This window comes from Pseudomonas sp. TH10, assembly GCF_016651255.1.
Lineage (GTDB): Bacteria > Pseudomonadota > Gammaproteobacteria > Pseudomonadales > Pseudomonadaceae > Aquipseudomonas.
In genome coordinates this window covers 1-54,316 of sequence record NZ_JAEKEG010000039.1, presented here as the reverse complement: position 1 = coordinate 54,316, position 54,316 = coordinate 1, and the positions used below count along the sequence as shown (strand labels likewise).

The window sequence follows — 54,316 nt, the reverse complement described above, 5'->3', positions numbered from 1 at the left end:
GGAAACCAACAAGAGCAACATCCAGCAGAACCTGGGCCGGCCCGAGTACAGCTACTACTTCGTGCTCAAGGAGTTTCGCCCGGTGCTGGAACGACTGGGCCAGGTGATCGAGGTCAGCGACCCTGACGAGTTAGTCGACCGCCTGTATCAAGATTGCCAGAGCAGGGGAGAGGATTGTGTGTTCCTGTCCTTCTCACCACCGCACCGCACACCCATCCGCTATGCCTGCCCGACCATTGCAGTGTTCGCCTGGGAGTTCAGCACCATCCCCACTGAAAGCTGGCATGGGGAACCGCGGCATGACTGGCGGGTGGTACTGGCGGCCAGCGGCATGGCGATCACTCATTCGAGCTTCACCGTAAAGGCCGTTCGCGATGTGATGGGGCCCGAGTATCCGATCAGCGCGATTCCGGCGCCGGTCTGGGATCGCTTTGCCGCGCGTGGCGAGCACTTGCTCAAGCGCCCGGTCGCTGAAGGGATTCGCCTGAACCTGCGCGGCCTGATGATCGACAGTCGTACCGCAGATCTGCGCCCTTACGGACCGGAGCGCTTGCGCGAAGGCACGCCGATCGCGTTCGACGGACCGGTGCGCGATTGCGAGTTGCTGCTTGATGGCGTGGTCTACACCTCGGTCTTCAACCCCTACGACGGGCGCAAGAACTGGAAGGACATGATCAGTGCGTTTTGCAGCACCTTCCGCGAGTCGGCCGACGCGACCCTGGTGCTCAAGCTCACTCACCATGACATCGCCGATGCACTCAACGACATGCTGCACCACGTCTACAAGAATCAGACCTATCAGTGCCGCATCGTGCTGATCCATGGCTACCTCGCAGACCTCGACTATGAACGCCTGGTAGAGGCCACCAGCTACGTCGTCAATTGCTCCTACGGCGAAGGCCAGTGCCTGCCGTTGATGGAATTCATGTCGTGCGGCAAGCCGGCGATTGCGCCGCTGAACACTGCGATGGCCGACTACGTGGACAGTGACAACGCGTTCATCGTCGACTCGACAGAAGAACTGACCGCCTGGCCGCACGATCCCCGGGCGGCATTTCGTACCCTGCGTTACACCACTGATTGGGACTCGCTGTGCGCTGCCTATCGGGCCAGCTACGACGTCGCGAAAAACGATGTAGGGCGGTATGAAAGGATGTCGGCCCATGCTGTCAGTCGACTTCAGGGTTTCTGTAGCCAGGCCAGCACCGAACAGCGCCTGCAGGCGTTCTTCGAACAGCTGCTGGAGCGGCGCAAAGCACTGACCTTGCAAGCGTCCAGCGCATGATTCGCCGTTTGTTGGCGAAGCTCTGGCCGGCACCGTCGGCGCCTTCGACCGTGCCCCAAAGCCCGGTATCGCCCAGGGACGTCGGTTTGCACGATGCAGTACTCGATGGCTGGTTCCTCGGCGAAACCGGCGAGTTGCTCAAGGGTTTTGCCATTAACGCCGACGACACGCTGCTGGATGTCGGATGCGGCGAAGGTGTGGCGACCTTGTTCGCGGTTCGACAGGGCGCCTCGGTGATCTTCACCGACAGCGAGCACGACAAGGTGCGTGACCTGGCCCGCCAAGTGGCCGCGCAATCGAGCCAGGCCAATCTGGGGCTGGTCAGCAACAGCTTGCCGCTGCCGCTGGCCGACGGTTGCGCAAGCAAAATCGTGTGCATGGAAGTGCTCGAACACATCGACCAACCTGAACCCTTCATGGCTGAACTGGTGCGCATGGGGCGTCCCGGGGCGCTGTATCTGCTAAGCGTTCCAGCACCGGTGGGCGAGCATTTGCAAAAGGGCATCGCTCCCGCCAGTTATTTCCAGACACCCAATCATGTGCAGATTTTCACCCCGAACGGTTCGCCACCCTGGTGGAGGAGGCGGGCCTGGTCATCGAGCATCGTCAGGCCAGCGGGTTTTTCTGGGTGATGGGCATGATCTTTTTCTGGGCGAGCGAGAGGGCTGCCGGACGTGACGTGGGTGGCGCGGTTCGCGACCGTATCCAGGCGCCGTATCCGCCGTTGATGGAGAGCTGGGCGAAAACCTGGCAGGACCTGCTGTCGCACCCCGACGGCCTGGCGATCAAGCAGATGCTTGACCGGTTCATGCCCAAGAGCCAGGTCATCATTGCCCGCAAACCGATGGATACCGTGGCACGTCCAGGAGGACACCATGAGTAGCAGCAAGCGCATCATGGATATTGAGTTGCTTCGCGGCATTGCGGTACTGGGCGTTTTGTTTCACCACCTGCAGGACAGCCTGTTCGCGGCGAGTGTTCCGCTGCTGCAACGCATCACCCTGTACACGCAGCCGTGGTGGGGCGTTGATTTATTCTTCGCCATCTCCGGCTTCGTCATCGCGCGTAGCCTGATCCCGGCGCTGCAAGGTTGCAGCACGCGGCAGGAATACTGGCAGGAAACCCGCAACTTCTGGCTGCGGCGGGCCTTTCGTTTGTTGCCGTCAGCCTGGTTATGGCTGGCGCTGATGTTGCTGGCGTGCCTGTTCCTCAACCGGTCCGGCGCGTTCGGCACCCTGCAGGCGAATCTGCAGGCGACCCTGGCCGGCATTGCCCAGTACGCCAACTTTCGCTTCGCCGACAGTTTTTACAATTACGAATATGGCACCAGTTTCGTGTACTGGAGTCTGTCGTTGGAGGAGCAGTTCTACCTGCTGTTCCCTTGCTGATTTTGCTCTGTCGCAAATACCTGGTTTGGGCGCTAGTCCTGTTGGTGGCGGTGCAACTGTTCACTTTGCGCACGCCGATATTGATGGTGATCAGAACAGATGCGCTGGCCCTCGGCGTGCTGCTGGCCATCTGGAGCGCGCAGCCTTCCTACCGACGCTGGGAACCGACATTCCTGCGCCGTCCCTGGGCTGGTCTGGCCGCATTGCTCGCGTTGTCGCTGGTGCTGGGTTTCATCGCCACTGATCGCTTCACGTTCACTCATTACCGTATTGGCGTGATTGCACTGCTGTGTGCGTTGCTGGTCTGGATCGCTTCCTACAATCGCGACTACCTGATGCCCGGATGTCTGATCAAAAGCCTGATGACCTGGGTGGGCAGCCGTTCCTACGGGATTTACCTGATCCACATCCCGGCTTATCTGCTGGTGCGCGAAGGCATCTTTCGTTTGCAGGCAGCCAACTTGCCGAACCCTGGCGGACACCCGATCCCTACATTGTTGATCGCCTTCGGGTTGATCGCGGTTTTAAGTGAACTCAACTATCGCTTTGTCGAAATGCCCATGCGCCGTCGTGGCGTATCGCTGGTGCAGCGCCTGAGCTTGCCCCCAAACGCCGTCCCATCCTCTGGAGCAACCTCATGCTGAGACTGTTGAAGAAACTCGCGGCGGGCACGCCTCCCGCGCAACCGGTGCCGGAGCCGACACCGGTGGCCGCAGCACCCGAAAAGGTCGATCCGTACATGCTCGGCCTGCATGACGCGATGCTCAGTGGCTGGTTCAATCAGCAAACCGGCGAGCTGTTCACCGGCTTCCCGGTCACCCCGCAAGACACCTTGCTGGACGTTGGCTGCGGTGACGGCGGTAACGTGCATTTCTGCGCAATGCGCGGGGCGAATATCATCATCGCCGATATCGACGCGGCCAAGGTCGAAGCGACCCGCCTGCGCCTGAGCGACACCCCGGCGCGGGACGTCGAATGCCACGTCACGGACTGCAACCCGCTGCCGATTGCCGATGCCACGGCGACGCGGGTGGTCTCCACCGAAGTCATCGAACACGTCGACGATCCCGCGCAGTTTCTTGCAGAACTGGTGCGCGTCGGCAAACCGGGTGCCTTGTACCTGTTGAGCGTGCCGCACCCAAGCTCCGAAGATCTGCAGAAAGACATCGCCTCGCCTGAGTACTTCCAGAAGCCGAACCACATTCGCATCATCAGCGAAGAGCAGTTCAAAGCGATGGTCAGCGACGCGGGGCTGGAGATCATCAGCCACAACCAATACGGGTTTTATTGGTCGATGTGGATGTTGCTGTTCTGGGAAGCCAAGGTCGATTTCAGCAACCCAGATCACCCGTTACTCAATCACTGGGCCGACACCTGGCAAACAGTGCTGGACTCGCCGCGTGGCGCGCAGATCAAGCAGGCGCTGGATGCGGTCGTCGCGAAAAGCCAAGTGATCATTGCGCGTAAGCCCTGATCCCACAGGATTCTGTGTACCCTGCAACCCTGTGTTGGAAAGGATGGATGTTCATGGGGTTGGCGATCCGACGGTGCGCACTGCTTTTCCCGCTGTTGATGCTCGCCGGCTGCGGGCAACCCGAGGCGCCTGCGCTCGATCAGCAGCTCTACATCTGGCAACGCCAGTGGATGCCTGCTCATCAACACGCCTTGCGTGACAGCCGGGCTGATTTCTCTACGCTGCGGGTACTCGCTCTACAGTCATTTCCTCACGCCGGCTGGAGTCGGGTGCAAGTTGACGCCCATCTGTTACGACAAGATGGTCGCCCGCTGATCGCGGTAATCCGGCTTGATGGTCAGTTGAAGTCCCTGGATTCGCATGAAGTCATTGCGCAGGTCCAACAGTTGATCAGTGATTGGCAAGGGCAGGGCTTGACATTGGCCGGGGTGGAAATTGACCACGATGCCGGTGTTGCTCGACTGCCGGTCTATCGAAATCTGCTGAGCGAATTGCGCCAGGTGCTACCGGCATCCATGGCGCTGAGTATCACTGCATTACCCGCTTGGCTGAACAGCCCAGAGTTGCCGGCGCTTTTATCCTCCGTCGATAGCAGCGTGTTGCAAGTGCACGCAGTCAGCGATCCAAGAACGGGTTTGTTCCACGTGGAACAAACAAGAAAATGGACCGAGGCTTGGTCACGCAAAACTTCGAAACCGTTTTACCTGGCGCTGCCGGCATATGGCGTCGCGTTGTTGCCGGCGAGTAATGGCGGGCCGGTCGTAGAAAGCGAAGTGCCCCTTGAGCGCGACGGTGATCGCCAGGAGTTGATGGCCGATCCCCAGCAACTTCGCAAGCTTGGCCTGGAACTGCGGGATAATCCCCCGGAGCACCTCGCAGGTCTAATCTGGTTCAGATTACCGCTGGCGAATGATCGCCGGGCCTGGAGCCTGACCATGCTGCGCGCTGTAGCACGCGGTGAGGCGCTCCGAAGCCAGGTGACGTTGCAACTTTCAGAGCATCAAGGCTTGTTCGATATCAGCATCATCAACTCAGGCAATCTAGACAGCCCATGGCCTGAACAGGTGACGCTAGCGGCTAGCGGTTGTGAAGGTGCGGATGCGCTGGCCGGTTATTCAATGCAGCAGACTTCAAACAGCCTGACCTTCAGCCGTCTACGAGAGGGCCGAGTAGCGGCACAGGGGCAGCGTGCCATTGGTTGGGCACGCTGCAAAAAAATTGATCAAGGAGCGTCACATGTTGATCCGTAAGTGGCCCCATCATCTGCTATGCCTGACCCTCAGCCTGCCACTGGGGTCAGTGCTGGCCTGCGGCCCGGACTTCCCCATGCGGCTGTTGGACAACCGGGGGCAGACTCTGTCGGAGCTGCCGGAGGGCAACTTCAACTTCGAGGTCAGTCGCCTTGGCGGCTCGATTGCCGGGCTGAAGAACATCGCACCCGCTACTGGCAATCAAGATTACAGTTACGGCGAAGAAGCGGGCCAACCCAGCCCGCGGGATCTGGCAGAGCAGGTCGGTTTGTCTGTGGAGCAACAGGCTCTGGTGAAGCAACTGCGCAGTGTGGCCGACGCGCGCCAAGTTGAAGTCGACGGCAAAGCACTGCCGCCCGAACTCATGTTCTACCTGGCGGGCGCGGCGGCCTTCAATGCAGCTGACTACGCGCTGGCTGCCGAGTACTTTCACAAAGTATTGGCACTGCCGGCAGATCAGCGCCCGCTACGCAGCACCTGGGCCGCCTATTCCTTGGGACGGGCATTGTTCGCCATGAACTTGCAAGTAGATACAGTGCCAAGCCTGTTGGCCCAGTCCCAGCTTGCTTTCGAGCAGACCCGTCAACTGAGCATTGACGGCTTCAGTGACCCCTTGGAGTTGGGAGTCGCCAGCCTCGGTGAAGAAGCCCGTGTGGTTCGCGCCGCAGGTGACTGGAACCGCGCCATTGAGCTGTATGCCACGCAGAACCGGCACGGATCGCCAGTGGGCTACAGCTCCTTGAAGCAACTGGTGGCTGAATTGGCCGCGATGCCCGAAACGTCTTTGGCGCAATTACTCCAGGGAAAGCCAGTGCAGCAACTGGTGACAGCTTCCTTGATCAGCCGACTGGGCTGGTCATTCGGGGAACAACCGCCGAACGAACTGAAGCTGATCAAGCTGCTTCAAAACAGCACGCGCGGGACCCTGGAAAACGCGGATCGGCTGGCGGCGGTCAATTATCAACAAGGTGATTACGCCAGCGCGAAAGCCTTTCTTGAGCACGCCGGGGACGGCGGCCTGGCTTGGTGGCTACGGGCGAAGCTGGCGCTGCGCGATGGCGACAAGGTCGCGGCAACCGCAGCCTATGCCAAAGCTGCTCAGGCCTTCCCGCAGAACGAATCATGGGGTGAGCGCATGACCCCGGATTTTGATTACGAGTCGCTGCAACCTAAATGTCGGGTCGAGGGTGAGAGTGCAATTCTGGCGCTGCAGCGTGGAGATTACCTGCAAGCGTTTGATCAACTCTACCGCAGCCAGGACATCTACTGGTTGGACGCGGCGACCGTGGCCGAGCGCGTGCTGACTGTCGATGAGCTCAAGCATTACGTCGACACCAACGTGCAGGTGCCAACGCCCTTTAGCCTGCAGGATGTTGAGGCCTATGCGGCCCAAAAAGAAGCAGAGGGTAGCGACCATGTCGCAGCCCCGCTAACGGTCGCGGCCAAACTACGCAACCTGCTCGGCCGCCGGTTGCTGCGCGAAGGACGCTACAACGAAGCGCCGGTTTACTTCGATAACCCCCGGTTGTTCAGCCTGGCGAAGTGGTACGGCGAGCTACGCCACGATGCAGAATCAAAATGGTGGCCGACCAAAAGGGCATTTGCGTACTTCCATGCGGCCGACTTGAGCCGTCACTTCGGCATGGAGTTACTGGGCTATGAGATGTCCCCCGACTACGCGACTTTCGAAGGCAAACTACAGCCTTCAAAGCACCGGAGTTGAAAGTGGGGCCACTGTTGGCACAGGAAGAGTTCAGCCGTCAGCAAGCCAGCGCTGCACAGCCAGACCTGCGTTATCACTACCGCTATCTCGCCAACGACCTTGCCACTCGGGCCGCCGATAACTTACCGCATACCAGCCAGGCATTTGCCGCTGTTTTGTGTGCGGCAACTGGCTGGAACGCTGATCCGGAGCAGAAACAGGTATTTTATCGGCGGTACGTCAACGAAGGGCCGTACGTCGATTGGGCCGTTCACTTCGGTGAGCGCTGCCCGTCCCCGGATTTTGGGAAGGCCGACCGACGTTACGTGACGCAGGCCATCAGTCCGGTCCGTAACGTCTTGCGGCCTTATAAAACGTGGCTGCAACTGGGCGCAGTAGTGGCATTTACCGCCTTGCGCTGCTGCTGATCAACCGGCACAAGCGACGCAAGCAGACCTGATCAAGCCTGCTGGATGAACGTTAGGCGTATCGCAAAACCGATCAGCAGGCTGCCGAACAGCCATTGCTGCAAGCGCTGGGCCGAAGGGCTGTGTTGCAGCCAACGGCCCAGTGCGGCGCCGGTCACTGCGTAGAAACATGTGTGTGGCACAATCTACTGGTTTATTGCCTATCAACCATTGGGATCTGCCAACTTATGAAGCTCGACGCCTACGACCGCAAGATCCTCGCCGCCCTGCAACGGGATGGTCGCCTGAGCAACGTACAACTGGCCGACGAGATCGGATTATCCGCCTCGCCGTGCTTGCGTCGGGTACGGATGCTGGAGGAGGCCGGAGTGATCAGGGGTTATCAGGCCAATCTGGACCGTGACGAGGTAGGCTTGGGGCTGACGGTATTTGTCGGGGTCAAGGTGGAACGCCATAACGACGAACAGGCCGAGGCGTTTCGCCTGGCCGTGACGGCATTGCCGGAGGTGATTTCGGCATTCCTGGTATCGGGCGAATCGGATTTTCTGCTGCAGGTGGTAGTACCGGACTTGCGCGGCTACGACCGTTTCCTCACGGGCCAGCTGTTGAAACTGCCCGGCGTGAGTGACATTCGCAGCAACTTTGCCATCAACACCGTAAAGGCTCCAGGCGCGTTGCCCCTGGAGCACCTGCCAGCTCTAGCATGGGCTACATCTGCGTTGCCATCCCCTCCACATTCATCGCCGCCTGGCGCAACGCTTCCGAGCGTGTCGGGTGCGGGTGGCACGTCAACGCAATGTCCTCAGCCGATGCACTGAACTCCATCGCCACACAAAACTCGCCAATCATCTCGCTCACGCTCGGCCCCACCAAATGCACGCCAAGCACTTCATCGGTGCGTTCATCGGCGAGGACTTTGGCAAAACCCTCGGTCTCATGGTTGATCTTCGCCCGGCTGTTGGCGGTGAACGGAAACTTGCCGACCTTGTAGGCACGGCCCTCGGCCTTGAGCTGCTCTTCGGTTTTGCCGACGCTGGCCAGCTCCGGTCTGGTGTAGATCACGTTGGGGATCAGGTCGTAATTGACCTCGCCGGCCTTGCCGGCGATTTGTTCCACGCAGGCCATGGCTTCGTCTTCGGCTTTATGCGCCAGCATCGGCCCGGAAGTCACGTCGCCAATCACCCAGACTCCAGCGGCTTCGGTGCGATGCCTTTTGTTGGCGAGCATCCCCCGCTTGTCCGTCGTCAGGCCCACGTTCTCCAGCCCCAGGCCCTCGGTGTAAGGCCGGCGGCCGATTGACACCAAGACGTAGTCGGCCTCCAGCAGCTCGGCGGTACCTCCCGCAGCGGGCTCAACGCTTAGCTGCACTCCGGTTGCGGACGAGGTGGCGCTGGTGACTTTAGAGCTTAACTTGAAGCTGATCCCCTGTTTGCTCAACGAACGCTGCAGTGTTTTACCTGCCTCTGCATCAACGCCTGGACAGATGCGGTCGAGAAATTCCACTACCGTGACTTGCGCTCCCAGGCGCCGCCACACCGAACCCAATTCCAGACCTATTACCCCAGCGCCGATCACCACCAGATGCTTGGGCACTTCAGCCAGTGACAGCGCGCCAGTGGAGTCGAGGATTCGTTGATTGTCGATGCTGACGCCGGGAAGGGGCATGGGTCTCGCTGCCGGTGGCGATGATGATGTCCTTGGCGCCGAGCTCGGTCTTGCCGCCTTCACTGTCGGTTACCGTGACTTTGCCCGGGCCATCAATGTGGCCCCAGCCTTTGATCCAGTCGACCTTGTTCTTGCGAAACAGAAACTCGATGCCTTTGGTCAGGCCGGCCACACTCTCGTCTTTCTGCTTCATCATTTGCGCGAGGTTCAGCGTCGGTTTGACCTCGATGCCGAGGTTGGCGAATTCCGCACCCATCGCAGCTTCGTACAGCTCCGAGGCATGCAGCAAGGCTTTCGATGGCATGCAACCAACGTTCAGGCAGGTGCCGCCGAGCGTCGCCCGGCCTTCCACGCAAGCGGCCTTCAGGCCCAACTGGCCGGCGCGGATCGCCGCGTTATAACCGCCGGGGCCGCCGCCCAGAATCACCACGTCATAGTTGCTCATGCTGTTCTCCTGGATGGAAGGCCATCGGAAGTTAAAAGTAGTCCGGGGTTAATATTATGAACATAATATGTCTCATGCGCCCTCGGTAGGGCAATTATAATTTTCAGAACTCCAGCAGTTTTCGGGAGTCATCTGGGAGGAGGGTGCAGGTTCTGGTGTTTTTTTGACCTGAAGATCCCTGGAAAGCCCGTTAAATCGATAGCCTGCTATTTTTCCAGGATGGTCTACCCTCAGATCTGACGTCTGAAACAAGGGGGATTTTCCATGCTCGCGCAACTTCCACCGGCCTTACAGAATCTGCAGCTACCGCTTCGCTTGCGACTCTGGGATGGCCACGAGTTCAATCTGGGGCCGGCGCCCAGTGTCACCATCGTGGTCAAGGACCCGCAGATGGTCAGCCAGTTCACCCATCCAAGTCTTGATGCGTTGGGTGCAGCGTTTGTCGAAGGCAAACTGGAACTGGAGGGTTCAATTACCGACGTCATTCGCGTCTGCGACGAACTGAGCAATGCCTTGCTCGGTGAGGATGACGACAATCAGCCCGTGCGCTCGGTCCACGACAAGGAAACCGACGCCAAGGCCATTTCCTACCACTACGACTTGTCCAACGCGTTTTATCAGCTGTGGCTGGACAGCGACATGGCGTATTCGTGTGCCTATTTCGAAACGGGCAGCGAAACCCTTGAGCAGGCGCAACAGGCCAAATTCCGTCATCTATGCCGCAAGCTGCGCTTGCAGCCTGGCGACTATCTGCTGGATGTCGGCTGCGGTTGGGGTGGCCTCGCGCGATACGCTGCTCGCGAGTTCGGCGCCAAAGTGTTCGGCATCACCCTGAGCAAGGAACAGCTGGAACTGGCGCGTGAGCGGGTCAAAGCTGAAGGCCTGGAAGACCAGATCGAACTGCAGCTGCTCGACTATCGTGATCTGCCTCAGGATGGGCGATTCGACAAGGTGGTCAGCGTCGGTATGTTCGAACACGTCGGCCACGCCAATCTGGCCGAGTACTGCAAAACCCTGTTCGGCGCGGTGAAGGAGGGCGGCCTGGTGATGAACCACGGCATCACCGCCAAGCACACTGATGGCCGCCCAGTGGGGCGCGGTGCCGGGGATTTCATCGAGAAATACGTGTTCCCCAATGGCGAGCTACCACACCTGTCGATGATCTCGGCCGAGATCAGCGAAGCGGGTCTGGAGATTGTCGACGTTGAAAGCTTGCGGCTGCACTACGCGCGCACACTGGATCACTGGAGCGAGCGTCTGGAGGACAACCTCGAAGCGGCGGGTAAACTGGTGCCGGATCAGGCGCTACGCATCTGGCGTTTGTATCTGGCCGGTTGTGCCTATGCGTTCGCGCGCGGCTGGATCAATCTGCACCAGATCCTCGCAGTGAAAGCGCATGCCGATGGCAGCCATGAACTGCCATGGACCCGCGACGACATCTATAACCCTTAGCTTCAGAGAATCGGTGAAATAAGCCGGGCGATCCGCATGCCGAGTTGTTGCAGGCGGTGGATCTCCCGGCTTTCTTCTTGGGCGATCTCGCAGGCTTGCTCGAAATCCTCAATGAGCATGTGTTCCACACTCGCAGCGAAAGCGCTGTCGACGGTCAGTAACATCACCTCGAAATTCAGCCGGAACGAGCGGTTGTCCAGATTGGCGCTGCCGATGGCGCTGATCTCGCTGTCGATCAACACCACTTTCTGATGCAGAAAACCGGGTTGGTAGCGGAAAACCCGCACGCCGGCACGCACGGCCTCGAACGCATAGAGGCTGGATGCGGCATAAACGATGCGGTGATCAGGGCGCGACGGCAGCAGCAAACGCACATCGACACCGCGCAACACAGCCAGACGCAGGGCGGCGAAAACAGCTTCGTCAGGAATGAAATACGGGCTGGTGATCCAGACCCGCTGCGTGGCTGCGTGGATCGCCTCAACGAAAAACAGTGAGCAGGTTTCATAGGCATCTGCCGGACCGCTGGCGAGTAACTGGCACAGCACTCCGTCATCCGGATAGACGTCAGGCAGTATCAGCGGGGGCAGCGAGCGCGCCGCCCAGAACCAGTCTTCGGCAAACGACTCCTGCATGCAGGCAACGACTGGGCCGCGTACTTCAACGTGGGTATCACGCCAGGGTGCCAGCGGTGGTTTTTCGCCCATGTACTCGTCGCCGACATTGTGGCCACCGACAAAGCCCAGCACACCATCGACCACCACAATTTTTCGATGGTTGCGGAAGTTCACCTGAAAGCGATTTAGCCAACCGCTGCGAGTGGCGAACGCCTTGACCTCAACACCAGCATCGCGCAACGGCTGGACAAAACTGTGGGGCAGGGAGTGGCTGCCAATGCGGTCATACAACAGATAAACCGCCACCCCTTCGGCGGCTTTTTGCAGCAGCAGGCTTTGCAGACGTTGGCCGAGGCGGTCATCGTGAATGATAAAAAACTGGATCAGCACCGCTTCTTTGGCGGAGCTTATTGCCGCGAAAATAGCTTCGAAGGTGGCGTTCCCATTGATCAGCAGGCGCACTTCATTGTTCGCCAGGCACGGCATTCGTCCCAGTTTTGGCATCGCCCGTAATGACGCGTAGGCATTTGAGGCGCGGGCGGTCAGGGCTTCTTCCACCCACGGCCGCCAATTCAGTTCGGAGATGGCCTGACGCATCTGTTCGTTGGCCTGGCGCCGGGCCTTGATGTAGCCATCGAAGGTACTGCGGCCAAACACCAGATACGGAATTAGCGTGAGATAGGGAATAAAGATCAGCGACAATGCCCAGGCGATCGAGCCTTGAGCCGTGCGCACGGTGAGCACCGCATGTATCGCGGCGATCAAGCCGAGGGTGTGTATCAGGGCGATCAAGTAACCGAAAATGTGCGGTCCAAAATAATCCATGGGGCAGCCTTGCTCCGGAAGATTCAATGCTTAACAGACCATGTTCTGTCGCGAATGTCGCTATTTAATTGGCGCATGAACCGAAGCAATCGGCCGGCGTCTAACGGCCACTACTGATCAGGAGTTTTTCGATGAATGTTCGTCTGCTGGGTTTGGCGCTGGGCCTGGGTTTGGCAATGCCGATGATTGCGCAGGCGCAGATGCTGCAGCCGGGGCTGTGGGAAATGACATCGAGCAACGTCAAGGTCGACAACCAGGACCTCCCGGATCTGCAACTGATTCTCGGGCAGATCCAGAGCCAGATGACGCCTGAGCAACGCGCTCAACTGGAGAAGCAAGGCATCACCATGGGTGGCAAGGGCATTCGCGCCTGCCTGACTCCGGAACAGGTAAAGACCGACAATATCCCCCTGACGGATCCTCAGTCGGGTTGCAAGCAGGAAATCACCGAGCGTACCGGCAACCAGTGGAAATTCCGGTTCAGCTGCCCGAAGGCCCAAGGTACCGGCGTGGCCACTTTCCTCAGCGATCGTGAGTTCACTACCAAGGTCAACGGTACATTCAACGCCACCGGTATTCAGCAGAAGGGTAGCCTCGATACTCGAGCCGTGTGGCTGGGTCAGGATTGCGGTACGGTCAAGCCTCGAGCCTGATCCCGCTTCCATTGGCTCTGTGCCACCGCGTCGTGGGCATGCAGGCTCTCTGCATGCACCACGCGTAGTTGAAACCCGTCGATTTCATCGCAGTGTTTGAGGGCAAAGTGCAGACGTCGCGCGGCGTCTTCGCAGAACATCAGGTTCTGTCCATTTGCCAACGCGAAAGCTTGTTCGTCGGCGCGCTTAACCGCTGTTTGTACTGCGGTGCCTAACGCCGTTTCTGCTACATCTATTATTTTTAACAGTGGTAACTCCAACCCATCTGGAATTATCCGTGCTTGCAGTTGTGCGCTGCTGCGCTGGCTGTGAGGTGTCGCAACAATTCCATTTGCGCCACCCAACCACACAAGCACCTCGGCATGCTGCAGAGTCCTGTTGGCGAAATCATCAATGAATTGCTTCTGGATCAGCTGCCGCGAAAGTGCGGCTGAACAGGGGCAGGTCGACGAGTAGATGACTTCGACAGTTAGTTCCACGTGGAACATTCCATTTTCCAGGCGCGCTTGAACACTCACCGGGTATGACCGCCAGCCGGATAATTGGGTGATCAGTGCCGGTCTTTTTAACAGCAGCTCAAAGTGGATGTTTAGGTAGGCACTGTTTGAAAGTCCCTGGTGAGTCCGCAGAAAGCACTGCAGTACCTGGCTCAAGCGCGCAGGCGTCAGCGCCTGTTGCTCAAGCGATTCTAATGCCAGGTACAGGCGTGACATGTGGATGCCACGTGCGTCGCCATCGTCCAGGCTGACCCCTGCATCGGCTTTTGCCGAGCAATGCTGGCCGTTGAGCACGATGGGAATGGCAATCCCGCGCATGCCGACCCAATCCAGCGGCAGTGTTTGGTGGGAGGCCTGGGTGGCGATATCCGGCAACGGCAGCGCGTTCATGAGGCAGTTCCATCGTAGAGGTAGATATTATATGTTATGTTATTACATATTAAATATACCACGCCTTTTTCTCACAAGAGCGTGCAATGCCTACGAGGAATTTCGCATGCCCCACCGTCTACCCGTCACCGTGCTGTCTGGCTTTTTAGGCGCGGGCAAAAGCACGCTGCTCAACCATGTGCTGCGAAATCGCGAAAATCTGCGCGTGGCAGTGATCGTCAATGATATGAGCGAGATCAATATTGATGGCAGCGAAGTTCAACGCGATGTCAGCCTGAACCGCGCTGAAGAGAAGCTCGTGGAAATGAGCAACGGTTGTATCTGCTGTACGTTACGCGAGGACTTGCTTGAGGAAGTCAGCAAGCTCGCCCGTGAGGGTCGCTTCGATTATTTGTTGATCGAATCCACGGGAATCTCTGAGCCGTTGCCGGTGGCCGAGACGTTTACCTTTCGCGATGAGCACGGCCAAAGTCTCGCTGACATCGCTCGCCTCGACACCATGATCACTGTAGTCGACGGGGTGAACTTCCTCCTCGATTACCAGGCTGCTGAAAGCCTCGCCTCCCAGGGTGAAATCCTCGGCGAGGAAGACGAGCGCTCGATCACCGACCTGCTGGTCGAACAAGTCGAATTCGCCGACGTGTTGTTGATCAGCAAGATCGACTTGATCAGCCGGAGCGAGCGGGAGGAATTGATGGCGATCCTCAAACGCCTCAACGCTCAGGCCGAAATCATTCCGATGGTGATGGGCGAAGTTGCCTTGGGCAGAATCCTGGATACGGGTCGTTTCGATTTCGACAAGGCCGCCCAGGCCCCTGGCTGGCTGCGAGAGCTACGCGGTGAGCACCTGCCGGAGACTGAGGAGTATGGCATCGCTTCCACCGCCTATCGGGCGCGTAAACCTTTTCATCCCCGGCGTTTTTTCGATTTCATCAACGGCTCCTGGGAAAATGGCAAATTGCTGCGTTCCAAGGGATTTTTCTGGCTCGCCAGCAAGCACATGGACGCGGGTAGCTGGTCTCAGGCGGGCGGCTTGATGCGCCATGGATATGCTGGGCGCTGGTGGCGTTTTGTGCCACAGGAGCAGTGGCCACAGGACGACGAAAGCATCGCTGCAATCCGAAAAAACTGGGCTGTCGACACCGGCGATTGCCGCCAGGAGCTGGTGTTCATCGGCCAGAATATCGACTTCGCAAAACTCACCGGCGAGCTGGACGACTGCTTGCTCACTGAAGCAGAAATGGCATTGGGTGTGTCGGGCTGGCAACAGCTGACGGACCCGTTCGGACCGTGGTACGAGGAAGTCTCCTGAGGCTCAAGGCTTGAGCCACGAACCCTGGCTCTGGCCTTCGCAATACGGCTTGAGATACGCCGCGTCAGTAGCGACGCCGTAATAGTGGATGTCCTGGCGATAAGGCATATTGGCGACTTGCGCGTTGCTGCACACACCAAACGCACCGCTCGGGCACTGGTCGACGTACTGCACCTCGACTTTCTGCCCGGCCAACGATGGCTGGCAGAAACCGTCGTTGAACAGTTTCTGCGGAATGTTGCGGTTCTGCTGGCAGACTTTGACGTCGAGCCGCTCGCCCTGACTGTGCACTACGCAGGCCTGAGCCCACACTTCGCTCGACAGCAACGCCAACAGCAACGACCATCCCATCCAACGCATCTTTGAATCTCCCAAGAAAGCTCCCGGCCATGTTGCAGAACATTCCCACCCATGTCATTGCTGGCCCTTTGGGTGCCGGCAAGACCAGCCTGATACGCCAGCTCATGGCGCAGCGGCCGACCGGCGAGCGCTGGGCGGTGCTGATCAACGAGTTTGGCCAGATCGGCCTCGACGCCGCGCTGCTGACTCGCGCCGCCGATGGTATCGCACTGGGTGAAGTGGCCGGGGGATGTTTGTGCTGCGTAAACGGTGCGCCTTTTCAGATAGGGCTGGGACGTCTGCTGCGCAAGGCACGGCCCGATCGGCTGTTTATCGAGCCGTCCGGGTTGGGTCATCCGGCGCAATTGCTCAGGCAACTGAACGAGGGGCCCTGGCTGGGTGTACTGGCTGTACAGCCGTGTGTACTGGTCCTGGATGCCCAGGCACTAGCCCTTGGCAAAACCTTGCCACAGGCGCAACAGGAGGCGCTAGGCAGCGCCGGCTTGTTGTTGCTGAACAAGTCGGAACAGCTTAATGAAGCAGATCGCCAGCGCATCGCCGCCAGCCTGCCAGCGCGCCCACTGCACTGGACCCGGCAGGCAGCACTGCCGCTAAGCGCACTACCCGGGCTCGATGCTCGCGCTGTGGGGGCTGTGGATAACTTCATCGCGCACAAGGGGCTGGGACAGCTGCCGGCACTATGGACTGACCCTGCAACGCCGATTTGTCTCTGTCAGCAACAGCAGGGCAGCTGGAGCGTTGGCTGGCGCTGGCACCCGAGCCAGACGTTCCAATTGGCCCACGTCAGTCGATGGCTTGAGGGCATGGTGTGGCGGCGGGCAAAGCTGGTCATTCACAGCGATGCAGGTTGGGTGTCCGCCAATGCGCTGGATAACTCGCCGCTGCAATGGCGGCCCAGTGAGTGGCGCCTGGATTCGCGCATCGAGTTGATCTTTGATGCCCCAGGGGATGTGGTGACGCTACAAGAGACGTTGGCTGATTGCCTGCTCTAAGGTCTCCACTTGTTGTGATCCTGGCGCCATTGGCTCAGCTCGATCACTTCAGCGCGGGGTTTGACGATGTCGACCACCGGCGGCGTGTCATCGAACGGGGCCGGGTAGGGCGCCAGTTCAATCTGCGCACTGTGCGCGCCAAACTGGGTGATGGTGCCGTTGTGCCGGGTTTCACCGGTTACGGTGAATTCGAAGTTGTACACCCGCGCCAGACGTCGACGGCCGTTGGCGTCCTTGATGAAGCCGATCTTCTTCAGCGCCACGTTACCGTCGAGCAGCTCGACGCGCACGTTCAGGCAATGCTGCTTGACCCGCTCCAGCGCCCGCTCGCGCAAGCCGTGGTTGTGCCATAGCCACGCGCCGGCAGCGGCGAACAGCATCAGCACGAAGATGTTTTCGAGGGTCAGCATCAACAAGGAACTCCAAAAGATAGCGTCAGCTTAACTGCGTCGCCGGTCTGTCGTACAGGCTGTGTTTCGTCGCATACTGCGCGGCTTGAATTTCAATCGTTTTACGGAAAAACCCGAATGAAACGTACGCCTCATCTGCTCGCCATTCAGTCCCATGTGGTGTTCGGCCATGCCGGCAACAGCGCCGCGGTTTTCCCGATGCAGCGGGTCGGGGTGAATGTCTGGCCGCTCAACACCGTGCAGTTTTCCAATCACACCCAGTACGGCCAGTGGGCGGGCGAAGTGCTGCCGCCACAGCAGATCCCCGAGCTGGTCGAAGGCATCGCCGCCATTGGCGAGCTGGGCAACTGCGATGCGGTGCTCTTCCGGGTACCTGGGCAGTGCGGCCCAGGGACGGGCGATCCTGACCGGTGTGGCGCGGATCAAGTCGATGAATCCCAAGGCGTTATACCTGTGCGACCCGGTGATGGGTCACCCGGAGAAGGGCTGCAGTGTGCCGCAGGAGGTCAGCGATTTCCTTCTGGAAGAAGCGGCAGCCGTGGCCGACTTCATGTGCCCGAACCAGTTGGAGCTGGACAGCTTTTCAGGGCGCCGCCCGCAATCGCTGTTCGACTGCCTGGCCATGGCGCGAGCACTGCTGGCCCGTGGCCCCAAGGCAGTGTTGGTCAAGCACCTGGACTACCCCGGGAAATCGGCGGATGTGTTCGAGATGCTGCTGGTCACAGCCGAGAACAGCTGGCATTTGCGCCGTCCGCTGTTAGCGTTCCCGCGGCAGCCGGTGGGCGTGGGCGACCTGACTTCAGGGTTGTTCCTGGCACGAGTGCTGTTGGGGGACAGCCTTGTGGCGGCGTTCGAATTCGCGGCGTCGGCGGTGCATGAGGTGCTGCTGGAGACCCAGGCGTGTGCCAGCTATGAGTTGGAATTGGTACGTGCTCAGGACCGCATTGCGCATCCGCGGGTGCGGTTTGAGGCGACTGCGATCAGCCTCTGATTTTGCGTTGAACCCATTCGCGGGCAAGCCCGCTCCCACAGGAAATCTGCCGGGTGCACAAATATTGTGTCCACTGACAATCTCTGTGGGAGCGGGCTTGCCCGCAAGCTATCTAAGGTCGGAACCAGACCTCAGGCGTCGCCCTTGATCTCCTGATACCGCTTTTCCAGCTCCTGGCGGATCTGCCGGCGCTGCTGTGCCTGCATGTAACGGCGCTTGTCTTCACTGTTCTGCGGTTGCAGCGGCGGCACCGCAGCAGGTTTGCGCTGATCGTCGACCGCGACCATGGTGAAGAAACAGCTATTGGTGTGGCGCACCGAGCGTTCGCGGATGTTTTCGGTTACCACTTTGATGCCGACTTCCATCGACGTGTTGCCGGTGTAGTTGACCGAAGCGAGGAAGGTCACCAGTTCGCCGACGTGGATCGGCTCGCGGAAAATCACCTGATCCACCGACAGGGTCACCACGTAACGGCCGGCGTAACGGCTGGCGCAGGCGTAAGCCACTTCGTCGAGGTATTTGAGCAGGGTGCCGCCGTGGACATTGCCAGAGAAGTTGGCCATGTCGGGGGTCATCAGTACCGTCATCGACAGCTGGGCGTTTCCGGGTTCCATAACGTTCTCACGGGTCAAGGCTGTTTGCTGGAAGCACCTCTGCGGGTGCCTGGTCGCTTTTCAAAAGCACCGTTATCGGGACGCCGGGCGACAGACTGTCGTCACGCCGGGATCGATCTGTTTCCTTATATTGCACCGCCTTCCAGCAGGAAGTCGCGGTGTTACCCTGCAAAAGCCCGCCCCAAGGGCAATTCCCACATAAAAATCGGATTTTTACTTAGCTCGTTCAGACCTTTCTGACGTCTGCTCGCGAGCCTCGTCATTCAAGGAGCCCACGCCATGCATGCCATCAGCTTTATTCAGGACCTGGCAGTGATCATGTTGGTCGCAGGCGTGGTGACCGTGTTGTTCCACCGTTTCAAGCAGCCGGTGGTGCTTGGCTACATCGTCGCCGGGTTCATCATTGGCCCGCACACGCCACCGTTCGGCCTGATCCACGACGAAGAAACCATCAAGACCCTCGCCGAGCTGGGGGTGATTTTCCTGATGTTCTGCCTCGGGCTGGAGTTCAGCCTGCGCAAGCTGTTCAAGGTCGGCGCGACGGCGTTTATCGCGGCCTTCCTCGAAATCATCCTGATGATCTGGATCGGCTACGAAATCGGCCGCTGGTTCGACTGGAACACCATGGACTCGCTGTTCCTCGGCGCGATTCTGGCGATTTCCTCGACCACCATCATCGTCAAGGCGCTCAATGACCTGAAGATGAAGAACGAGCGCTTCGCGCAGTTGATCTTTGGCGTGCTGATCGTTGAAGACATCCTCGGCATCGGCATCATCGCGCTGCTATCAAGCATCGCGGTCAGCGGCACAGTCAGCTCCGGCGAAGTGTTTTCCACGGTCGGCAAGCTGTCGCTGTTCATGATCGTCGCACTGGTCATCGGTATTCTGCTGGTGCCGCGTCTGTTGGCTTATGTGGCCAAATTCGAAAGCAACGAAATGCTCCTGATCACCGTGCTGGGCCTGTGTTTCGGCTTCTGCCTGCTGGTGGTCAAGCTTGAGTACAGCATGGTGCTGGGTGCGTTCCTGATCGGCGCGATCATGGCCGAGTCGCGGCAACTGCTGAAAATCGAGCGGTTGATCGAGCCGGTTCGGGATCTGTTCAGTGCGATTTTCTTCGTCGCCATCGGCCTGATGCTCGACCCGCTGATCCTGCTGCAATACGCGTGGCCGATCGCGGTGATCACCGTCGCCGTGGTGCTGGGCAAGATGTTGTCCTGCGGGCTCGGTGCATTTATCGCCGGCAATGACGGACGTACCTCACTGCGCGTGGGCATGGGGCTGTCACAGATTGGCGAATTTTCCTTCATCATCGCCGCGCTGGGCATGACCTTGCAGGTTACCAGCAACTTTCTGTATCCGGTGGCCGTTGCCGTGTCGGTCATCACCACGCTGCTGACGCCGTATCTGATCCGCGCGGCGGACCCCCTGTCGATCAAGCTGGCAGCGGTGATGCCTCAGCGACTGGGCCGGGTATTGGGCATGTATGGCGAATGGCTGCGCAGCATTCAGCCGCAAGGCGAGGGCGCGATGCTGGCGTCGATTATCCGCAAGATTTTGCTGCAAGTCGGGGTCAACCTGGCGCTGGTGATCGCGATTTTCTTCAGCGGTGCGTTCTTTGCCGAACGCATCTCGGCGTGGCTGCAGGACTGGATCGCGGATCCGAGCTGGCAGAAGGCATTGATCTGGGGCGGGGCGTTGTTGCTGTCGTTGCCGTTCCTGATCGCCGCCTATCGCAAGCTCAAGGCGCTGTCGATGCTGCTGGCGGAGATGGGCGTCAAGCCGGAGATGGCGGGGCGTCATACGCAGCGGGTACGACGGGTGATCGCTGAAGTGATTCCGATCCTGTCGCTGCTGGTGATTTTCCTGCTGCTGGCGGCCTTGTCGGCGAGTATTTTGCCAACCAACAAGCTGCTGGTGTTGATCGTCGTAGTGGCGGCCGCTGTGGCTGCCGTATTGTGGCGCTGGTTCATTCGCGTTCACACGCGGATGCAGGTGGCCCTGCTGGAGACCCTGGACAATCACAAGGAATCGTCAGGCCATTGATTGAACCTGCAACCAGCGGGCCGCTGCGCGGGCTGATGGCTGCAGAATACTGCGAGGCTCAGCTTTCCAGCCAGACGTCCCGCGCCCAGTGCCATACCGATTCCCAGGTTTCTTCGGCGATCAGCTCTTCTTCGGCCTGCCACAACACGACGGTGCCGTCTTCTTCGACGCAGTAGTAGTCATCGCCGTCCTGGCAGATCGGAATCAGGCTGCGGTCGACACCGGCATCCCAGGCGTTGGCGGCCACGTCCGGCAGATAGGTGTGCGATTGCGGGTCGGTGACGGTAACCGGCTCCAGGCTGCCATAGACCACATCACTGACCGTCAACAGGAATTCTCTGAAGACAAACGGGATATCGATGAACAGTTGTTCCTCGATTTCCACCAGCAGGTCTTCGTCAGGCAGCTCCAGTGGAACCGGTACGGGTTCGTTGGCTTCGCGCAGTTGTTCGATGATTTCTTCCACGTCCGGGATCCTCTTGCTTGAATGGCGCGGTTTATATGGGCCGGTTTATACAGTAGCTCGCTATAGATGCAACCGCGAAATAGAAAACCCCGGCCGAAGCCGGGGTTTTTATCACAACAAGTGAAGCGCAGGAGGGGATCAGCCGTTCTGGCGGATACCGGCGACCAGCCAAGGCTGGTTGTCGCCCTGCGGACGCTCCATGTTCCAGCTTTCGCTGAACACTTCGCCCTGGTCGAAACGCGAAGTCTTCGACACGCCGTTGAAAGTCAGGGTGGCGATGGTTTTGTCCGCACGGTCATCCACGCCGTCCAGTTGCACATTGAGGTTATCAATGTAGGTGGACTGGAAGCTGTCGCCAAGATCAGCGCGCTCGCGCTTGAGGAACTCGAGCATTTGCGGGGTCACGAACTCGGCGATCTTGTCCATTTCGTTAGCGTCCCAGTGCTGCTGCAGGGACTGGAAGTGGTTGCGAGCTGCTTCAATGAAGTTGTTTTCATTGAACCAGGCTGGCGCATTGATCACCGGACGTGCGGCAACCGGCGCTGCTGCACCGCCGAAGATCGAACCCATGCCAGCAGGCTTGTGCTCGAACACTTCACGCTGCATTGGCGCGCCGGCCGGGGCCAGGTGCTCCTGCTGCTTGCGGCGACGAGCGGCGATGAAGCGGAAGACCAGGAAGGCGATGACCGCCATGATCAGGATGTCGAAGATCTGCATCCCCTGGAAGCCGCCGCCCATGAACATGGAGGCCAGCAGGCCACCGGCAGCGATACCGGCCAGAGGGCCGAGCCAGCGCGACGCACCGCCGGCTTTGGCAGCGGCGCCAGCGGCACCGGCCGCGCCGGCAGTGGCAGCAGCGCCACCGGCAGCAGAAGAAGGAGCCATTTGGCTGGTCTGGTGAGTCGGCGCAGCGCCGGAGCTCTTGCCGCCACCAAAGCGCTTGGCGTTGGCGTCGAGGCTCATCGTCAGGCCGATGCACAACGCCATGGCGATGCTAAGAAAACGTTTCATAAAGGGAATTCCCATTTGTGGAAGGCACGCGCGCCATGTTGCACAGCTGAAGTGTTACTGGCTAGTGGCAGAGTGTTTCGGGCTTTTGCCTGACAGGTTCGGTTCAGCTTCGTCGAGGCAATAAGGTTATGTACTTTTGTCTGTAGGAAAAAGGGATAGGTTCACAGAGAAATGAAAACCTGTAGGAGCGGGATTGCCCGCGAAAGCCGTTTAGTACCTGGCATGGATGCCAGCTGATACACGGTATTCGCGAGCGAGCCGCACCGCCGCTCCCACCTGCAAGACCTGCTTGCAGGTCCCTAGACGGCTTCCAGCTTGGCGTAGCCGAGCATCAGCCATTTGCTGCCTTCGCTGAAGTTCACCTGCACCCGGGCCTGGGCGCCGGCGCCTTCGAAGTTGAGGATCACGCCGTCGCCAAAGATTGAGTGACGCACCGTCTGACCCAGGCTGAAGCCGGTTTCCGGAATTTCACTGCCACTGAACAGGTTGCTGCCACTCATCGACTGGTTGCCGCCAAACGGTCGGCTGACGCTGTTCGACAAGCGCACTTCCTGAATAAGACCCTTCGGCACTTCACGGACGAAACGCGAAACCTTGTTATAGGTTTCACTGCCGTACAGGCGTCGGGTTTCAGCATAGGTCATCACCAGGTTCTGCATCGCCCGCGTGATGCCGACATAGGCCAGGCGTCGTTCTTCCTCAAGACGACCCGGTTCTTCCAGGCTCATCTTGTGCGGGAACAGGCCTTCTTCCATGCCGACGAGGAACACGTAGGGGAATTCCAGGCCTTTGGCGCTGTGCAGCGTCATCAACTGAATGCTGTCTTCGTGCTCGTCGGCCTGGGTATCGCCAGCCTCCAGCGACGCGTGGCCGAGGAACGCCGCCAATGGCGTCAGTTCTTCGTCTTCTTCGTTGTTCTCGAAGTTGCGCGCGGCGCTGACCAGTTCCTCAAGGTTTTCTACCCGCGCCTGGCCTTTCTCGCCTTTTTCCGCTTCGTGATAGGCGATCAGGCCGGACTGCTCGATGACGGTTTGCGTCATCAAGTGCAACGGCATGTCCATGCACTTGGCGGCAAGGTTCTCGATCAGCTCGATAAACGCGCCCAGCGCACCGGCGGCACGGCCGGTCAGGCCTTTATTGGCGACCAGTTGGCGCATCGCTTCCCACATCGACACATCGCTGTGACGGGCGTGGTCGCGGATCGCTTCGACGGTTTTCTCGCCGATGCCACGGGCCGGAACGTTGATCACCCGTTCCAGTGCGGCATCGTTACCGCGACCCTCGAGCAGGCGCAGATACGCCATGGCGTTCTTGATTTCCGCGCGCTCGAAGAAGCGTTGGCCGCCATAGATGCGGTACGGAATGCGTTCGCGCAGCAAGGCTTCTTCAAGAACGCGCGATTGGGCGTTGGAGCGGTACAAAATCGCGATATCGCTACGTGCCAAGCCGGTTTTCAGCGCGCTTTCGATGGTTTCGACAACGTAGCGTGCTTCGTCGTGTTCGTTGAACGCAGCGTACAGATTGATCGCCTCGCCGTCGCCGCCATCGGTCCACAACTCTTTGCCGAGACGTCCGGTGTTGTTGGCAATCAGCGCGTTGGCAGCCTTGAGGATGCCGGCGGTGGAGCGGTAGTTCTGTTCCAGACGAATGGTCACCGAATCGGCGAAGTCGGAAGAGTACTGATGAATGTTCTCGATCTTCGCGCCGCGCCAGCCGTAAATCGATTGGTCGTCGTCGCCGACCACCATCAGGCTGTCGCCGCCCTTGCCGAGCAGGCGCAACCAGGCGTACTGCACGGCGTTGGTGTCCTGGAATTCGTCGACGAGGATGTGGCGGAAACGCTTCTGATAATGCGCCAGCAGGCCCGGATGATCGCGCCACAGGTCGAGGGCGCGCAGGAGCAGTTCGGAGAAGTCGATGACGCCGGCGCGCAGGCACGCCGCCTCGTAAGCTTCGTAAATGCTGCGCATGGTCGCCAGGTACAAGTCGCCGCTGGCTTGAATGTGTTGCGGGCGCAGACCTTCGTCTTTCTGCCCGTTGATGAACCACTGAGCCTGACGGGCCGGCCAGCGTTGCTCGTCCAGCCCCAGCTCACGGATCACCCGCTTGACCAGCCGTTGCTGATCGTCGCTGTCGAGAATCTGGAAGGTCTGGCTCAGCCCGGCTTCCTGCCAATGTGCCCGCAGCAAGCGGTGCGCCAGGCCGTGGAAGGTGCCGACCCACATGCCGGCCGGGTTGATACCCAGCAACTGCTCGATGCGATGACGCATCTCGGCAGCGGCCTTGTTGGTGAAGGTCACCGACAGAATAGAGTGAGGCGAGGCGTTTTCGACCTGGATCAACCAGGCGATACGGTGCACCAGCACTCGGGTTTTACCGGAACCGGCGCCGGCCAGGACCAACTGACGACCAACGGGGGCTGCTACGGCCTGGCGTTGGGCATCGTTGAGGGAGTTCAGCAGAAGGGAGAGATCATCGCGCATCGGGGCATTCTAGGGTGCGCCGCAGGCCCGGGCAAACCGAGCTTTGCATTAGCCGATGAAAGTCCTGCCGATGACGACCGGTCGGTCACCGGCTACAGGCGTCAGCCCGTCTCGCTTTGCGGGTTTTGCCGGTGCCACGGTCGGGAAAAGTTTCGCGCAAATTATGATCTGGAGCAGTTTGGCAACGGGATCTGCTTGTGTATGCTCCGTCCACGTTTCGGGCGCACGCCCTCCTTATAAGAACAAGAACGTTGCCCATGACCCTCAGCTCCGAACTGTCGGGCCCCTCTGTGGAACCCCGGGTTGTCCGCAAGCACTACGCAACCGAAATGGCGGTCGAGCGCACGCGCCTGCTGTATCAGGGATCGCTGCTGCCTACTTTGTTCATGCTGATCAATGGCCTGGTCTGCGCCGGCCTGCTCTGGAGCCCGCAACGCTACTTTCTGGTCAGCATCTGGCTGGTGTGGTTGCTCTCACTGGTGGCGTTGCGGGTTATCCAGGTCGCGGCTTTCGACTCAGCGATCCCCAACCGTCAGGCGCATCCGGTCTGGCGCCGCATGTTCATGCTCGGCTCGGACCTGACCGGCTTGACCCTGGCGGGTGCCGGTATCGCGCTGGTCCCGGCGGACACCTTCATCCAGCAAGCCTGGGTATTTGGCCTGATCGGGGCCGCTGCGCTGTCGGCGAGCGTGGCCTACGCCGTCAGCCTCCCGGCGTTTCTTTCCTTTACGTTGCCCTGTCTGTTGCCGGCGATCGCCTATCTGTTCTGGGGCGGCGATGAGCAAGGCCTGGGCTGGGGCTGGTTCGGCCTGATTTTGCTGGGGGCGTTGAGCGTGGTTGCCTGGCAGGTCAACCGGCTGATCGATCGCGGCTTGTTGCGTCGCTTCCAGAATCAGGCACTGATCGAGCACCTGCAGCAGGCTCAAACGCAGCAGCGATCAACTGAATAAGAAGCTGGCCAGGGAGATTGAGCAGCGTAGCTGCGCCGAAGGCTGAACTACGGGCCATTCAGGCCGGGCTGGAAGACCGTGTTGCCCAGCGCAGCCTCGAACTCGACCTGGCCAACCAGGCCCTCAGTAAAAGCGAGGCGCGTCTGGCATTGGCGCTCAAAGCCAGTGAGCTGGGGTTGTGGGACTGGAACCTGCAGACGGACGAAGTCCACCACACGCAGCTTCAGGAATTGTTCGGCCTGGAGCCAGAGTTAGTGACGGCCATGCTGCGCCATCTCAAGCCACGCCTGCACCCCGAGGACGTGCCGGCGCTCAAGCGCGCATTGGTTGAACACCTGAAGGGTCGCAGCGAGGACTATCAGATCGAATACCGCGTGCGTCACGGTGACGGTCACTGGGTATGGATCGAGGACCGTGGACGGGCGGTGGAGCGCGGCGAAAATGGCCGGGTGGTGCGCATGGTCGGGACTCGGCGCAACATCAGCGTCAGCAAGCACCAGGAAGCGCAACAGCAACTGGCTGCGACGGTCTTTGAAGCGGCCAGTGAAGGTATTGTGATTTTCGATCCCAGTTACGCCCTGATCGCCGCTCAATCAGGCCTTCTGCCGAGTGACCGGCTATGAGATCGACGACATGCTCGGACTGAGTGTGGTCGATCTGCCGTGCAGTCGTGACGCTCGCCGGCACTACAGCGCCATCCGCCAGGCACTGGAGCAGCATGGCAGCTGGCAGGGCGAACTGGTGGAGACGCGGAAAAATGGTGAGTTGTATCCGCAGTGGTTGCAGCTAAGTGCGGTGCGTGATAGTCGGGGAAATGTAAGTCATCTTGTAGGCTTCTTCGCTGATCTTTCGGCCAGGCGCGAATCTGAAGAGCGCATGCGGTTTCTCACCCATTACGACGAGTTGACGGGCCTGGCTAACCGCTCGCTGTTCCGCGAGCGTCTGCGTGAGGCTCATCAACGGATGCGTCAGGGCGGGCGCAGCCTGGCGTTGCTGCATATCAATCTGGATCGCTTCAAATTGCTCAACGACAGCCTTGGCCACGAAGTCGCTGACCAGTTGCTGCAGAAAATGGCCCGACGGCTGGTGAATGCGTTGCCAGAAGCCGACACCATTGCGCGCTTATCCGGCGATGAATTCGCGGTGCTGTTCGATGCCTACGGCAATTTGTCGAGTCTGGCGCGGGTCGCTACGCGGTTATCGACCAAGTTGCGCTTGCCGCTGACGGTGGACGGGCATGAGCTGGTGGTCAGCGCCTCGATGGGCATCAGCATGCTGCCGGACAATGCCCGTGAGATCTCCGCGCTGGTCAGCCAGTCGAACATGGCCATGCAGCATGCCAAACACTTGGGCGGCAATAACTTCCAGTTCTACACCGACAGCTTGCAGGCCAGCACCCTGGAGCGTTTGCAACTGGAAAACCAGTTGCGCAAAGCCATCGATGACCAACAGCTCAAAGTGTTCTACCAACCCAAGCTCTGCCTCGCCACGGGGCGCCTGAATGCCGCCGAAGCCTTGGTGCGCTGGGATCATCCCGACAGGGGCGGGTGCCGCCGGGGGATTTCATCGGGCTGGCCGAGGAAACCGGATTGATCGGGCCGATTGGCGAGTTCGTGCTGCGGCAGGCCTGCTGGCAGGCGTGCGAATGGCAGCGTCAGGGCCTTGAGCCGATCCGCGTTTCGGTGAACCTGTCGGTGCATCAGCTGCGTCAGGGCAAGCTGGTCAGCCTGGTACGCCAAGTGCTGGAGGAAACCGGCCTGGCGCCGCACTACCTCGAGCTGGAGCTGACTGAAAGCCAGTTGCTCGACAGCGTCGAGCACATCATCGCGACCTTCCAGCAGCTGCGTGATCTGGGGGTGAAACTGGCCATCGACGACTTTGGCACCGGCTATTCGTCGCTCAGTTACCTCAAGCGCATTCCGGTGGATTACGTGAAGATCGATCAGGCGTTCATTCGTGGGCTGGGGGAGGGCAGTGAAGACGCGGCGATCACCCGCGCGATCATCGCCATGGCCCATGGACTGTCGTTGAAAGTGGTGGCGGAGGGCGTTGAGCGGCAGGAGCAACTGGAATTTTTACGCGCCGAACGCTGCGATGAAGTGCAGGGCTATCTGATCAGCAAGCCCGTTGAGGCGCAACAGCTTGCGAGCCTTCTGCAGTTGCAGGGCTCGAAGTAATTCCGCGGAGGCGTGATTGGCGCTACATGCAGCCATGCTCTGCTGAAAACGAGGGATTCGGTTACGCATTGAGCAGGCAAAAAGCCAATTCATGTAGTATAACTACAAGCGTGCTACATCACGGCGCCTGCCCATAAGAAGAGTCCAGCCCCTTGAATCTGCTGCAACACATCGCCCAATCACGTCACCTGTTACGCAAGTCGGAGCTCAAGGTCGCCGACCACGTGCTGCTTGACCCTGCGGCGGTGATGCACAGTTCCATGGCCGACCTGGCCCACAGCGTCGGCATCAGCGAACCGACCATCGTGCGCTTCTGTCGCGCCATTGGTTGCTCGGGTTTTCAGGATCTTAAACTGAAGCTGGCGCAGAGCCTGGCCGCCGGTGCCAGCTTCGGCCAGTTCGCGATCCACGAAGACGACTCGGTCGCCGATTACAGCCTGAAGATTTTCGACACCACCCTGCACACGTTGATGGAGGTTCGCGAGAAGCTCGATCCGATTGAGTTGCAGCGCGCGGTGACGCTGATGTCGCAGGCGCAGCGTGTCGAGTTCTACGGCTTTGGCGCGTCAGGCGCGGTGGCGGCGGATGCGCAGCACAAGTTCTTCCGTTTGCTGCTGACCGCAGCGGCGTATTCCGATCCGCACATGCAGGCAATGTCGGCGGTGACCTTGAAGCCGACCGATGTGGCGATCTGCATTTCCCAGTCCGGGCGTTCGAAGGATCTGTTGATCACCGCCAATCTGGTGCGCGAGAGTGGCGCTTCGCTGATTACCTTGTGCCCGAGTCAGACGCCGTTGGCTGAATTGTCGACCGTCAACCTCGCGATCGATGTGCATGAAGACACTGAAATCTATACGCCGCTGACGTCGCGTATCGCGCACCTTGTGGTGATTGATGTGTTGGCGATGGGCGTGGCGATGGCGCGCGGGCCGAGCCTGGTCAACCACCTCAAGAGCGTAAAGCGCAGCCTGCGCAGCTTGCGTCTGTCGCCTAAGGCCGCGAAAGCTCTGGATGATTAAAGCAAGATCGTTCCGACCTTAATCGCGAGCAGGCTCGCTCCCACAGGAGATCTCCTCTGATACAAATTCTGTGTCATACCGAGATCAAATGTGGGAGCGAGCCTGCTCGCGAAGGCGTCCTCAACTAAACCAAAACCCTGCACAAGATTCATCGCACTGTCATCCGCAAGAAGCCAAACCGTCATCCCCCGCGCCTATCGTGAAACTCCTGTCATCGCCTTGGGAGACTCGAAATGGCTCAGCCCTACGAAGAACGCAACAGCGCAGCGAAAACCCGTCGTCAGCAGGAAGACCAGCGCCGCATGGAATTTCGCCGCGCCATCGAAGATCGCTTCGAACTTCGCCAGCTTCAAGCCGAAATAGGCGACTTTCCCGAGATCAATCACTGGCAGGCAGCGCCCGCAGCTTCCCGTCGAAGCGCTCAACCAGGGCGCTGATCTGTACCCGCTCGCTGCGGATAAACGCCAGGAAGGCGTGCGCCACCGGTGACAGCCGTTTCGCCTTGGCTTGCACCAGGCACCAGCTGCGCAGCAGCGGCAGTTCCTCGACCGGCAACTCGACGAGGCCGCCGGTCGCCAGCTCCAGGTTCAGGGCATGGCGCGTCAACAGCGCCAGGCCCAGACCTGCCACCACGCATTCACGCTGAGCTTCGGCCGAGGCCACTTCCTGGGTCTGGGTGAAGTGCACGCGCTTCTCTTTGAAATACTCTTCGCAGGCCAGTCGCGTGCCCGAGCCGGGCTCGCGGATCAGCAGCGTGTACGGCTCAAGATCCTGCAAGCGCAGCGGGCCCATGTGCGCCAGCGGATGATCCGGTCGCGCCACGGCGACAATCGGATTGTTCAGAAACGGCAGGAATTCCAGGCCCATGTCCTGCGGCACCATCGACATGATCACCAGATCATCGCGGTTGTCCGATAGTCGTCGGATCACTTGGCCACGATTGACCACGGTCAGTTGCAGATTCACTTCCGGATGCTGGCGCTTGAACGCCGCAAACAGATGCGGGACGAAGTACTTGGCGCTGGATTCCACTGCGAGCTTCAGTTGGCCCTGCAGCGAACCCTGCATATCCGACAGCTGCATATCGAGGTTTTCCAGACGCCCGAAAATGTCTCGGCTGGCACGCTGAAGGGCTTCCGCGGCTTCGGTCATGTAGAGTTTTTTGCCGACGTAATCGAATAATGGCTGCCCGATCAGCTCTTCCAGCTGGCGAATCTGCAGGCTGACCGCCGGTTGCGTCAGAGACATTTCATCTGCGGCACGGCTATAAGAGCGCAAATCACACACTTCGTTGAAAATCTGCAACTGACGTAATGTCATACGCATCAAGGACTTACGCATTTTTTCTTCGCTCTGAACCATGGCCGGTAATCTGACTATAAGTCTTTACTTATGCCTGACCCAATTTTTATTCATTTTTGTTAATCCCTCATGAGCGCTAGTGTGGGGTCGCGACTAAATTGAAACATTTGGTCACGCGTCGACCTGGGTCTAGCAGGTCGTGGTGCCACCGGCTCAAGGGAACCTCCAAGTGATAAAAAAGATCCTGATCGCCAACCGTGGTGAGATTGCCGTACGAATCGTGCGAGCCTGCGCCGAAATGGGCATTCGCTCGGTTGCGATTTTTTCCGACGCTGATCGCCATGCCTTGCATGTGAAGCGTGCGGATGAGGCCCACAGCATTGGTGCCGAACCTCTGGCCGGCTACCTGAATGCGCGCAAGCTGGTGAACCTGGCGGTTGAAACCGGCTGCGATGCGCTGCACCCCGGCTACGGTTTCCTCTCGGAAAACGCTGAGCTGGCAGATATCTGCGCCGAACGCGGGATCAAATTCATCGGCCCTTCGGCAGAAGTCATTCGCCGCATGGGCGACAAGACCGAGGCGCGCCGCAGCATGATCAAGGCCGGCGTACCGGTCACGCCGGGCACCGAAGGCAACGTCGCGGACATCACCGAAGCGTTGGCCGAAGGTGACCGTATCGGTTACCCGGTAATGCTCAAAGCCACCTCCGGTGGTGGTGGTCGCGGTATCCGTCGCTGCAACAGCCGCGAAGAGCTCGAACAGAATTTCCCCCGGGTGATTTCCGAAGCCACCAAGGCTTTCGGTTCGGCGGAAGTGTTCCTGGAAAAATGCATCGTCAATCCCAAGCACATCGAGGCGCAGATCCTCGGTGACAGCTTCGGCAACGTCGTGCATTTGTTCGAGCGCGATTGCTCGATCCAGCGCCGTAACCAGAAGCTCATCGAAATCGCCCCAAGCCCCCAGCTGACCCCGGAACAGCGCGCCTACATCGGCGACCTGTCGGTGCGCGCGGCCAAGGCGGTGGGTTACGAGAACGCCGGCACCGTGGAGTTCCTGCTCGCCGAGGGCGAGGTGTACTTCATGGAGATGAACACCCGGGTGCAGGTGGAACACACCATCACCGAAGAAATCACCGGCATCGACATCGTGCGTGAACAGATCCGCATCGCGTCGGGCCTGCCGCTGTCGGTCAAGCAGGAAGACATCCAGCACCGTGGCTTCGCGTTGCAGTTCCGCATCAACGCCGAAGACCCGAAGAACAACTTCCTCCCAAGCTTCGGCAAGATCACCCGTTACTACGCCCCCGGCGGCCCCGGTGTGCGCACCGACACGGCGATCTACACCGGCTACACCATCCCGCCGTTCTACGACTCCATGTGCCTGAAACTGGTGGTGTGGGCGTTGACCTGGGAAGAAGCCATGGACCGTGGCTTGCGTGCCCTCGACGACATGCGTCTGCAAGGGGTCAAGACCACCGCCGCGTACTACCAGGAAATCCTGCGCAACCCGGAATTCCGCAGCGGCCAGTTCAACACTAGTTTCGTGGAAAGCCACCCTGAGCTGACCAACTACTCGATCAAGCGCAAACCCGAAGAGCTGGCCCTGGCCATCGCCGCCGCCATCGCCGCCCACGCAGGCCTATGAGGAATATAACAATGAGCAAGAAAATCCACGTCACCGACACGATCCTGCGCGACGCCCACCAATCGCTGCTCGCGACCCGCATGCGCACTGAAGACATGCTGCCGATCTGCGACAAGCTCGACAAGGTCGGCTACTGGTCGCTGGAGTGCTGGGGCGGCGCGACCTTCGACGCCTGCGTACGCTTTCTGAAAGAAGACCCGTGGGAGCGTCTGCGCCAACTGCGCGCGGCGTTGCCTAACACACGTCTGCAAATGCTTCTGCGCGGCCAGAACCTGCTGGGCTACCGCCACTACAGCGACGACGTGGTCAAAGCCTTCGTCGCCAAGGCTGCAGTCAACGGCATCGACGTGTTCCGCATCTTCGACGCGATGAACGACGTACGTAACCTGCGCGTGGCCATCGAAGCGGTGAAAGCCGCCGGCAAACATGCTCAAGGCACCATCGCCTACACCACCAGCCCAGTGCACACCATTGACGCTTTTGTTGCGCAAGCCAAGCAAATGGAAGCCATGGGTTGCGACTCGGTGGCGATCAAGGACATGGCCGGTCTGCTGACCCCTTACGCCACTGGCGAACTGGTTCGCGCACTGAAAACCGAGCAGTCGCTGCCGGTGTTCATCCACTCGCACGACACCGCCGGTCTGGCGACAATGTGCCAGCTCAAGGCCATCGAAAACGGCGCCGACCACATCGACACGGCGATCTCCAGTTTCGCCTCGGGCACCAGCCACCCTGGCACCGAGTCGATGGTTGCTGCACTCAAGGGCACCGAGTTCGATACCGGTTTGAATCTGGAACTGCTGCAAGAGATCGGCCTGTACTTCTACGCCGTGCGCAAGAAGTACCACCAGTTCGAAAGCGAGTTCACCGCCGTCGACACCCGTGTGCAAGTCAACCAGGTGCCGGGCGGGATGATCTCCAACCTCGCCAACCAGTTGAAAGAGCAGGGCGCCCTCAACCGCATGGCCGAAGTGCTGGCCGAGATCCCGCGTGTTCGCGAGGACCTCGGCTTCCCGCCGCTGGTGACGCCGACTTCGCAGATCGTCGGCACTCAGGCGTTCTTCAACGTGCTGGCCGGCGAGCGCTACAAGACCATCACCAACGAAGTGAAGCTTTACTTGCAGGGCGGCTATGGCAAGGCGCCGGGCGTGGTTAACGAAAAACTGCGTCGTCAGGCCATCGGCAGCGAAGAAGTCATCGACGTGCGTCCGGCCGACCTGCTCAAGCCGGAAATGACCAAGCTGCGTGCCGACATCGGCGCACTGGCCAAGTCGGAAGAAGACGTGCTGACCTTCGCCATGTTCCCGGACATCGGCCGCAAGTTCCTTGAGGAGCGTGCCGCCGGCACCCTCACGCCGGAAGTGCTGTTGCCGATTCCTGAAGCGGGTGGTGTGACAAAAGCAGGCGGCGAAGGCGTACCGACCGAGTTCGTCATCGACGTCCACGGCGAGACCTATCGCGTCGACATCACCGGTGTCGGTGTGAAGGCTGAAGGCAAGCGTCACTTCTACCTGTCCATCGACGGCATGCCGGAAGAAGTGGTGTTCGAACCGCTCAACGAATTCGTCGGCGGTGGCAGCAGCAAGCGCAAACAAGCGTCGGCTCCCGGCCATGTCAGCACCACCATGCCGGGCAACATCGTTGATGTGCTGGTCAAGGAGGGCGACACCGTGAAGGCTGGCCAGGCTGTACTGATCACCGAAGCGATGAAGATGGAAACCGAAGTCCAGGCAGCCATTGCCGGCAAGGTCACCGCGATTCATGTGGCCAAGGGTGATCGGGTCAATCCGGGCGAAATTCTGATCGAAATCGAAGGCTGAGATAACGGCCGCGATCCAACGCTTTAAACCTCGGGGGGGCATGTGCTCCCCTTTTTTTTGCTGTCGTTTGGGCGGTTGCCGACAAGCGTCTCGCATCTGCATTATTTTGCGTTTTTTATTGAAAGTTCAACTTTTATCTGCATTATACTGCAGTTCTCAAGGGTGCTTCACAGGTCTGAATGCACTATATTGCGTGTTTGCTTCGCAATTAACGTCAAAATATGCATTTAAATGCAGGTGAAGATGGCATGTATAACCTCACCTTACAGGTCTACATCGACGCTACCTGGCGCGACGCCATGGTCTTGAGCTTTGACAGCCCTGAAAAAGGCTTTGAGAGCCGCTGCAGCTTCGGTTACGAACAGAGTTATCTGGCCGACAACTATGAATCCATCGGAACACCTTTCGCGAAAGCTGTGAGTGCCAGGCTTCCACTGGATTGGGATGGATGGCGCTCCAATGCCCCGGCGTTCGTGTATGACATTGCACCTGCAGGAGCGGCGAAAAGATTTCTAATGGCTCGCATCGGCCGAGACAAGCCTGCAAATATCGACGCTGCCCTTTATCTACTTGCTCGAAGCACGCCGGCACCGATCGGCAATATGCGGATAAAAGAATCTGCTGAAGCAGTAGACCCGCGCGAGGCAATGGGTTTCGAGCGTCAGGACGTGATCGCCCGTGATAACCGGTTTCTTGAATATGCCTATGAGCAAGGTGCCGCGATTGGTGGAGCGACGGGGGCGGGAGGCGAGGCTCCAAAGCTTTTGCTGGCTCAAAATAAAAGTGGTCTTCTATACCCCGATGCTGTGCTTGAGGATGCCGAGGTTACCCAGCACTGGTTCGTGAAGTTCGCCCGCAATAAGGGCTCGAAAACAGACCAGGATATCCTCAGGAGTGAGTATCACTACTACAAGGCGCTGCAGGATCTGGGGATAGAAACAATTGAGGCGCAGAGCCTGGCTTTGGAAGAGGCCACCAAGCCGAGTCTGTGGATGAAGCGTTTTGATCGCCGAGTGACCGATCAGAGAATCGAGCGCCTTGCCGTTGAATCGGTCTATTCGTTGGCAAATATCACTACACCCGGTAGTGCCATGGATCACATCGAAGTGATTCGACTGCTCGCGAAGCTTTGGCGTGGCGCGGGACAAGTTGATGAAATCCCTGATTTGGTCGCTGATTATCTGAGACGCGACTTGATCAATAAGATTCTCGGTAACTCAGACAACCATGGTCGCAACACCGCGATTATCCGTGGCACTGATTCGTTTCGACTGGCACCGATTTACGATCTGGCACCGATGGTGATGGACGATGAAGGTGTTACACGTACTACCAAGTGGCCAAAAGAACTGGAACGGGCGGGTGACGTGGATTGGCGTGGCGTGTGTAGCGCCGTGGCTGAACTGGCCGATCCGAATGACCCATTGGCCACACTCGGCGATGCATCGCAAATCTACGAGCGCCTGCGTGCGGATGCCCGACGCCTGGCTGCACTTCCCGACATTCTAAGTGCCAGTGGTTTGCCTGACGCGACGATGAATCACCCGCGAATTGCCTTGAAAAGCCTGGAGCACCGTTTGATAGAGTGGGACTTGAAATGAGCATGACGGTTGCAGAGCGCACAAAGCTCATTGAGAGCATCCGGGAGGCACTTGCCCAAGGCACTCTTGAAATCGGCGAGGCGGTTCGCCGTTTACGCGTGGAGGTCACGGGCCTGCACCAGACGCAGTTTGCGAAAATGTGCAAGATTTCGGTGCGCACGCTGGTACATATCGAGCATGGTGAGGGGAATCAGACGTTGAAATCCCTGAATGCAGTGTTCAGACCTTTTGGAATGAAAATGGGGGTGGTGCGGCTGCGGCGCGATAGTGAGCGTTGAACTACGCCGCGCCGCCAATCCGTAGGAGCCGGCTTGCCGGCGATTGCGATGGCTCACGCGCCACCGCCGGTAAGCCGATCAGTCCCTAAGCCCGGCACTGCGCCAGCGTCTTCAACTGACCCGAAGTCGTCTGGTTTTCATCCGAAAGCCACCGTTCGAAGCCCGCGCCGATGGCCGGCCACTCGCCATCCAGAATCGAGTACCACGCGGTGTCACGGTTTTCGCCCTTGACCACCATGTGCTGGCGGAACACACCTTCGAAGCTGAAGCCCAGGCGCTCGGCGGCGTATTTGGAGCGAGCGTTGCCGTTGTTGCACTTCCACTCCAATCGACGGTAACCCAGCTCGAAAGCGTGCCTGGCCAACAGGTAAACCGCCTCGGTGCTTTTCGGCGAACGTTGCATCGGTGCGCCGAAGGTCACGTGGCCGATCTCGATGCGGCCCTGGGCCGGGACGATCGACATCAGGCTGAGGATGCCTTGCACTTGCCCGGTGGCGCGGTCGATCACGCTGAAAAAATACGGATCGCTTTGAGCCGCGTGGTTGTTCAGCCAGTCATTGAAAACGCTGCGCTCGGGGAAAGGCCCATAAGGCAGATAGTTCCACAGTTTCGGGTCGGCACCGGGGCCTTCGAGGGCGTTGAACAGCTGATCGCCGTGGCGCGCCGGGTCGAGTTTTTCCAGGCGAATGAAGCGGCCTTCGATGGTTTGAACCGAGGGGGCCGGGACGCCTTTCCAGTCCGCGAGTGAAGTCGCCATGCTGTTCTCCTTGAACCTTAAATGGCTTTACGAAACTGGATGAAACCCGGGCGTTCGGCGATACGCTCGTAGAGCTGGATCGCGGTGGCGTTGGTTTCGTGGGTCAGCCAGTGCACTTTGCAGCAGCCGTCAGCCTTGGCAGTGGCGTAGACGTGCTCGATCAGCAGGCGACCGACGCCGGTACCGCGGGTTTCGGGCATCACCAGCAGATCCTGCAGGTAGCAGGAGTTTTCGATACTCCAGTTCGAGCGATGGTAGATGTAATGCACCATGCCCACGGCTTTGCCGTCAGCCCAGGCGAGGGCGGCGTGAGTCGGTTCGTTCGGATCGAGGAAGCGCTGCCAGGTGCTTTGCGTGACAGCGTCCGGCAGTTCGGTGTTGTAGAAACGCAGGTAAGCCTGCCACAGCGGCAGCCACGCGGCGTGGTCATCAGCACTGACCTGGCGAATGTCGATCTGACTCATGGTGATTTCCTTAGCGCATCAATTGGGCGAGGGTTTGATCATTGACTTCGGGGCTGGCAGCGAGGCCTTCACGCACGCCGGCAATGTCTTCAGCGCTGCGGTTCTGGCTGAGCTTGCGCTTGCCTTCGAGACGGTCGATGGGAATCGCAAAACCGACGATGGCCTTGAGCATGCCGTCGATGTAATCGGCGGGAGCGTCGTCCACTGACCACGGCTGGGCGCGGCCGGCTTCATGGCGATCAGTGAGGGTGCTGACAATGTCGAGCAGGCGTCCGCCATCGCTAAAGGTTTGGGCGTGACCATAGGCGTGCACGGCGACGTAGTTCCAGGTCGGCACGACTTTGCCGTGCTCGGCTTTGCTCGGGTAAAAACCGGGGCTGACGTAGGCATCGGGGCCGGCAAAGATCAGCATCGCTTCGGCGCCGTCGCGCAAGTCTTTCCACTGTGAATTGGCTTTGGCGAGGTGACCGTACAACGTGCCGTGGGAACCTTGTTCGCAGTGCAGCAACACCGGCACATGACTGGCTTGCAGGCCGTTTTCGCCGTGGCTCACCAAAATGGCCAGGCGAGTGGCGAGGATCAGTTCGTGCAGTTGGGACAGCTCGTCGATGGCAAAGGCGCGGGGCGTGTACATGGAGAAGTTTTCCTTGGCGAATGACTGCATCCTAGGCAGGCTATTGGTTCGTTGTAAGAGCCATTAACGATCAAATTCATAGGTCCAATGCCATGAGCGATCTGCCCCTGTCCTTGTCCTTCAACCCGGCGGGTATCGAACTTGATCGCCGACAGGGCTTGAGTCTTCAGCTTTACCAGGCCCTGCGCATGAGGGTGCTCGACGGGCGTCTGGCCAGCGGCACGCGATTGCCGGCCAGTCGTGATCTGGCGGTGGCGCTGGCGATCTCCCGCAACAGTGTGGTGCGCGCTTACGATCAACTGTATGCCGAAGGGTTTATCGAGGGGCGAGTGGGAGACGGGACTTATGTCGCGCAATTGCCCCAAGCGGACTCGCTCGACAAAAAAGTTGTCCACAAAACTATCCACAGGGTTTTCAACAGGCTTATCCACAAGTTTATCCACAAAACACGTGGAATTACCTGTGGATTTATCCAGCAAAGTTATCCACAGAAGCGCTTTGCAACGGTTGGAAAACAATCATCTATCCCTGCCGCCGAGCGGACCACCGAGAGCTTTTCGGGTCGGCGTGCCAGCATTCGACCTGTTTCCATTCGGGGTGTGGGCCAAGTTGAATGCGGCTTTCTGGCGCAAACCGGACTTGCAACAGTTGTGCTACGGCGCACCGGAGGGCGATGTGCGTTTGCGCGGCTTGATCGCCGCCTATTTGCGCAGTTCGCGCGGTATGCAATGCACGGCTGAACAAATAGTGATCACCAGTGGTGCCCAGCAGGGAATTAGCCTTTGTGCACAGTTGCTGGTGGAGCCGGGGGACGGGGTCGCCATCGAGAATCCCGGGTACCGTGCGGCGGCTCATGCATTCGCCATTGCCGGTGCAAGGTTGCACGGCGTGTCGGTGGACGGTGACGGCATCAATTGCGCGCAATTGAACGGGTTGACCGATTGCCGTCTGGCCTATGTGACGCCGTCTCATCAGTACCCCACTGGGGTGATCATGAGTCTGGCGCGCCGCCTGGAGTTGTTGGCGTGGGCTGAGCGCACGGAGGGCTGGATTATCGAGGACGATTACGATGGCGAGTATCGTTACAGCGGCGCACCGCTGGCACCTTTGGCCGCGCTGGATCGGCAGGGGCGGGTACTTTACGTCGGCACCTTTGGCAAAGTCGCCTTTCCGGCGCTGCGCCTGGGATACCTGGTGTTGCCGCCGGCACTGGTGCAGGCGTTTTCCCAGCGTCGAGCTGTGGACGTGCGACATTCCGAGGTCAGCACCCAGGCGGTCATGGCCGAGTTCATGGCGGCCGGGCACTTTCAGCGGCATATTCGCCGCATGCGCCGCGCCGCCTTGAGCCGCCGCAACAGCTTGTTGGCTGGCTGGCCGGAAGGTGTCGCCGGTGTCGGCAGCCTGCCGAATGTGGTGGCGGGGTTGCACTTGACGGTAGCGGTCGACACGCAAGCACGGGAGCAGCAATTGATTGAAAAGGCTGCCAGCGTCGACGTGGAGATCAATCCGCTGAGCAGCTATTGGTTGCCGGACTCTTCACCCCCTGGACCAGCGGGCCGGACTGGTCCTGGGTTTCGCGGCGGTTCCAGAGCAAGCCATCCGCGCTGCACTGGGCCGCCTGGAAAAGGTTTGGCGCCCGTAGCCGCTACGAGGCGGTATTCGCCAAGGGTTCCAGGTCCAGATAGAGCTTGCGCAGTGCCGGCTCATTGAGTTTGCGTAACAGGCCATCGACAGGTTCAGCTCAATGATTACTCAGGTGCCTGACTTGATTTTGGTCCAGGCACGGGTGCGTGCCCGTTCGGCATCGCGCGGAAGAGGTTGCAGGGTATAGAGCGTGCCCATCGCCGAGTCGGTCGGGTACAGGTTGGGGTTGTTGCGAATCGCCGGGTCGACCAGTTCGGTAGCGTCCTTGTTCGGGTTGGGGTAACCGACGAAGTCGCTGACCGGCGCAATCACCTGCGGTTGCAGCAGGTAATTGATGAAGGTGTAAGCGTCTTCGGAGTTCTTCGCACCCTTTGGAATAGCCAGCATATCGAACCAGATCGGTGCGCCTTCCCTGGGCAGGCGCATGTCGACGCTCACACCATTGTTGGCTTCCTTGGCGCGGTTGGCGGCCTGGGAGAAGCTGCCCGAGTAGCCGACGGCAACGCAGATGTCACCGTTGGCGATGTCGGCCATGTACTTGGAGGAGTGGAAGTAGGTGACATGGGGCCGGATTTTCATCAGCAGAGCTTCAGCCTTGGCGTAGTCCGCTGGCTGCTTGCTGTTTGGGTCCAGGCCGAGGTGTTGCAGGGCCAGTGGCAGGATCTCCGATGGCGAATCCAGCAGGGCGACTCCGCATTGCTTGAGCTTACTGATGTTTTCTTCCTTGAAGATCAGGTCCCAACTGTCGACAGGCGCCTTGTCACCCAGGGCGGCCTTGACTTTGTCCGGGTTGAAACCGATCAGGATGGTGCCGTACATGTAGGGGCACCGCAAATTTGTTGCCCGGGTCGTTAGCTTCGATCAGTTTCATCAACTTGGGATCAAGGTGACTCCAATTCGGCAGTTTGCTGCGGTCCAGCGGCTGGAACACGCCTGCCTCGATCTGCTTGGCGAGGAACACGTTGGACGGCACCACCACATCGTAGCCGGAGTTACCGGTCAGCAACTTGGCTTCGAGCGCTTCATTGGTGTCGAAGATGTCGTAGACCAGTCTGGTCTGGGTGTTTTGTGCCTTGAAGTCTTCCAGTGCCTTGGGGGTGATGTAGTCGAACCAGTTGTAGACGCGCAAGGTTCGCTCTTCGGCGTGAGCTGCGCCGCCGAGCACCGTGGCGCACAACACTGGCGCAATAAGACGCTTGAGTCTGTTCATTGTTATTGTTTCCTCATTGAGCGCGTTCGAAACCTTCAAGAACGTTCACCGCATTGATGCCGATTTCTTCGACCGCGTAGCCACCTTCCATGACAAACAGCGTCGGTTTGCCGAGGGCGGCAATGCGTTTACCCATCGCCAGATAATCCGGGCTGTCGAGTTTGAATTGCGAGATCGGGTCGTCCTTGAAGGTATCGACACCCAGCGACACCACGATGATGTCGGCACCGTAGCGGTCGATCTCGTCGCAGGCCTGCTCCAGCGCGGCGCTCCAGGCGTCCCAGCCGGAACCGGCGGGCAGCGGGTAGTTGAAGTTGCAGCCTTCACCCGCACCTTCACCACGTTCATCTTCATAGCCGAGGAAGAATGGAAACTCCGCTTCCGGGTGACCGTGGATCGAGGTGAACAACACATCGTTGCGCGCGTAGAAAATCGACTGGGTGCCGTTGCCGTGGTGATAGTCGACGTCGAGGATCGCCACTTTGCCGTGGCCTTGATCGAGGAAGGCTTGAGCAGCGATGGCGGCGTTGTTGAGGTAGCAATAACCGCCCATCAAGTCGCCGGCGGCGTGGTGCCCCGGTGGACGACACAGTGCGAAAGCGCTGCGTGCGCCGCGCTGGATGGCCGCTTGGGCGGTCAATGCAACCTGCGCTGCGCTGTACGCGGCCTGCCAGGTGCCGGCGGTGATCGGTGCGCCGCCGTCGAAACTGTAATAACCGAGTTGGCCGTGCAGGCTGGTCGGTTTGATCGAGCGCAACGTGCGCGCCGGCCAGGTGTAGGGAAGCAGATCGCCGTCGGTATTGAATTCAGTCCAGCGCGCCCATGCGCCTTTGAAGAAGTCGAGATAATCGCGGCTGTGGATGCGAGCGATCGGTTCCAGACCGAAATCCTGCGGCGCCTCGACGGGCCCCAGGTTCTGCTTTTGTACGCGTTGCAGCACGTGGTCGGCGCGCGACGGCATCTCGAAGCAGGGCTTGAGCTGACCGTCGATCAATTCGCAGCGGCCATGGTGCAGGTGGTGATCGTCTGAGTAGATCGTCAGCATTTGTTGTTCTCCGCAGGGCTGATTCGGTTGTCCACAGTCTTGCTCGCGCAGGGCAATTCGGAGAACGGCAGGAAAGGCCAAAAGGGGATCAATATGGCCAAAAAATGTGACCGAAATTCGCCCCTAAACGATTTATCAAGGGCGGAACTGGCTTGGCGCTACGCCACTCCAGCGCACGAACGCATGTCGAAAACTGGCGGTCTCGCTGAAGCCCAGCGCTTCAGCAATCCGGTAGATCGGCATCTGGTCTTCGCACAACATGTGTTTGGCCTGTTCGAAGCGCAACTCATCGAGCAGTTCCTGATAGCTGCACCCCAACTCCTTGAGATGGCGACGTAACGTGCGCGCCGAGCAATTCATCTGCTGCGCCAGGCCTTCGAGGCCCGGTGCGGCATTGAGCTGTGCGCGCAGCAACTGCCGGATCCGCCCCAGCCACGCCTGCCGTCCAGTGAATTCGAGATTCTGCTTGCGGCAGCGCTCGGCCATGGCCTGATGGGTGATGGTGTCCGCCAGTGGCAGGGGGTGGTCCAGCCAGCGCTTGTCGAAGGCGAATGCGTTGTCCCGCGCGTCGAAGTGCAGGGCGCAGTCGAAGTGCTCGGCGTAGATCGCCTGATAGTCTGGCGCCGGGTGTTCCAGGCGCGCCGCCAGCAACGGCAGGGGGTGCCCCAGGAGGTCGTCGCAGATGACTTTCAACGACACCAGGCAAAACTCGGCGTTGAACACTGCCATCGCCGGGCTCTCGCGATAATCCGCCGCGACAAACCAGACGCGCTCGCCATCGTCTTCCAGGCTCAATTCGAAAAGTGTTCCCAGCAGCGCCGGATACCGGATCGCCAGGCGCAAAGCGTCACCGAAGGTGGCACAGGTCAGCAGGGCGTAACCGAGCATGCCGTAGCAGGAAACATGCATGCGTCGGCCCAGTTCCAGGCCGATGTCATGCTTGAGTGCGACCGCATTGGCGCAAACCTGCATCTCCTGATTGGTGGTGATTCGTGTGTCGGCACGCTGCAGATCCGCCGCACTGATGCCGCTGCCGGCGAGCAGGGCATCGCTGGACAGGCCTTTGGCCTTGAAGGCGTCGAGCACCAGGGAAACGGCGTTGAGGGTGGTGAGGTGGGAGTGGAGCATGGGAGCTTCCAGCCTTGAGGTGGCTGGAATGCAGCAATTTATATGCCCAATGATGAACCTGTGGGAGCGGGCTTGCCCGCGATGCGGCGGCACATTCAACACTGAGGTGACTGACATTCCGCTATCGCGAGCAAGCTCCCGCAGGTTTTGTATGTCAGCTGAGCTCGCCGCACAGGTCCAGCTCGACCAGCCGCTGTACCTCAGCGGTGTCCAGGCCGGCACCCAGTAACGCATGCAACTTGCCGAACGCTGCCTCGCGAGTCATGCCGCCACCGGACAATACGCCGACACCGCGCAATCGACTGCCAGCCTCGTAAACATCCAGCTCGACGCCACCCTCATGGCATTGCGTCACGGCAACGACTACCACGCCGTTATCCCGCGCGCGACCAGCGCGGCCAGAAACTGCGGGTTGTCACTCGGCCCGGTGCCGCTGCCGTAGCACTCCAGCACCAGACCCTGAATGCCACTGTCGAGCAAGCCATCGAGGACTTCGGCGCTGATGCCAGGGAACAGTGGCAACACGGCAACCTTGGCCAGTTGCTTCGGCTGGTTGTAGCCAAGCTGCATCGGCACAGCAGACGCTTTCACGCCGCCGCCCTGACGCTCCAGACGCTTGAACGGATGACGGCCGAAACTGCGCACTTTCGCGCAACGGGTCGGCGCCAGCAGCTCACCGTGGAAGTACAGATGCACGCCCGGCGCCAGGCCATGCCCAAGCGCCACCAATGCTCCGCCGAGATTTTCCCAGGCATCGCTGTCGGTGACGCCCGCCGGCAGCATCGAGCCGGTGAAGCACACGCGAGCCTGCAGCCCCAGCAACTGGAAACTCATCGCGGCGGCGCTGTAGGCCAAAGTATCGGTGCCATGCAGAATCAGCACACTGTCACAGCCTTGCACATCAACAGCGTCGACCACCGCTTCGCGCAGTTGCTGCCAGTAGGCTGGGGTCATGTTGGCGCTGTCGATCAGCGGCGACATCTCACGAAAGCGCCACTGCGGCACGACCAGCTCAGGCTGGCTGTGCAGGTATTCGCGCATTCGTGCTTCGAAACCGGACGCCGGGGCCAGGCCGTTGGCACTGGCCTGCATACCAATGGTGCCACCGGTGTAGAGCACCATGACGTGCTGGGCGGCAGGGTAGGAACTGGGAACCATGGGCAAATCTCCACAAGACATGACGTGTGGGCGTGAGCCTGCTCGCGATAGCGCACTGGCAGTCGACATTGCACTGTCGTAGCGCTATCGCGAGCAGGCTCGCTCCCACAGTTTTTTGAACTGTACCTGACGGGCGCAGGGGATGCGCCCGTCATTCACCTGTCAGCGTTGCGCTGCAGGCACGCCTTGCGGCTCGGCTTCAGTCTTGCCGGTAGCAGCAGACGGGTTGGCCGGCCAGGCGTTCAGGTCGAGGTCCAGATCAGCAAATTTGCTGGAGTCGAACACTGGCTGTTTGACGCCGGCGCGGCGCTGCCCGTCGTAGTCGCGCATTACGCGCATGCCGACCTTGAACAGCATGGCCAGGGCCACCAGGTTGACGAAGGCCAGGCAGGTCATGGTGATGTCGGCGAAGGCGAACACCGTGCCCAGGTTTTCGATCGCGCCCCAGAAGATCAGCACCAACACCAACGCGCGGTAACCCATCAGCGCCTTGCGGTTTTCACCGATCAGGAAGCGCAGGTTGCTCTCGCCCAGGTAGTAGTTGTAGAGGATGCAGGTGAAGACGAACAGCGACAGCGCGACGCTGACGAACATGCGACCCCAGTCACCGACCACGGCGGCCAGCGAGTTCTGGGTCAGAACGATGCCGTCACCTTCGAAGCCCGGCGTGTAGAAACCCGACAGCAGGATCAGCAGCGCGGTGCAGGTGCAGATCACGAAAGTGTCGAGGAACACGCTGAAAGCCTGAACCACGCCCTGGGCGCCAGGGTGTTTCACGGCGGCCACAGCGGCGACGTTCGGCGCACTGCCCAGGCCCGCTTCGTTGGCGAACACGCCACGCTTCACGCCCATGACGATGGCGCTGCCGAGCAGGCCACCAAAGGCCGGGTCGAGACCGAAGGCGCTCTTGAAGATGGTTTCCAGCATGGCTGGCACGTGTTCGATCTGAGTGCCGATCACGTACAGGGTCACGCCGATATAGGCCAGGGTCTTGATCGGTACCAGCAGGTCGGACACCGAAGCGATGCGCTTGATGCCGCCGATGAAGGTGATGGCCAGCAACACCGCCAGGACGATACCGGTGTGTTGTGGGTTAAAGGCAAAGGCGTTTTGCAGCGAGTGCGTCACGGTGTAGGACTGCAGGCCAATAAAGGCGAAGCCGTAGGTGACCAGCAGCAGGACGGAGAACACCACTGCCATGCCTTTGAGTTTCAGGCCGTGCTGGATGTAGTAAGCCGGACCGCCACGGTACAGGCCATCGCCTTCGGCGCGCTTGTAGACCTGGGCCAGGGTGCATTCGAAGAAGCTGCTGGACATGCCGACCAGTGCGGTCACCCACATCCAGAACACCGCACCCGGACCACCGAGGGTCACGGCGATGCCGACACCCGCGATGTTGCCTGCACCGACACGGCCGGCAAGGCTGAGCATCAGGGCCTGGAACGAGCTGAGTTGCCCGGCGCTGCCTTTCAAGCTGTCGCGGAACACTGCGAACATGTGGAAGAAGTGGCGCAGTTGTACGAAACGCGAGCGAATCGTGAAGTAGCTACCGAGCCCGACAATGAGCACGATCAGTACTTTCCCTGAGAGGAAGTCGTTAATGACTTCGAGCATGGATTTTTCCTCGCTGTTTTTTGTGTAAGCAAATACTGGGTGGTCAGAAACATCGCGTTACACCGGTTTGCGCGCGGCACAACAGGTGGGGCGAGGGTTTCGTCCCGGATCCATTTCGCGGGTTTGTTATTAGTTCGGGTTTCGCATGGGTTATGGCCTCGTTACCGACGACCGCTCACGCGAAGAGGGGCGGCACTATACCCATGCTTTTGTGTAGGAGCGAGCCTGCTCGCGATAGCGGTGTGTCAGTCAACATATAATTCGAATGACACACCGCCATCGCGAGCAGGCTCACTCCTACAGGTTTTTCGGTAAAAAAGGGCTTGGGGACTAAATCCCCAAGCCCTCAAAAGGTGAGAGGTGTCTAGTCCCTCGACCTGGTGAGCGGTGCTACAAGTAACGTGTCGATTCAGCCTTTGAGCGGAACCAGACGCGGAGCAATCATGTTTTCCGGGCGCAGGATGTCGGCGAGCATGGCTTCGTCGAGCAGACCTTCTTCGCGCACCAGTTCCAGCACGCCGCGGCCGCTTTCAAGAGCGAGGCCGGCGATACGGGTGGCGTTTTTGTAGCCGATGTACGGGTTCAGTGCGGTGACCAGACCGATCGAGTGCTCGACCAGTTCACGGCAACGCGCTTCGTTGGCGGTGATGCCGACGATGCAGTGCTCGCGCAGCATGTCCATGGCGCGTTGCAGCAGGCGGATCGAGTCGAAGATCTTGAAGGCGATCAGCGGCTCCATCACGTTCAGTTGCAGTTGGCCGCCTTCGGCTGCCATGGTCAGCGCCAAGTCGTTACCGATGACCTGGAAGGCCACTTGGTTAACGGCTTCCGGAATAACCGGGTTGACCTTGCCAGGCATGATCGAGCTGCCTGGCTGACGCGCCGGCAGGTTGATTTCGTTGATGCCGGTGCGCGGGCCGCTGGACAGCAGGCGCAGGTCGTTGCAGATCTTCGACAACTTGACGGCGGTACGTTTGAGCATGCCGGAGAACAGCACGAAGGCGCCCATGTCCGAGGTGGCTTCGATCAGGTCGGCAGCCGGTACCAGCGGTTGTCCGCTGATCAACGCCAGGCGCTGAACGGCCAGGTGCTGGTAGCGCGGGTCGGCGTTGATGCCGGTACCGATGGCTGTGCCGCCCAGGTTCACTTCAGTCAGCAGTTCCGGGGCCAGCGTCTTCAGACGGGCCAGGTCTTCACTCAGGGTGGTGGCGAAAGCGCGGAATTCCTGGCCGAGAGTCATCGGCACGGCGTCTTGCAGCTGGGTACGCCCCATCTTCAATACGTGGCTGAATTCTTCACCCTTGGCGGCGAACGCCTGGATCAGGCTGTCGAGGCTGGCCAGCAGTGCGTCGTGACCCAGCAGCAGACCCAGGCGGATCGCAGTCGGGTAGGCGTCGTTGGTCGACTGCGCCATGTTCACGTCGTTGTTCGGGTGCAGGTATTGGTATTCGCCTTTCTGGTGACCCATGGCCTCCAGTGCGATGTTGGCGATGACTTCGTTGGCATTCATGTTGGTCGAAGTGCCAGCGCCGCCTTGAATCATGTCCACCACGAACTCTTCGTGGAAATCACCGCGGATCAATCGTGCACAGGCTTCGCTGATGGCAGCGTGCTTGGCTTCGCTCAGATGACCCAACTCACGGTTGGCGTCAGCAGCGGCCTGTTTGACCATTGCCAGACCGACAACCAGTTTCGGGTAATGCGAAATCGGAACGCCGGAGAGACGGAAGTTGTTCACCGCTCGCAGGGTCTGGATGCCGTAATACGCTTGAGCCGGTACTTCGAGGGCGCCAAGCAGGTCGTTTTCTGTGCGGAAAGATGCAGCGGAGGACATGATAGAAATCATCTCGATATGGACCCGGTCTATGCCGGAACGCTGCGAATGCTAGGCTTGTGGGAAATTTTGGGCCAATGCTGTTAAGCACTGGCCTATGCACATTCGGCATAATGCCCGTGTGACGCCGCGTGCGCGGCAGACGTGTGACCTGTTTTGGTGCGTGTCCGGGAGGACGTGATGAATCTGGAAAGCAAATGGCTCGAGGACTTCAGTGCTCTGGCCGCCACCCGCAGCTTCTCGCAGGCAGCCGAACGGCGCTTCGTGACTCAGCCAGCGTTCAGTCGACGGATCCGCAGTCTGGAGGCCGCGCTGGGGCTGACATTGGTCAACCGCTCGCGCACGCCGGTCGAACTGACGGCGGCGGGGCAGTTGTTTCTGGTGACCGCGCGCACCGTGGTCGAACAGCTCGGCGAAGTATTGCGCCACCTTCATCACCTCGAAGGCGGGCAGGGTGAAGTGATGCAGGTTGCGGCCGCTCACTCGCTGGCGTTGGGCTTCTTCCCGCGCTGGATCGCGCAGTTGCGTAATGAAGGGCTGAACATCGCCACGCGGCTGGTCGCGACCAACGTTGGCGATGCGGTGCATGCGTTGCGCGAAGGCGGTTGCGACTTGATGCTGGCGTTCTACGACCCGGACGCTGCCATGCAGATGGACCCGGAGATCTTCCCGTCGCTGCACCTGGGCCAGACTGAAATGCTTCCGGTGTGCGCCGCCGATGCCGATGGCAAGCCACTGTTCGATCTCGAAGGCGAAGGCAGTGTGCCGCTGCTGGCCTACAGCGCCGGTGCATTCCTCGGGCGTTCGGTCAATATGCTGCTGCGCCAGCGGGCTCTGCGCTTCACCACCATCTATGAGACGGCGATGGCCGACAGCCTCAAGAGCATGGCACTCGAAGGCCTGGGGATAGCGTGGGTGCCGCAACTGAGTGTGCGCGCCGAGCTGGCGCGCGGGGAGCTGGTGGTATGCGGCGGCCCGCAATGGCATGTGCCGCTGGAAATTCGTCTGTATCGCTGTGCGCTGGTTCGCAAGGCGAACGTGCGGTTGTTGTGGCGCAAGCTGGAAGGCGGTGCGGCGCAGGGTTCATAAACTGCGCTGTGTTTACGGACGCCAAGATCGCAGCCTTCGGCAGCGCCTACAGAGATCGGCGCAGGAGCTGCCGAAGGCTGCGATCTTTTGATCTTTTTGGCTGACCTCCAAGTCAATAAAACCGGGCATTTGCGGCAGATGACAGATGGTCGTGCAGGGGGCTGTTTATTGCTTTCTTTGCGGTATACTGCGCGGCCTTCGGCCGGTACGTCCGGCCATTTTTCGTACAATCAAGCCACGCAACCTGCGTGGCTTGTTGTTTTATGACGCGCCTGCGGGCGCTCCAGAGAGAAGAGGCGCGACGATGAGTGCACTGGTTGGCGTGATCATGGGCTCCAAGTCCGATTGGTCCACCCTTAGCCACACCGCCGATATGCTGGAAAAGCTCGGCATTCCTTACGAGGTGAAAGTGGTCTCTGCCCACCGTACCCCGGACCTGCTGTTCCAGTATGCCGAAGAGGCCGAGGCGCGTGGCATCGAGGTGATTATCGCCGGTGCCGGCGGCGCGGCGCACCTGCCAGGCATGTGTGCGGCCAAGACCCACCTGCCAGTGCTGGGCGTGCCGGTGCAGTCGTCCATGCTTTCGGGCGTCGACTCGCTGCTGTCCATCGTGCAGATGCCTGCGGGCATTCCGGTCGCCACGCTGGCCATCGGCAAGGCCGGTGCAATCAACGCAGCCTTGCTCTCGGCAAGCATCCTGGGCGCCAAGCACCCGCAGTTCCATGCGGTACTGAAAACCTTCCGTGCCGAGCAGACAGACAGCGTCCTGGACAATCCAGACCCACGTATTGCCTGAGGTTGTTGAGATGAAGATCGGTGTAATCGGTGGCGGCCAGTTGGGCCGCATGTTGGCCCTGGCGGGCACCCCGCTGGGCATGAACTTCGCTTTCCTCGACCCTGCGCCGGACGCTTGCGCCGCGGCGTTGGGCGAACACCTGCGGGCCGATTACGGCGATCAGGATCATCTGCGCCAGTTGGCCGATGAAGTCGATCTGGTGACCTTCGAGTTCGAAAGCGTCCCGGCCGAAACCGTCGCGTTCCTCTCGCAATTCGTCCCGGTCTATCCGAGTGCCGAAGCCCTGCGCATCGCTCGTGACCGCTGGTTCGAAAAGAGCATGTTCAAGGATCTGGGCATCCCGACTCCGGCGTTCGCCGACATTCAGTCGCAAGCCGATCTGGATGCCGCCGTGGCCTCGATCGGTCTGCCGGCCGTGCTGAAAACCCGCACCCTGGGTTACGACGGCAAGGGCCAGAAAGTCCTGCGCAAGCCGGAAGATGTAACAGGCACGTTTGCCGAACTGGGCAGCGTTGCCTGCCTGCTGGAAGGCTTCGTGCCATTCACCGGTGAAGTGTCGCTGATCGCCGTGCGTGCTCGCGATGGTGAAACGAAGTTCTACCCGTTGGTACACAACACCCACGACAGCGGCATTCTCAAGTTGTCGGTGGTCAGCACGGATCACCCGTTGCAGGCGTTGGCGGAAGACTACTCGAGCCGTGTGCTCAAACAGTTGAACTACGTTGGCGTGATGGCGTTCGAGTTTTTTGAAGTCGACGGTGGTCTCAAGGCCAACGAAATCGCCCCGCGTGTCCACAACTCCGGGCACTGGACCACCGAAGGCGCCGAGTGCAGCCAGTTCGAAAATCACCTGCGCGCCGTTGCCGGCCTGCCGCTGGGTTCGACCGCCAAGGTCGGCGAGAGCGCGATGCTTAACTTCATCGGCGTTGTTCCGCCGGTTGAAAAGGTCATCGCCATCGAAGATTGCCATCTGCACCACTACGGCAAAGCCTTCAAGGCCGGGCGCAAGGTCGGTCACGCCAACCTGCGCTGCGCCGACATGGCCACGCTGCAGGCGCAGATCATCAAGGTCGAAGCGCTGATCGCCGAGTAAAACAGTTTCATGTGGCAGCGGCGGAACCATTGCGGGGCCGCCGTTCTCTCATGGCAGGGTGCGAAAGTCTGACTAGGCTTCGCATATCGACCATTAAGAGGGAAATGTCATGGGAATTATCGGAACCATCTTTATCGGCTTGATCGTCGGCCTGTTGGCTCGGTTCCTGAAACCGGGCGATGACAGCATGGGCTGGATCATGACCATCCTCCTCGGTATCGGCGGTTCGCTGGCAGCTACTTACGGCGGCCAGGCTCTGGGCATCTATCAGGCGGGTCAGGGTGCAGGCTTTATCGGCGCACTGGTCGGCGCGATCGTTTTGCTGGTGATCTACGGTCTGATCAAAAAGAACTGATCCAAAGCGACAAAGCCCTCTCTGCCAAACAGGCGGGGAGGGCTAGAATGCTCGGCGACTGATTGTCCCTTCCTTTTACCGAGCTCCTCCATGCGCCGCATTTTGTTGACTCTCCTTTTCCTCGGCAGCGGTTTGGCCCACGCTGGCGAACTGCCGGAAACCGACTGGCTCGAACTGATGCCCAAGTCGGACCAGAAGGCCCTCGAGGCCATGCCTGAAATCGACCACAACTCCCCCGAAGCCACCGGTACCTTTACCGAGAAGGGCGGGATGAAGCAGGCCAAAGGTCTGCCGGCGGTGATGTATTCGACTAAAACCGTGGCGTCGATGAACGACAAGCACATCCGCATCGGCGGTTATCCGGTGCCGCTGGAATCCGATGCCAAGGGCCGCAGCACGTTGTTCTTCCTCGTGCCGTACCCGGGCGCATGCATCCACGTGCCGCCACCGCCGCCGAATCAACTGGTGCTGGTGCGTTATCCGAAGGGCTTGAAACTGGATGACATCTACACACCGTTGTGGGTAACCGGCACGCTGAAAGTCGAAAAGGTCAGCAATGATCTGGCGGACGCGGCGTATGCGCTGGAAGCAGACAAGGTGCGGGTGGTGCAGGAGTCGGATTTGTAGGTGTCTGGTTAAAGCGAAGCTTTTAAAGCGGCTTGCTGGCGATGTTCACACCAAGCGTGTGACTCGACCCCGGTGCCAGCACCACCACGTCATCCATCACATTCGCCGTCTCGATGCACAGCATGCGCTGCCAGCCATCGTCAGCCATGTCGCTGAACGCTGCCGCGCGCTCAACCCACGGATTCCAGATCACCGCCGAGCGCGAACCGCTGCTGCGCAGCTCGATCCGCCGTTCCCACGTCGTATCAACAATGCTCAACTGCGGCGGAGCGTCGAGGTAGATGCGGTCGGTCTCACCGGCAAAATGCATATCACCTTGCTGAGTGGCCGTTTTCCAGTCATCCAGCGTCTCGATGTAATTCAAACCACCCACACCGTCGACATGCACATTGCGCACATCGCTGACCGCGAAATAGGTGTGCAGCGCCTGGCTGATGCTGACGGTCTCGCTACCCCGGTTGTGGCTGGTCAGGCTGAAGTGCAGTTGATCGGCCAGATGCAGGGTCAGGGTCAGATCAACCTGATGCGGCCAGCCTGGCAAGCCGCCATCGGGGGCGGCCAGCTTGAATTCGACCTTGATGCCGTCAGCCTCTGATTCGATGCCGCCCAGCGCCCAATCCATCGCCCGCACCAGACCGTGCGCGGGTGCTGGTTGCTCGCCGGTGTACATGGCCTGCACGCTCTGCGGGTTGCGTTCGAACTTGCCGAACCACGGCCAGCACACCGGCACGCCGGCGCGGATGCTTTTGCCGGTCTTGAACTCGGCCTTGTCGTTGAGCCAGATGATCGGCGGCTGGCCATCGATCTGATAACTGAGGATGTGCGCGCCTTGCTGGGCTACCAGCACTTCGGCCTGACCGTGGCGGATGCGCCAGCAATTCAGTTCATCCAGTTTCACCGCTTCAACGTTGGGCGTGTTCATGGGGCGACTCTCAATCTGGAACAGGGCTGCAATGGACCGCAAAACGCTCCCGGCGTTTGACGCTTTAAGGCTATCGAGCTCTGGACGGAACCGAACGGGTGCGGCCGCTGCCGTCGATGGCAACGAAGACGAACACCGCTTCGGTCACTTTACGCCACTCGCTGGACAGCGGATCGTCGCTCCACACCTCGACCATCATCTGGATCGAGCTGCGACCGATTTCCAGGGTCTGGGTATAAAAGGACAACTGCGCGCCGACGGCCACTGGCACGAGGAACGCCATGCGGTCGATGGCGACGGTCGCCACACGGCCGCCGGCCACGCGGCTGGCCATCGCGGTGCCGGCCAAATCCATTTGCGCCACCAGCCAGCCGCCGAAAATATCGCCAAAGCCGTTGGTTTCGCGCGGGAGTGCGGTGATTTGCAGGGCCAGGTCGCCTTGCGGGATCGGATCTTCTTGTTCGAGCTCTATCATGCCGGGGTGCCTCTGACCCGTGAGTCTTCATTGGTACTTCAGGTGAATAGCCGTCCTAAGAAAAAACGATTCAGCCCCGAACATACTACGTTCGTCACGTTTTCCATAAGGCGCCTGAAGGGAAACTCTGCGAAACCGGCTGCTCCCGAGCAAAGGGCGGGCCAACGACGTTTTCGCACAGCAACCCCCTACAAACCGGAGCAGGTTGCGAGTATATCGGTCGGTAGACTCCACGACGACCATCCGGTTCTCATTTCGACCGTCAAATACGCGCCTCTATGTGCTTTTTCGAACAATTTGCTATGGTGCCGAACCTGCCCAAGCCACCGCCAGCGTTGTTGTGGCGGCAGATCCGACTATAAGAGAAGCCTTGCCATGACCACAGCGCCTTCGAGCCTCGCGCAGCCCGAGCAACCCGCACGACCGTTGACCCGCAATGACTACAAGACTCTGTCGCTGTCCGCCCTCGGTGGCGCGCTGGAGTTTTACGATTTCATCATCTTCGTTTTCTTCGCCACGGTGGTCGGCAAGCTGTTCTTCCCGGCTGACATGCCCGAGTGGCTGCGCATGATGCAGACCTTCGGCATTTTTGCTGCCGGTTACCTGGCGCGGCCACTGGGCGGCATCGTCATGGCGCATTTCGGCGACCTGCTGGGGCGCAAGAAGATGTTCACCCTGAGCATCTTCATGATGGCCGTGCCGACGCTGATCATGGGGCTGCTGCCGACCTACGCGCAGATCGGCCTGTGGGCGCCGATCCTTCTTCTATTGATGCGCGTGATTCAGGGCGCGGCGATTGGCGGCGAAGTGCCGGGGGCGTGGGTCTTCGTTTCCGAACACGTGCCGCAAAAGCACATGGGTTACGCCTGTGGCACGCTCACCAGTGGCCTGACCGCCGGCATCCTGCTCGGCTCGCTGGTCGCCACCGCGATCAACAGCATTTATACGCCTGCCGAAGTTTCCGATTACGCGTGGCGAATCCCGTTCCTGCTCGGCGGTGTCTTCGGTCTGTTCTCGGTGTACCTGCGCCGCTGGCTGCACGAAACCCCGGTGTTCGCCGAACTGCAACAACGCAAGGCGCTGGCTGAAGAAGTGCCGTTGCGTGCAGTACTGCGTGACCATCGTGGGGCGATTGCGATCTCGATGCTGCTGACCTGGCTGCTGTCTGCCGGGATCGTCGTCGTCATTCTGATGACCCCGACCGTGCTGCAAACGGTCTATAACTTCTCGCCGACGGTGGCGCTGCAATCGAACAGTCTGGCGATTGTGTTCCTGAGCATCGGCTGCATTATCTCCGGCGCGTTGGCGGATCGTTTTGGTGCCGGCCGCGTGTTCGTATTCGGTTGCCTGGGCTTGTTGATCAGCTCCTGGACTTTCTATCACAGCCTCGCCGCTCACCCGACCTGGCTGTTCCCGCTGTACGCGCTGACCGGTTTCCTGGTGGGCACCATCGGTGCGGTGCCGTATGTGATGGTCAAAGCGTTCCCGCCGGTGGTGCGCTTCAGTGGTTTGTCCTTCTCTTATAACGTTGCCTACGCGATTTTCGGCGGCCTGACGCCAATGGTGGTCAGCCTGCTGCTGAAAGAAAGCGCGATGGGGCCTGCCTACTACGTGGCGGTGCTGTGCACGGTGGGGATTCTGGTGGGGGCGTGGCTCTGGAAGAAGGGGCGCTGATCCAGACTCTGCATCAGGTGTTCTGACGCCATCGCGAGCAGGCTCACTCCTACATTTGGAATGCATTTCAATTGTGCGAGCGAGCCTGTTCGCGAGTGGGGCACCACGAATCATCCAGTAAAAACCCGAATGCTGGCCTTTCATCCAATTGTCATATTTCAGCCATAGAGTGTTCACACGGCCTGCTGATACTTGGCCCCGACTTAACACACCCTATCTGCTAGGAGTAAGGCATGAAACTGAAGCGTTTGA

At 59.8% G+C, this 54,316-nt stretch carries 38 protein-coding genes and 11 pseudogenes; 27 read left to right on the top strand and 22 right to left on the bottom strand.

Annotation, left to right across the window (positions count from 1 at the left end; genetic code table 11):
• The 6 genes and pseudogenes from JFT80_RS06175 to JFT80_RS06150 all read left to right on the top strand — a co-directional run.
• Window positions 1-1,285, top strand: a 1,285-nt coding sequence (locus tag JFT80_RS06175; protein ID WP_201147269.1) for a glycosyltransferase, incomplete at its 5' end; no start/stop codon positions are given.
• Window positions 1,282-2,168, top strand: a pseudogene (locus JFT80_RS06170) (class I SAM-dependent methyltransferase). The gene JFT80_RS06175 and the pseudogene JFT80_RS06170, both read left to right, overlap by 4 nt.
• A pseudogene (locus tag JFT80_RS06165) lies at window positions 2,161-3,317 on the top strand (acyltransferase family protein). Before JFT80_RS06170 ends, JFT80_RS06165 begins: the two co-directional pseudogenes overlap by 8 nt.
• Entirely contained in the window at window positions 3,311-4,147 is an 837-nt protein-coding gene (locus tag JFT80_RS06160; RefSeq protein WP_201147268.1) for a class I SAM-dependent methyltransferase, read from the top strand. The pseudogene JFT80_RS06165 and the gene JFT80_RS06160 overlap by 7 nt, the downstream one beginning before the upstream one ends.
• Window positions 4,148-4,200: 53 nt before the next feature.
• Window positions 4,201-5,397: a DUF3142 domain-containing protein gene (locus tag JFT80_RS06155; RefSeq protein WP_201147267.1), complete on the top strand. Its 1,197-nt coding sequence runs from the start codon at window positions 4,201-4,203 to the stop codon at window positions 5,395-5,397.
• Window positions 5,384-7,559: pseudogene (locus JFT80_RS06150) on the top strand (hypothetical protein). The gene JFT80_RS06155 and the pseudogene JFT80_RS06150 overlap by 14 nt, the downstream one beginning before the upstream one ends.
• Here the strand turns inward: JFT80_RS06150 and JFT80_RS06145 are convergent.
• Window positions 7,560-7,691: pseudogene (locus tag JFT80_RS06145) on the bottom strand (LysE family translocator); the annotation flags it as partial.
• 63 nt (window positions 7,692-7,754) lie between these two features.
• Between JFT80_RS06145 and JFT80_RS06140 the strand changes: the two are divergent.
• Window positions 7,755-8,219 (top strand): annotated as a pseudogene (locus JFT80_RS06140) (Lrp/AsnC family transcriptional regulator); the annotation flags it as partial.
• Between the two features lie 16 nt (window positions 8,220-8,235).
• Here the strand turns inward: JFT80_RS06140 and lpdA are convergent.
• Window positions 8,236-9,637 (bottom strand): annotated as a pseudogene (lpdA, locus tag JFT80_RS06135) (dihydrolipoyl dehydrogenase).
• 264 nt (window positions 9,638-9,901) lie between these two features.
• Here lpdA and cfaB point away from each other — a divergent pair.
• Window positions 9,902-11,089 (top strand): C17 cyclopropane fatty acid synthase CfaB, encoded by a 1,188-nt coding sequence (cfaB, locus tag JFT80_RS06130; RefSeq protein WP_201147266.1) that lies wholly within the window; start codon window positions 9,902-9,904, stop codon window positions 11,087-11,089.
• 2 nt (window positions 11,090-11,091) lie between these two features.
• Here the strand turns inward: cfaB and cls are convergent, their stop codons facing one another.
• Complete coding sequence (gene cls / locus JFT80_RS06125) at window positions 11,092-12,531, bottom strand: cardiolipin synthase (protein WP_201147265.1); 1,440 nt, start codon at window positions 12,529-12,531, stop codon at window positions 11,092-11,094.
• Between the two features lie 131 nt (window positions 12,532-12,662).
• Between cls and JFT80_RS06120 the strand changes: the two genes are divergently transcribed.
• Window positions 12,663-13,184, top strand: a complete 522-nt coding sequence (locus tag JFT80_RS06120; protein ID WP_201147264.1) for a DUF3617 domain-containing protein — start codon at window positions 12,663-12,665, stop codon at window positions 13,182-13,184.
• Here JFT80_RS06120 and folE2 read toward each other — a convergent pair.
• Window positions 13,151-14,071 (bottom strand): GTP cyclohydrolase FolE2, encoded by a 921-nt coding sequence (folE2, locus tag JFT80_RS06115; protein ID WP_201147263.1) that lies wholly within the window; start codon window positions 14,069-14,071, stop codon window positions 13,151-13,153. The two genes, JFT80_RS06120 and folE2, sit on opposite strands and share 34 nt — an antisense overlap.
• A gap of 106 nt (window positions 14,072-14,177) precedes the next feature.
• On the opposite strand from folE2, the gene zigA reads away from it, so the two are divergent.
• A complete protein-coding gene (gene zigA, locus JFT80_RS06110; protein ID WP_201147270.1) occupies window positions 14,178-15,383 on the top strand; it encodes a zinc metallochaperone GTPase ZigA in 1,206 nt (401 codons plus the stop codon).
• Between the two features lie 3 nt (window positions 15,384-15,386).
• Here zigA and JFT80_RS06105 read toward each other — a convergent pair whose 3' ends face one another.
• Window positions 15,387-15,743 carry an NADH:ubiquinone oxidoreductase gene (locus JFT80_RS06105; RefSeq protein ID WP_201147262.1) on the bottom strand — a complete coding sequence of 119 codons (357 nt, stop codon included), beginning with the start codon at window positions 15,741-15,743 and terminating at the stop codon, window positions 15,387-15,389.
• A 29-nt stretch (window positions 15,744-15,772) separates the two neighbouring features.
• Here JFT80_RS06105 and JFT80_RS06100 point away from each other — a divergent pair, with 29 nt between their 5' ends.
• The gene (locus JFT80_RS06100; protein WP_201147261.1) at window positions 15,773-16,735 is read left to right on the top strand and encodes a GTP-binding protein; all 963 of its coding nucleotides are present in this window, start codon (window positions 15,773-15,775) and stop codon (window positions 16,733-16,735) included.
• On the opposite strand, the gene JFT80_RS06095 is transcribed toward JFT80_RS06100, so the two are convergent.
• Window positions 16,732-17,145 (bottom strand): DUF3301 domain-containing protein, encoded by a 414-nt coding sequence (locus JFT80_RS06095; protein WP_201147260.1) that lies wholly within the window; start codon window positions 17,143-17,145, stop codon window positions 16,732-16,734. The genes JFT80_RS06100 and JFT80_RS06095 overlap by 4 nt on opposite strands.
• Window positions 17,146-17,262: 117 nt before the next feature.
• On the opposite strand from JFT80_RS06095, the pseudogene pdxY reads away from it, so the two are divergent.
• A pseudogene (gene pdxY, locus JFT80_RS06090) lies at window positions 17,263-18,136 on the top strand (pyridoxal kinase PdxY).
• Window positions 18,137-18,267: 131 nt separating this feature from the next.
• Here the strand turns inward: pdxY and JFT80_RS06085 are convergent.
• Window positions 18,268-18,750, bottom strand: coding sequence for an acyl-CoA thioesterase (locus JFT80_RS06085; protein ID WP_003229693.1), 483 nt, complete (start codon window positions 18,748-18,750; stop codon window positions 18,268-18,270).
• A gap of 279 nt (window positions 18,751-19,029) precedes the next feature.
• Here JFT80_RS06085 and JFT80_RS06080 point away from each other — a divergent pair, with 279 nt between their 5' ends.
• On the top strand, window positions 19,030-20,793 hold the full coding sequence (locus tag JFT80_RS06080) for a cation:proton antiporter (RefSeq protein ID WP_201147259.1): 1,764 nt from the start codon (window positions 19,030-19,032) through the stop codon (window positions 20,791-20,793).
• Window positions 20,794-20,851: 58 nt separating this feature from the next.
• Here JFT80_RS06080 and JFT80_RS06075 read toward each other — a convergent pair whose 3' ends face one another.
• The 3 genes from JFT80_RS06075 to uvrD all read right to left on the bottom strand — a co-directional run bounded on the left by JFT80_RS06075 (window position 20,852) and on the right by uvrD (window position 24,753).
• Window positions 20,852-21,259 carry an SMI1/KNR4 family protein gene (locus JFT80_RS06075; protein ID WP_003187120.1) on the bottom strand — a complete coding sequence of 136 codons (408 nt, stop codon included), beginning with the start codon at window positions 21,257-21,259 and terminating at the stop codon, window positions 20,852-20,854.
• Between the two features lie 138 nt (window positions 21,260-21,397).
• The gene (locus tag JFT80_RS06070) at window positions 21,398-22,270 is read right to left on the bottom strand and encodes a Tim44 domain-containing protein (RefSeq protein WP_201147258.1); all 873 of its coding nucleotides are present in this window, start codon (window positions 22,268-22,270) and stop codon (window positions 21,398-21,400) included.
• Window positions 22,271-22,569: 299 nt separating this feature from the next.
• Window positions 22,570-24,753: a DNA helicase II gene (gene uvrD / locus JFT80_RS06065; RefSeq protein ID WP_201147257.1), complete on the bottom strand. Its 2,184-nt coding sequence runs from the start codon at window positions 24,751-24,753 to the stop codon at window positions 22,570-22,572.
• Window positions 24,754-25,010: 257 nt separating this feature from the next.
• Between uvrD and JFT80_RS06060 the strand changes: the two are divergent.
• The 3 genes and pseudogenes from JFT80_RS06060 to JFT80_RS06050 all read left to right on the top strand — a co-directional run bounded on the left by JFT80_RS06060 (window position 25,011) and on the right by JFT80_RS06050 (window position 29,336).
• A pseudogene (locus JFT80_RS06060) lies at window positions 25,011-27,880 on the top strand (EAL domain-containing protein).
• Between the two features lie 152 nt (window positions 27,881-28,032).
• The gene (gene hexR, locus JFT80_RS06055) at window positions 28,033-28,899 is read left to right on the top strand and encodes a transcriptional regulator HexR (RefSeq protein WP_008078846.1); all 867 of its coding nucleotides are present in this window, start codon (window positions 28,033-28,035) and stop codon (window positions 28,897-28,899) included.
• A 233-nt stretch (window positions 28,900-29,132) separates the two neighbouring features.
• A complete protein-coding gene (locus JFT80_RS06050) occupies window positions 29,133-29,336 on the top strand; it encodes a PA3496 family putative envelope integrity protein (protein ID WP_201147256.1) in 204 nt (67 codons plus the stop codon).
• On the opposite strand, the gene JFT80_RS06045 is transcribed toward JFT80_RS06050, so the two are convergent.
• Window positions 29,278-30,240, bottom strand: coding sequence for a LysR family transcriptional regulator (locus JFT80_RS06045; protein WP_201147255.1), 963 nt, complete (start codon window positions 30,238-30,240; stop codon window positions 29,278-29,280). The two genes, JFT80_RS06050 and JFT80_RS06045, sit on opposite strands and share 59 nt — an antisense overlap.
• Before the next feature lie 190 nt (window positions 30,241-30,430).
• Here JFT80_RS06045 and JFT80_RS06040 point away from each other — a divergent pair, with 190 nt between their 5' ends.
• The 4 genes from JFT80_RS06040 to JFT80_RS06025 all read left to right on the top strand — a co-directional run bounded on the left by JFT80_RS06040 (window position 30,431) and on the right by JFT80_RS06025 (window position 35,545).
• Window positions 30,431-31,846: an acetyl-CoA carboxylase biotin carboxylase subunit gene (locus JFT80_RS06040; RefSeq protein WP_201147254.1), complete on the top strand. Its 1,416-nt coding sequence runs from the start codon at window positions 30,431-30,433 to the stop codon at window positions 31,844-31,846.
• 11 nt (window positions 31,847-31,857) lie between these two features.
• Window positions 31,858-33,666, top strand: coding sequence for a sodium-extruding oxaloacetate decarboxylase subunit alpha (oadA, locus tag JFT80_RS06035; RefSeq protein ID WP_201147253.1), 1,809 nt, complete (start codon window positions 31,858-31,860; stop codon window positions 33,664-33,666).
• Window positions 33,667-33,914: 248 nt separating this feature from the next.
• Window positions 33,915-35,267 (top strand): type II toxin-antitoxin system HipA family toxin, encoded by a 1,353-nt coding sequence (locus JFT80_RS06030; protein WP_201147252.1) that lies wholly within the window; start codon window positions 33,915-33,917, stop codon window positions 35,265-35,267.
• Window positions 35,264-35,545 carry a helix-turn-helix domain-containing protein gene (locus tag JFT80_RS06025; protein WP_045060833.1) on the top strand — a complete coding sequence of 94 codons (282 nt, stop codon included), beginning with the start codon at window positions 35,264-35,266 and terminating at the stop codon, window positions 35,543-35,545. The genes JFT80_RS06030 and JFT80_RS06025 overlap by 4 nt, the downstream gene beginning before the upstream one ends.
• Window positions 35,546-35,630: 85 nt before the next feature.
• Here the strand turns inward: JFT80_RS06025 and JFT80_RS06020 are convergent, their stop codons facing one another.
• The 3 genes from JFT80_RS06020 to JFT80_RS06010 are packed head-to-tail and all read right to left on the bottom strand — an operon-like array spanning window position 35,631 to window position 37,400.
• Entirely contained in the window at window positions 35,631-36,302 is a 672-nt protein-coding gene (locus JFT80_RS06020) for a GNAT family N-acetyltransferase (protein ID WP_201147251.1), read from the bottom strand.
• A gap of 17 nt (window positions 36,303-36,319) precedes the next feature.
• The gene (locus JFT80_RS06015; RefSeq protein WP_201147250.1) at window positions 36,320-36,766 is read right to left on the bottom strand and encodes a GNAT family N-acetyltransferase; all 447 of its coding nucleotides are present in this window, start codon (window positions 36,764-36,766) and stop codon (window positions 36,320-36,322) included.
• 10 nt (window positions 36,767-36,776) lie between these two features.
• Window positions 36,777-37,400, bottom strand: a complete 624-nt coding sequence (locus JFT80_RS06010) for an FMN-binding negative transcriptional regulator (protein ID WP_201147249.1) — start codon at window positions 37,398-37,400, stop codon at window positions 36,777-36,779.
• 92 nt (window positions 37,401-37,492) lie between these two features.
• On the opposite strand from JFT80_RS06010, the pseudogene JFT80_RS06005 reads away from it, so the two are divergent.
• Window positions 37,493-39,042: pseudogene (locus JFT80_RS06005) on the top strand (PLP-dependent aminotransferase family protein).
• A 110-nt stretch (window positions 39,043-39,152) separates the two neighbouring features.
• Here the strand turns inward: JFT80_RS06005 and JFT80_RS06000 are convergent.
• The 6 genes and pseudogenes from JFT80_RS06000 to JFT80_RS05975 form a co-directional block, all read right to left on the bottom strand.
• Window positions 39,153-40,254: pseudogene (locus JFT80_RS06000) on the bottom strand (polyamine ABC transporter substrate-binding protein).
• Between the two features lie 13 nt (window positions 40,255-40,267).
• On the bottom strand, window positions 40,268-41,299 hold the full coding sequence (locus JFT80_RS05995) for a histone deacetylase family protein (RefSeq protein WP_201147248.1): 1,032 nt from the start codon (window positions 41,297-41,299) through the stop codon (window positions 40,268-40,270).
• Window positions 41,300-41,434: 135 nt separating this feature from the next.
• Complete coding sequence (locus tag JFT80_RS05990; protein WP_201147247.1) at window positions 41,435-42,427, bottom strand: AraC family transcriptional regulator; 993 nt, start codon at window positions 42,425-42,427, stop codon at window positions 41,435-41,437.
• A 154-nt stretch (window positions 42,428-42,581) separates the two neighbouring features.
• Window positions 42,582-43,585, bottom strand: a pseudogene (locus JFT80_RS05985) (asparaginase).
• A gap of 162 nt (window positions 43,586-43,747) precedes the next feature.
• The gene (locus JFT80_RS05980) at window positions 43,748-45,199 is read right to left on the bottom strand and encodes a sodium:alanine symporter family protein (RefSeq protein ID WP_201147246.1); all 1,452 of its coding nucleotides are present in this window, start codon (window positions 45,197-45,199) and stop codon (window positions 43,748-43,750) included.
• 409 nt (window positions 45,200-45,608) lie between these two features.
• Window positions 45,609-47,033 (bottom strand): aspartate ammonia-lyase, encoded by a 1,425-nt coding sequence (locus JFT80_RS05975; RefSeq protein ID WP_201147245.1) that lies wholly within the window; start codon window positions 47,031-47,033, stop codon window positions 45,609-45,611.
• Window positions 47,034-47,213: 180 nt separating this feature from the next.
• On the opposite strand from JFT80_RS05975, the gene JFT80_RS05970 reads away from it, so the two are divergent.
• From JFT80_RS05970 to JFT80_RS05950, 5 genes are all read left to right on the top strand, one after another.
• The gene (locus JFT80_RS05970) at window positions 47,214-48,122 is read left to right on the top strand and encodes a LysR substrate-binding domain-containing protein (RefSeq protein ID WP_201147244.1); all 909 of its coding nucleotides are present in this window, start codon (window positions 47,214-47,216) and stop codon (window positions 48,120-48,122) included.
• Between the two features lie 304 nt (window positions 48,123-48,426).
• Window positions 48,427-48,918, top strand: a complete 492-nt coding sequence (gene purE / locus JFT80_RS05965; protein ID WP_019694319.1) for a 5-(carboxyamino)imidazole ribonucleotide mutase — start codon at window positions 48,427-48,429, stop codon at window positions 48,916-48,918.
• 10 nt (window positions 48,919-48,928) lie between these two features.
• Window positions 48,929-50,011, top strand: coding sequence for a 5-(carboxyamino)imidazole ribonucleotide synthase (locus JFT80_RS05960; RefSeq protein ID WP_201147243.1), 1,083 nt, complete (start codon window positions 48,929-48,931; stop codon window positions 50,009-50,011).
• 109 nt (window positions 50,012-50,120) lie between these two features.
• Window positions 50,121-50,366, top strand: coding sequence for a GlsB/YeaQ/YmgE family stress response membrane protein (locus tag JFT80_RS05955; RefSeq protein ID WP_003229635.1), 246 nt, complete (start codon window positions 50,121-50,123; stop codon window positions 50,364-50,366).
• A gap of 90 nt (window positions 50,367-50,456) precedes the next feature.
• Entirely contained in the window at window positions 50,457-50,993 is a 537-nt protein-coding gene (locus JFT80_RS05950; protein ID WP_201147242.1) for a DUF3299 domain-containing protein, read from the top strand.
• A gap of 22 nt (window positions 50,994-51,015) precedes the next feature.
• Here JFT80_RS05950 and JFT80_RS05945 read toward each other — a convergent pair whose 3' ends face one another.
• A complete protein-coding gene (locus JFT80_RS05945; RefSeq protein ID WP_201147241.1) occupies window positions 51,016-51,915 on the bottom strand; it encodes a D-hexose-6-phosphate mutarotase in 900 nt (299 codons plus the stop codon).
• 70 nt (window positions 51,916-51,985) lie between these two features.
• Complete coding sequence (locus JFT80_RS05940; RefSeq protein ID WP_201147240.1) at window positions 51,986-52,390, bottom strand: acyl-CoA thioesterase; 405 nt, start codon at window positions 52,388-52,390, stop codon at window positions 51,986-51,988.
• A 375-nt stretch (window positions 52,391-52,765) separates the two neighbouring features.
• On the opposite strand from JFT80_RS05940, the gene JFT80_RS05935 reads away from it, so the two are divergent.
• Window positions 52,766-54,064 (top strand): MFS transporter, encoded by a 1,299-nt coding sequence (locus JFT80_RS05935; protein ID WP_201147239.1) that lies wholly within the window; start codon window positions 52,766-52,768, stop codon window positions 54,062-54,064.
• The last annotated feature ends 252 nt before the right edge of the window (window positions 54,065-54,316 follow it).

Excerpts from the sequence above, each read along its gene's own strand:
- JFT80_RS06160 (WP_201147268.1), top strand. The coding sequence starts at position 3,311 with ATGCTGAGACTGTTGAAGAAACTCGCGGCGGGCACGCCTCCCGCGCAA.
- JFT80_RS06155 (WP_201147267.1), top strand. The coding sequence starts at position 4,201 with ATGGGGTTGGCGATCCGACGGTGCGCACTGCTTTTCCCGCTGTTGATG.
- cfaB (WP_201147266.1), top strand. The coding sequence starts at position 9,902 with ATGCTCGCGCAACTTCCACCGGCCTTACAGAATCTGCAGCTACCGCTT.
- cls (WP_201147265.1), bottom strand. The coding sequence starts at position 12,531 with ATGGATTATTTTGGACCGCACATTTTCGGTTACTTGATCGCCCTGATA.
- JFT80_RS06120 (WP_201147264.1), top strand. The coding sequence starts at position 12,663 with ATGAATGTTCGTCTGCTGGGTTTGGCGCTGGGCCTGGGTTTGGCAATG.
- folE2 (WP_201147263.1), bottom strand. The coding sequence starts at position 14,071 with ATGAACGCGCTGCCGTTGCCGGATATCGCCACCCAGGCCTCCCACCAA.
- zigA (WP_201147270.1), top strand. The coding sequence starts at position 14,178 with ATGCCCCACCGTCTACCCGTCACCGTGCTGTCTGGCTTTTTAGGCGCG.
- JFT80_RS06105 (WP_201147262.1), bottom strand. The coding sequence starts at position 15,743 with ATGCGTTGGATGGGATGGTCGTTGCTGTTGGCGTTGCTGTCGAGCGAA.
- JFT80_RS06100 (WP_201147261.1), top strand. The coding sequence starts at position 15,773 with ATGTTGCAGAACATTCCCACCCATGTCATTGCTGGCCCTTTGGGTGCC.
- JFT80_RS06095 (WP_201147260.1), bottom strand. The coding sequence starts at position 17,145 with ATGCTGACCCTCGAAAACATCTTCGTGCTGATGCTGTTCGCCGCTGCC.
- JFT80_RS06085 (WP_003229693.1), bottom strand. The coding sequence starts at position 18,750 with ATGGAACCCGGAAACGCCCAGCTGTCGATGACGGTACTGATGACCCCC.
- JFT80_RS06080 (WP_201147259.1), top strand. The coding sequence starts at position 19,030 with ATGCATGCCATCAGCTTTATTCAGGACCTGGCAGTGATCATGTTGGTC.
- JFT80_RS06070 (WP_201147258.1), bottom strand. The coding sequence starts at position 22,270 with ATGAAACGTTTTCTTAGCATCGCCATGGCGTTGTGCATCGGCCTGACG.
- uvrD (WP_201147257.1), bottom strand. The coding sequence starts at position 24,753 with ATGCGCGATGATCTCTCCCTTCTGCTGAACTCCCTCAACGATGCCCAA.
- JFT80_RS06050 (WP_201147256.1), top strand. The coding sequence starts at position 29,133 with ATGGCTCAGCCCTACGAAGAACGCAACAGCGCAGCGAAAACCCGTCGT.
- JFT80_RS06045 (WP_201147255.1), bottom strand. The coding sequence starts at position 30,240 with ATGCGTAAGTCCTTGATGCGTATGACATTACGTCAGTTGCAGATTTTC.
- oadA (WP_201147253.1), top strand. The coding sequence starts at position 31,858 with ATGAGCAAGAAAATCCACGTCACCGACACGATCCTGCGCGACGCCCAC.
- JFT80_RS06030 (WP_201147252.1), top strand. The coding sequence starts at position 33,915 with ATGTATAACCTCACCTTACAGGTCTACATCGACGCTACCTGGCGCGAC.
- JFT80_RS06025 (WP_045060833.1), top strand. The coding sequence starts at position 35,264 with ATGAGCATGACGGTTGCAGAGCGCACAAAGCTCATTGAGAGCATCCGG.
- JFT80_RS06020 (WP_201147251.1), bottom strand. The coding sequence starts at position 36,302 with ATGGCGACTTCACTCGCGGACTGGAAAGGCGTCCCGGCCCCCTCGGTT.
- JFT80_RS06015 (WP_201147250.1), bottom strand. The coding sequence starts at position 36,766 with ATGAGTCAGATCGACATTCGCCAGGTCAGTGCTGATGACCACGCCGCG.
- JFT80_RS06010 (WP_201147249.1), bottom strand. The coding sequence starts at position 37,400 with ATGTACACGCCCCGCGCCTTTGCCATCGACGAGCTGTCCCAACTGCAC.
- JFT80_RS05995 (WP_201147248.1), bottom strand. The coding sequence starts at position 41,299 with ATGCTGACGATCTACTCAGACGATCACCACCTGCACCATGGCCGCTGC.
- JFT80_RS05990 (WP_201147247.1), bottom strand. The coding sequence starts at position 42,427 with ATGCTCCACTCCCACCTCACCACCCTCAACGCCGTTTCCCTGGTGCTC.
- JFT80_RS05980 (WP_201147246.1), bottom strand. The coding sequence starts at position 45,199 with ATGCTCGAAGTCATTAACGACTTCCTCTCAGGGAAAGTACTGATCGTG.
- JFT80_RS05975 (WP_201147245.1), bottom strand. The coding sequence starts at position 47,033 with ATGTCCTCCGCTGCATCTTTCCGCACAGAAAACGACCTGCTTGGCGCC.
- JFT80_RS05970 (WP_201147244.1), top strand. The coding sequence starts at position 47,214 with ATGAATCTGGAAAGCAAATGGCTCGAGGACTTCAGTGCTCTGGCCGCC.
- purE (WP_019694319.1), top strand. The coding sequence starts at position 48,427 with ATGAGTGCACTGGTTGGCGTGATCATGGGCTCCAAGTCCGATTGGTCC.
- JFT80_RS05960 (WP_201147243.1), top strand. The coding sequence starts at position 48,929 with ATGAAGATCGGTGTAATCGGTGGCGGCCAGTTGGGCCGCATGTTGGCC.
- JFT80_RS05955 (WP_003229635.1), top strand. The coding sequence starts at position 50,121 with ATGGGAATTATCGGAACCATCTTTATCGGCTTGATCGTCGGCCTGTTG.
- JFT80_RS05950 (WP_201147242.1), top strand. The coding sequence starts at position 50,457 with ATGCGCCGCATTTTGTTGACTCTCCTTTTCCTCGGCAGCGGTTTGGCC.
- JFT80_RS05945 (WP_201147241.1), bottom strand. The coding sequence starts at position 51,915 with ATGAACACGCCCAACGTTGAAGCGGTGAAACTGGATGAACTGAATTGC.
- JFT80_RS05940 (WP_201147240.1), bottom strand. The coding sequence starts at position 52,390 with ATGATAGAGCTCGAACAAGAAGATCCGATCCCGCAAGGCGACCTGGCC.
- JFT80_RS05935 (WP_201147239.1), top strand. The coding sequence starts at position 52,766 with ATGACCACAGCGCCTTCGAGCCTCGCGCAGCCCGAGCAACCCGCACGA.